Source organism: Phenylobacterium soli, from assembly GCF_003254475.1.
Lineage (GTDB): Bacteria > Pseudomonadota > Alphaproteobacteria > Caulobacterales > Caulobacteraceae > Phenylobacterium > Phenylobacterium soli.
In genome coordinates this window covers 320,987-377,402 of record NZ_QFYQ01000002.1, presented here as the reverse complement: position 1 = coordinate 377,402, position 56,416 = coordinate 320,987, and the positions used below count along the sequence as shown (strand labels likewise).

Here is a 56,416-nt window from a genome sequence, read left to right as displayed (position 1 = left end):
GCTCAAGCGGGTCTGGGGCGACCGGGAGCAGCGGCTCTACAACTATGTCACCTGGTTCTACGACACCCCCGCGGTGTCCCACGTCTTCTACGCGGCGATCTCGCTGGCGGTGATCGCCTTCCTGCTGCTGCGCCGCGATCCGGCCGACAAGGCGGTGATCGGCCTGCAGCTCGCCGGCCTCGCCTTCGCGGGGACCTTTCTCCTGGTCTCCCTCGCCTGCGACTACCGCTATCTCTATTTCGTCGACATCGCCGCCCTCTCGGGGCTCGCCTATGTGGCGGCCGATCCGCGCCTGCGCCGGACGGCCTGAGCGGCCTTCGGGCCGGCATAGCGGGCGATCCACTCGGTCGCCCGGTCGAGCCGGGGCTTCCTCGCGGCCAGGAACCTGTAGAGCGAGAGCTGCCGGCCAAGGCCGAAGCTCCTGACGCTCACCTCCTCGAAGAGGCCGCCCACCAGGGCTTCGATCTCGGCGGCGGTGTTGACGTGCTCGTGGCGCATCAGCTCGCCGTAGTCGAGCCCGTGGCGAAGGCGGAACTCCAGTCCCGTGGTCAGGCTCCAGCCCAGCCTCCAGAGGAAGCCGCCCTCCGCCGGGATGGCGGCCCGGAGCTCGCCGTCCGGGGTGAGCAGCTGCGCTGCGCGGGCCAGGACCAGGGGCAGGTCGCAGATGTGCTCCAGCGCCGCGATGCTGGTGATCCGCTGATAGGCGGCCTCGGCCGGCGCCTCGGCGATGTCGGCCCAGGCGTTGCGGACGCGGCCCCGCTCCGGCGAATCGGCGAACAGCTCGGCGAACGGCTCGACGATGTCGTAGGGGGTGGTGAAGGGCTCGTAGCGCAGCTGGTTGAGGGTGCCGGCGCCGAGCTCCAGCGTGGCGCGCGTCGCGCCGCCGGCCACGTCCGCCGCCACCTGCCGATGCATCCAGGATTCCAGCCGCTGCGACAGCGAGGCCGCCGTCGTCTCGCCGGAGCGGTTTTCCTTGTACTGCCGGGCATAGATCGCCTGGATCCGCGGCGACAGCGGCGGCCGGGTCTTGGGGAAGCGCGACAGCAGGCCTTCCAGGGCCTGGGCGTCGCCGGGGGTGGGCGTCGGCATGGGCGGGCTCAGGGCTCGGTGATCGCGGCGTCCAGGGCGGCCTCGGCCGTCTCCACCGCCCGGTAGAACACCTGAAGCTCGGCTTCGAGTTCCTCGCGCTCGCGGCGCCGCTCGGCGATCTCCACCTCGAGGCGCGAGCGCGCCTCGCGCAGCTCGCTGCGGGTCATGTCCAGGTCGCGGGCGGCGGGCGAGACCAGCGCGCCGATCTCGCGCCGGCGCGCCTCCAGGGCTTCGCTGGCCCGCGCGAGCGGCGCAGTGTCGGGCGTCCGGTCCGCGGCGGCGGCCTGGAACCAGTCGAACACCTCGCGGGTCAGCTCGCCCGCCCAGCCCAGGTCGGACAGCTCGCCGAGGCCGGCGTTATGGCGCAGCTCCGGCGTCAGGAAGGCGTCGATCGCCTTGCCGGCCTTCTCGGTCAGCTTCGGCAGCGCCGCGCCGTGGGCGGCCTCGATGCGCGCCACCTCGCGCCGCCAGTCGGCGAGCAGCGAATCGTAATCCACGAACACCCGGGGCAGGTCGCGGGTGTAGGCCTCGGCGGCCAGCATGTAGGCGCTCCACAGAAGCACCGACTTCTCCGGCGGGAAGCCGTCGCGGCGGGCCAGGGACCCGGCCACCGCCAGCGGATGGCGCACCGGGATCACGCAGCGGGCGTCGACGGCCAGGGCGTCGAACACCTCGCGCCAGAACGGCAGCAACACCGTGACCCGCGGGTCCTTCAGCAGCGGCCACCGGACCTTGCCGTATTCCTCGGCGAACAGGGCCTTGGCCTCGTCCCGCCATTCCGCCTCCTCCGCCGCGGCCAGCGACCGATACGGGAAGCTGAAGACGTCGTCCCAGGCGCCGCCGCCGGCGCGCAGGCGCTGGTCGTTGAACAGGGCGATCTTCCAGGGCTCGAAGTAGCCCTTCGCATTGTGCTCGTCGCCGGGCATCACGTGGGCCGGCAGCCGGGCGCCGGCGAGGCCCAGCAGCTGGGTCACCGCCGAGGTGCCGGAGCGGTGCATGCCGAGCACCAGATAGGCCGTGCGCCGGGCCGGCGGGGCCGCCACCGGCTCGGGCGCCTTCTTCGTGGCCATTTTCGCGGTCATCAGGGTCCGGAGTGAGGGGCGGCGAAGGTCTGATCTACCGGTTCGGCGCGGATCGCCGCAAGCGCCTGCCTGCGGTTGCTCGCCGGTTGATCCCTCAGGTCATCTGTTGCACACAAAGCCGCGCCGCTGACAGGAATCCAGAGCCCGCATGGCCGCCAAGGCGCCCTTCCACGAAGTCCAGCGGGCCGTCAGCCTGGCTCTCGACGCAAGCTTCTACCGCACGGTCTACGATGACATCGGGCCGGGCGTCGACGCGCTCCGTCACTACCTCCTGCAAGGCTGGCGCGAGGGCCGCGATCCGGCGCCCTGGTTCTCCACGCGCCGCTACCTGGAAGCCCATCCCGACGTCGCCAAGGCCGGCGGCGAGCCGCTGCACCATTACCTGACCAAGGGGCGCAGCGAGGGCCGCGCCGCCTTCCCCTCGGCGCACGCCGCCCGCTATTTCACCGTCCGCGCTCGGTTCGGCGAGGCGGCCCGCTGGAGCGCCGAGGCGCTGATCGCCGCCCCGGCCGCCATCCGGCCGGCCGCGCAGGGTTTCGTCCATACGCCGGTGACCTACGAGGACCGCGCCCTGGCCGCGACCGAGTTCGATTCGGCCTACTACCTCGGCATGAACCCGGACGTGGCGGCGGCCGGGACCGAGCCCCTGGAGCATTTCCTGATCGCCGGCTGGCGCGAGGGGCGCGACCCCAACCCGCGGTTCTCCGTCCGCGACTACCTCGAGCTCTATCCGGACATCAGCCAGGCGGGGGTGAACCCCTTCGTCCACTACCTGATGGCCGGCCGCGCCGAGGGGCGCCTGCCCCGGCAGGACCTCGGCTTCCGCTACCAGATCCTGGCCGATCTGGTCCCGGTCGAGACCCGCGTCGCGCGCGCCGCCGCGGCGACCGCCGAGGCCCACCTCAGCCGCGCCGACCGGCTTTCCGAAGCGCTCGCCCGCCGCCGCGGCGGCCGGCTGCACCTGACCTTCAGCCATGACGACTACACCGCCAACCTCGGCGGCGTTCAGCTCTGCCTCCAGCGCGAGGCGGCCCGCATCGGCGACCTCGGCCGCGACCACCTGCACATCTACCCGCTCGCGCCCTGGCCGGTGATCCGCGCCCCGGGCGAGGCGGGCGCCCTTGGCGTGCTCTGGAACGGCCGCGCCGTGGGGACCTATTCGGCCGCCGCCATCGCCGAGGCCCTGGCCGGGGTGAAGGGAGCGAGCTTCGCCATCCACTCCATGCTCGGCCACAGCGCCGAGGAGACCCTGGCGATCCTCTCGGCCGCCGGGCTGAAGCGCGGCTTCTTCTGGCTGCACGACTTCGCCAGCCTCTGCGCCGGCTTCCACCTGCTGCGCGACGACGTCGAGGACTGCGCGGCCCCGCCGCCGGACAGCGCCGCCTGCGGCATCTGCGTCTACGGCCCCTGGCGGGCCCGGCACCTCGCCGAGCACGGCAAGCTGTTCGAAGCCCTGGAGCTCACCGTCGTCAGCCCCTCGCAGCCGACGCTGGATCTCTGGAAGGCCGCGGCGCCTCACAAGGCCGCGGCCGAGGTGGTCCTGCCGCACGCCCGCCTCATCAGGCGCGGCCCGGCGCCCGCGGGCGAGGGGCCTTTCCGCCTGGCCTTCGCCGGCATGCCGGCGGCGCACAAGGGCTGGCCGGTGTTCCGCGAGCTGGCGATCAGGTTCGCCGGCGATCCGCGCTACGAATTCGTGCATCTCGGTGGGCGCCAGATCGGCGGCCTGCCGATCGATTTCCGGCACGTGAGCGTCAGCGCCGAGCGGCCGAACGCCATGCAGGAGGCGATCGCCGCCGTCCGCGCCGACGCGGTCCTGGTCTGGCCGCTCTGCCGCGAGACCTTCTCCTTCACCGCCTATGAGGCGGTCGCCGCCGGCGCGGCCATCCTGACCAACCCCGACAGCGGCAATGTCGCCGCCTTCGCCGCCGAGGGCCGCCACGGCCGGGTGCTGGAGGGCGAGGCGGCCCTCACGGCCCTGTTCGAGAGCGGCGAGGCGCTGGCGCTGAGCCGCGCGGTCCGCAAACCACCGCTCCACGAGCTCGCCTTCAGCGCCATGACCGTGGATCTGCTCGCGCCGGCGCAGGAGGCCGCGGCGTGAGGTCGGTGGCCGCCAGGGTCCGCCGCGGGGTGCTCCAGAGCCTGCGCCGCTTCCACCCTGACCGGGACCTCGTCCTGGCCGAGTTCGACGCCCGCTTCTATCTCGCCGCCCACCCCGACGTGGCGCGGGCCGGGGTCGATCCGATCGAGCACTTCCTGGTCAGCGGCTGGCGCGAGGGGCGCGACCCCAATCGCGACTTCTCGGTGAAGGAATATCTGGAGGCCAATCCCGACGTCGCCGCCGCCGGGATGAACCCCTTCGTCCACTATCTGCGCGCCGGCCGCGCCGAGGGCCGCAAGCCGCGTCAGGACCTCGGATTCCGCTATGAGATCCTGAGCGAGCTGAAGACCGTCGAGGAGCGCGTCGCGGCGGCGGCCAAGGCGTCCTCTGCCGTGACCGTCGCGCCCGCGGCCGATCTCGCCCGCGCCCTGGCGAAGTCGCGAACCGGCCTCGGCCAGGTCCACCTCACCTTCAGCCACGACGACTATTCGGCCCACCTGGGCGGGGTGCAGCTCTGCCTGCGCCGCGAGGCCGCCGCCGTCGAGGCGGCCGGCCGCGACCACCTGCACATCTTCCCCGCCAGGCCCTGGCCCGTCCTGCGCGCCGGCGAACCCGCGCCCCTGGGCGTGCTCTGGAACGGCCGCGCCGTGGGGACCTATTCGGCCGCCGCCATCGCCGAGGCCTTGGCCGGGGTGAAGGGCGCGAGCTTCGCCATACACTCCATGCTCGGCCACAGCGCCGAGGAGACCCTGGCGATCCTCTCGGCCGCCGGGCTGAAGCGCGGCTTCTTCTGGCTGCACGACTTCGCCAGCCTCTGCGCCGGCTTCCACCTGCTGCGCGACGACGTCGAGGATTGCGCGGCCCCGCCGCCGGACAGCGCCGCCTGCGGCATCTGCGTCTACGGCCCCTGGCGGGCCCGGCACCTCGCCGAGCACGGCAAGCTGTTCGAAGCCCTGGAGCTCACCGTCGTCAGCCCCTCGCAGCCGACGCTGGATCTCTGGAAGGCCGCGGCGCCTCACAAGGCCGCGGCCGAGGTCGTCCTGCCGCACGCCCGCCTCATCGAGCGCGGCCCGGCGCCGGCGGGCGAGGGGCCCCTGCGGATCGGCTTCCCCGGCGTGCCGGCGGCGCACAAGGGCTGGCCGGTGTTCCAGGCCCTGGCCCAGGCCTTCGCCGACGACGCGCGTTACGAATTCCACCTGTTCGGCGCCCAGCGCCCGGCCGGCGCCCTGGTCGCCTTCCACCCGGTCTCCGCCGACGGCCCCGAGCCTGGCGGCATGACCAGGGCCGTGGCCGCCGCCGGTATCGACGTGGCCCTCGTCTGGCCGCTCTGCCGCGAGACCTTCTCCTTCACCGCCCACGAGGCGGTCGCCGCCGGCGCGGCCGTCGTCACCAATCCGGACAGCGGCAATGTCGCGGCCTTCGTCGCGGGGGGCGGCCACGGCCTCGTGCTGACCGGCGAGAGCGCTCTGGCCAAGGCGTTCGAAACCGGCGACATCCTGCAGCTCGCCCGCCGCGTCCGCCGGCCGGCGCTCTACGACCTGGAGTACAGCGCGCTCACCATGGATCTGATCGAGGCCGGCGCATGAAGGTGCTCTGCTATTCCAGCTTCACCTTCTCCTACCTGAACCGCGCGCGGGTGCTGTTCCAGACCCTGCGCCGCTTCCATCCGGACTGGGAGCTGGTGGCCCTGATCACCGACGAGCCGCCGGAGGGGTTCGCCTTTGACCCGGCCGCCGAGCCCTTCGACCGCGTCGTCTGGGCCCAGGATCTGGGCATCCCGGACTTCGCCTCCTGGCTCTTCAAGCACGACGTCGTCGAGGTCTGCACGGCGGTGAAGGGCCCCTTCATCCACCAGGCCTGCGCCTCGGGCGCCGACGCGGTCATCTACCTGGATCCAGACACCGCCCTCTTCGGCCGCCTCGATCCGCTGGTCGAGCTGCTGCGGGACCACGACATCCTGCTGACGCCGCACCTGATCGACCCCAACGACGATCCGGCGGCCATCGCCGACAACGATCTGTCGGCCTCGCGCACGGGCATCTTCAACCTCGGTTTCGTGGCGATCCGCACCACGGGCGAGGGCGCCCGCTTCGCCAAGTGGTGGAACGACCGCCTGCTCAGCTACTGCTACGACGACATGCCCAACGGCCTCTTCGTCGACCAGCGCTGGTGCGACCACGTCCCCGCCCTGTTCGACAAGGTGAAGGTGGTCCGCGATCCGGGCTACAACGTCGCCAGCTGGAACCTCTCCACCCGCACGGTGGCGGTCGGCAAGGACGGCGCGATCACCGTCAACGGCAGCCCGCTGCGTTTCTGGCACTTCACCAAGCTCGGCCCGCTCGGCGACGTGATGACCAAGAAGTACGCCGGCCAGAACTTCCCGGTTTACGAGATCTGGGCCTGGTACAAGCGCCAGGTGGCCGCCGCCACCGACGAGGCGATTCCGCAGCGCTACTGGGCCTACGACCGCTTCGCCGACGGCGAGCCGATCGAGAAGGCGCAGCGCGTGCTCTACCGCCAGCGCGCCGACCTGCAGGCCGCCTATCCCGATCCCTTCGCCGTCGGGTCCTACAGCTACAAGACCTGGCTCGAGAACGAGGGCGCCTGAGCTTGGCCTCCTCCTTCTCCTCCGGTGCGTCCTCAAGTCCCGCCAAGGCCGCCGCGGCGCGGCTCATCGGCAAGGTCGGCGAGTTCGCCGACCACCTGCGCTCGACCCAGGCCGTCGCCCAGGACGCCCAGATCCGGGAGGCGGTGACCCGGACCGAGCTGACGGGCGCGCTCGAGGCCGCCCTCGCGGCGCGGGACGAGGCCCGCGCCGGCCTGCGCAGCGACGCCCTGCGCCGCTATGTGGCGGAGGCCGAGATCCGACGCCTGCGCCGCCGCAATCGCCCGGCCCGCTTCGCCGAGCAGGCGCTCGCCCGCCTCGGCCCGCCGGGTCAGGCCCTGGTAATCGCCGCCGCCGGCGTATGGCGGGGCGGGAGCCTGGGGGCGATCGCCGCCTACGCCCGGCGCGGTCCGGAGCCGGCGGCCCAGCCCGCCACGCTCTTCGACCAGGCCTGGTATCTGGCGGCCAATCCGGACGTCGCCGCCGCGCGCGTCGCGCCGCTCGCCCACTACCTGCTGTCCGGCGCGCGCGAGGACCGCAGCCCTCATCCCCTGATCGAGGGCCCCTGGTATCGCCGCCAGAACGCCCAGGCGCTCGCCGCCACCGGCCTCTCCGCCCTCGAGCACTACGTGAAGGAAGGCGCCGCGCGCGGGCGCGAGCCGCATCCGGTCTTCGATTCCGCCCACTACCTCGCCGGCGCGGGCGACATCGCGGCGGGTGAGACGCCGCTCGAACACTATCTGCGCGTCGGCGCCTCGCGCGGCCTGTCGCCCCATCCGCTGTTCGATCCGGTCTGGTACGGCAAGCAGGCCCGCCGGTCGGCCAAGGACGCTCCGGCCCTCGTCCACTATCTCACCGTCGGCTGGCGCAAGGGCTTCTCGCCCCACCCGCTGTTCGATCCGGCCTGGTACCTGCTGCAGAACGGCGACGTCGCCCAGGCCGGGACCGAGCCGCTCACCCACTTCCTCGCCACCGGCGCGCGCGAGGGCCGCAGCCCCGGCCCCTGGTTCGACCTGCCGCACTATGTGGAGGCGCGGGGCGCCGCGCTGCCGACCCGCGTCAATCCGCTCGTCGACTACCTGCAGGGCGGCGCCTGGACCGTGACCGAGGCCCGGCCCGGCCTGCCGACCGCGGCCTATCTCGCGGCCAATCCGGAGATCGTCGAGCAGGGCCTGACGCCCCTGGAACACTGGGCGCGCCGCCAACCGCGTTGATCCCCGGGCGGCGAAACTCGGCCCTCAGGCCGCCACGGATCGGCCACAGTCGGGGTAGAAGGGGCCGCCGCATGGGGACGTTATTCCACATCGCGTCGAGGCCGGCGCCGCCGAACCGATCCGTCATTGACATCGTTCGGACGCCTGCGCATCTCTCCGCCCGCTCCGGGCGTTCCCGCGAGATTGCGGCCGATCTTTCTCGGCCAAACGGAGTTCACCCTTTCGCGGCTCACATCAGTTAAATGTGGGTCTGAGGACGTACGGGACGGCTCGCCGCAATGAAGTTCCTGACTTTCATGACCAATCAGCCCGACAACGTGCTCACGCGCGCGTTGGCCGAGGGCAAGCGGCCGTTCATCGTGGCCGCGGTGTTCAGCTTCTTCACCAACGTCCTGTATCTGGCGCTGCCGCTCTACACCTACCAGGTGTACGGGCGGGTGATGATCAGCCAGAACCAGGCCACGCTGTGGCTGCTGACGCTGATCACCATCTTCGTCTTCTTCGTCTCCAGCGCGATCGACGACTTCCGCGCCCGCATCCTCATCAACTATGGCGTGGTGCTGGACCAGCGCGTCTCGGGGCGAATCTTCTCGGGCCTGTTCGACGCCGTCGTGCGCGGCGATCCCAGCGCCCGCTCGCAGGCCCTGCGTGACCTCGACACCTTCCGCCAGACCCTGACCGGCGTCGCCGCGGCGGCCTTCTTCGACCTCCCCTGGATCCCGGTCTTCGTCGTCGTGCTGTTCCTGATCGACCCCCTGGTCGGTCTGGTGGCGCTGCTCGGCGGGGCCGGCCTGCTGGCCCTGGCCCTGATGCAGGAGCGGGCCGTGCGCCCGCCGGCGCGCGAGGCCAACGACGCGCAGTTGAAGAGCTACGCCTTCACCGAGGCGGCCCTGCGCAACGGCGAGGTCGTGCGCGCCATGGGCATGCTGCCGACGCTCGGCGCCGCCTGGGCGCGCCACCGCGCCGTGACCATCGAGCGCGGCGCCGCCGCGGCCGAGCAGTCCAACATGTACACCGACATCATCAAGGCGGTGCGCATGGGCATTCAGGTGCTGGTCATCGCCGTCGGCGCCTACCTGATCCTCAAGGGCCAGATCCACCAGGGCATGCTGTTCGCCAACATGATCCTGGTCGCCCGCGCCCTGCAGCCGATCGAGCGCATCGTCGGCACCTGGGAGCCCCTCAACAACATGGCCCGGGCCCATGCCCGCCTGATGACCCTGCTGGAGAAGGCCGAGCCGCCGGTGCTGGCCACCTCCCTGCCGCGGCCCACCGGCCGGCTGAGCGTCGAGGGCGTCAACTTCGCGCCCTACGGCGTGCAGCGCCTGGTCCTGGGCAACATCAACTTCCGGATCGAGCCGGGCGAAGTGCTGGGCGTCATCGGCCCCTCCGGCGCCGGCAAGTCGACGCTCGCCCGCCTGCTGATGGGCATCTGGCGGCCGATCAACGGGTCCGTGCGCCTCGACGGCGCCGACGTCTTCACCTGGGACCGCGCCGACTTCGGCCGCTACGTCGGCTACCTGCCGCAGGACACCGAGCTGTTCTCCGGCACCATCCGCGACAACATCGCCCGCTTCCGCGAAGGCGTCAGCGACGAGGAGGTGGTGAAGGCCGCCACCCTGGCCGGCGTCCACGAGCTCATCCTGCGCATGCCCAAGGGCTACGACACCGACGTCGGCGAGAGCGGCGTGGTGCTGTCGGCCGGCCAGCGGCAACGCGTGGGCCTGGCCCGCGCCCTGCTCGGCGATCCGGCGTTCATCGTGCTCGACGAGCCCAACGCCAGCCTCGACGCCGAGGGCGAGGCGGCGCTGATGTCGGCCATCGACGCCATGAAGGCCCAGGGTTCGACCATCGTCGTCATCGCTCACAAGCCGGGCATCTTCCGCGCGGCCGACAAGCTCCTGGTGCTGCGTGACGGCCGAATCGATCTGTTCGGTCCCAAGGACCAGGTCATGGCCCGGGTCATGAAACCGGCCGATGTTCGCTCGATCGAGGCCAGCCGATGAAGCTCGAGATCGGACCCGTCCGCTCCACCTACGTCGCCCCCACCTTCGGCGGCGACGACACCACGCCGCTCGATCCGCGGCTCGAGCAGCGACTTCGCCGTCCGATGCTCGTCGGCGCGGCGATCATCGGCACCATGGTGGTCGGCCTGGGCCTGTGGGCCTCGCTGACGCCGCTGGCGTCCGGCATCACCGCGCCCGGCCAGGTGACCGTCGAGGCCAATCGCAAGACGATCAATCACCGCGACGCCGCGACGGTGAAGCAGATCCTCGTCAAGGAAGGTCAGCTGGTCCGCGCCGGCCAGCCGCTGATCGTGTTCGACGACACCGAGCCCAAGGCGACCGTCGCCATTCTGCAGAATCAGGCCGACAGCCTGATGAGCGCGGCCGCCCGGCTGAGCGCCGAGGCGACGAATCGCCCCGCCGTCCAGTTCCCGCCCGAGCTCACCAGCCGCGCCGGCGATCCGCAGGTCGCCGGCATGATGCGCGACCAGGATTTCTTGTTCACCAGCCGCCTGCAGCTCTTCCAGAGCCAGTCGCAGGTGCTGCAGCAGCGCCTCGACCAGATCCAGAATCAGGTCCAGGGCGACCAGGCCCAGCTGACCTCCACCGACGAGCAGCGGAAGCTGCTCGTGGACGAGATGACCAGCTTCATGCCCCTCTACGAGAAGGGCTATGCGCCGAAGACGCGGATCCTCGCCTACCAGCGCCAGATCGCCGATCTCGGCGGCCGCCGGGGGTCGCTCGTCGCCGACATGGCGCGCCTGCACCAGCAGATGGGCGAGACGCGCATGCAGCTCGCCTCGCTGCGCGACCAGCGCCAGAGCCAGGCGGCCGAGCAGCTGCGCGACAGCCAGTCTAAGCTCGAGGAGGTGCTGCCGAAGCTGGTGGCCGCCAAGGCCGCGCTCGAGGGCACCGTCGCCCGCGCGCCGGTGGACGGCTACGTCTTCAACCTCACCCAGTTCACCCCGGGCGCCGTCGTCGGCGGCGGCCAGGTCCTGATGGACATCGTGCCTTCCAACTCGCCGCTCATGGTGACGGTGATGGTCAAGCCCGAGGACATCGACCAGGTCCACGTGGGCATGGACGCCCAGGTGCGACTCGTGGGTCCCAATCCGCGATGGAACAGCCCGCTTCCCGGCAAGGTAGTGGTCGTTTCCGCCGATCGGATCACCAACGAGAAGACCGGCATGGGCTTCTATCGGGCCGATGTCCGCATCGATCCGAAGGACATGAAGGGGCTCGAGAAGAACGTGAAGGTGACCCCCGGCATGACCGCCACGGCCATGATCAAGACCGGCGATCGCACCCTGATGGGCTTCCTGATCACCCCGATCACCGACACCATCCACCACGCCTTCCACGAGCAGTAACCGCCTCGGGAAACGATGGATCGGGCGCCGTCCTGCCGCACCTAATAGGTGTTGCGCAAATTGCACGGTTCCGATACGTCTTCACTCGGGCTCGTTTAACCTGCGCCGCAGCCATGCTACGGCGTTGGGGGAGATGGATCGCTGGGACCGCTCCAAGCTTTGGGGGTCAGGCGTGCCGGGGTCCGTGTGACACAGACTGGAGAGACTAATGGCGACTTACACTTTTGAGACGATGACCACGGCTCAGGCGGCGTCCTACAACGCCAGCACTGACCAGATCGTCTTCAGCAACTCCACCTCGCACGCCTCGGCGGTGCAGGTGACCTTCACCACCACCTCGATCCCGCCGAGCGCGACCTCGACCGGTTCGATCTCGGTGTCCGGCGCCACCATCAAGGACCTGGTGACGGGTCAATCGGTGACGTTCGGCACGGGCATCCTGGGCGAGAGCGACTTCATCTTCCCGGATTCCTCGAAGCTGCTCGTCGGTCTCGGCACTGCCGACACCGCGACCTTCGGTGCGACCAACGACGCCATGTTCGGCGATCTGGGCGACGACGTCCTGACCGGCGGCAACGGCAACGACGTGCTGCAGGGCAACACCGGCAACGACATCCTGACCGGCGGCGCTGGCGCTGACACCGTCTACGGCGGCGGCGACAACGACACCATCGACGTGGGCGACGGCTCGAACCGCGCCAACGGCAACAAGGGCGATGACATCCTCTACGCCACGGGCGCCACGGCCAGCGACTCGAACACGCTGCTCGGCGGTCAAGGCAACGACATCATCACCGGCGGCCTCGGCAACGACTGGCTGCAGGGCGACCTCGGCAACGACTCGATCGTGGCCTCGGTCGGCGGTGACGACACCGTTTCCGGCGGCGACGGCACCGACTCGATCGTCCTCGGCACGACGGCCGGCAACGTGAACGTCGACGGCGGCAACGACGCCGACACGATCACCACCGGCGCCATGACCGGCGGCGGCACGATCCACGGCGGCGACGGCGCTGACAGCATCGTCATCACCGGCGGCGCCTTCACCAAGGCCGTGTCGATCAACGGCAACGCCGGCGACGACACCATCACCGCGTCGGCGGGCACGACCTTCGCTAAGGGCGCGACCGTCGCCGGCGGCGCTGGCAACGACTCGATCGTCTTCGCGTCGAACTCGCAGTCGCTCTACTTCTCGGGCGACCTCGGCAACGACACGATCACGGCCACCGGCACCGGCAACGACACCCTCCTGGGTGGCGACGGCGCCGACTCGCTCTCCACCTCCGGCGGCGACAACTCCGTCGACGGCGGCACGGGCGCGGACTCGATCTGGATCAACGCGGCGGGTGCGTCGAACAACGTCCTCACCGGTGGTGATGGCAACGACCTGATCGTCCACAACACGGGCGTCAGCATCAGCGACACCACGGCTGGCTCCGGCAACGACACCATCAGCGCCGGCGCTGGTGACGACACGGTCATCCTGGCCGCTGGCGGCACCAAGAGCACGGTGGACCTGGGCGAAGGCAACAACACCTTCGGCGGCACCGGCAACTCGAACCTGTCGATCACGGCCGGCGCGGGTAACGACGTGATCTCCGCCACCGGCAACGGTGAGCACACGGTCTCGTCGGGCGCTGGTATCGACCAGATCACCCTCTCGGGCACCGGCAACGACAGCATCTCGGCTGGCGATGGCGCGGACACGATCGTCCTGACGGGCGGCACGACCGGCTACGTCGACGCGGGTGCGGGTGCTGACGTCGTGACCGGCACCGCCGGCAACGACACCATCCTCGGCGGTGACGGCAACGACCAGATCACCGGCGCTGGCGGCACCGACGTCCTCACCGGTGGTGCGGGCAGCGACACGTTCAACTTCGCCGACAACGAGTCGAACAACGTGATCGGTTCGCAAGACCGCATCATGGACTGGACGGGTGGCACGCAGGCGACCCCGGTCGACGTCCTGCACTTCACCGGGACGGGCTTCACCTCGACGGCCACCGCGCTGAACTTCGACGCCTCCTTCACGGCGTCGGACTACGCGGCGGCCACGACCTACGCCAACGGCAAGTTCGGCCAAGGCGTTGAGTTCGTCGCGGTGCAGGTGGGCAACGACGTGGTGGTCTTCGCCGACACCCACGCCACGGCCACCAACGCGCTCGACGCGTCGGATGACGCGGTGGTTCTGATCGGCCGCTCGCTGGCCGACATCCACTACACCAACCTCGTCTAAGCCTCGGCTCAGACGGAACTACGGGGGCCGCCCTTCGGGGCGGCCCTTTTGTTTTTGGGCCTTTCGCGGCCGCACCGGCGCCGCTAGAGCCATGGCCATGTCGAACGCGGCCCTCTACCTCCATCCCAACGGCTACGACACCAGCGGCCCCGAGCTGCTGGGCCGGATCTCGGCCGGCGAGAGCTTCCTGCGCGGCTACCTCCGCCACGCCGAGGTGGACCGCTACTACTTCTGGAACGTCGCCGGTCGCCCGATGAACGAGCTTCAGGCCCTCCTCGAGCGGGTCGAGGCGCCGAAGAAGCCGATCAGCTGGATCCCCCAGACCAACCGCTCCGGCCTCGGCGAGGTCGGGGTGCTGAACGTGCCGATGCCCTCGCTGACCAACGAGTCATGGCTGCGCCGTCCATTCGGCTCGCGCACCTACGCGATCTGCGGCATCACCCACACGACCGCCACCGATCGGGTCATGCAGGCGCTCGCCGACATGCTGGTGGCGCCCACCGAGAGCTTCGACGCCCTGATCTGCACCTCCGAGGCGGTGCGCCACGCCGTCGAGACCCAGCTCTCCATGATGCGCGACTACCTGGACGCCGAGCGCGGCCCGCGCCGCCGGCCTGAGCCCATGCGCGTCACCATCCCGCTCGGCGTCAACACCGAGGACTTCTCCACCTCGCCGGAGCACCGCAAGGCCTGGCGCGAGCGCCTCGCCATCCCCGACGACGCCGTGGTGGCGCTCTTCGTCGGCCGTTTCAACATCCGCGCGAAGATGAACCCGGCGCTCATGGCCATCGCCCTGGAGCGCGCCGCCAAACGCACGGGCCGCCCCATCTGCTGGGTCAACGCCGGGTGGTCGCCCAACCCGAAGGAAGAGCAGGCCTACCACGAGCAGACGCGGGCCCTCTGCCCGTCGGTCCTCTATCGCAGCGTCGATGGCCGTCCGCCGGACGTCCGCTTCTCAATCTGGTCGGTGGCCGACTTCTTCATCAGCTTCTCCGATAACATCCAGGAGACCTTCGGCCTGACGCCGATCGAGGCCATGGCCGCCGGCCTGCCCTGCGTCGTGACCGACTGGGACGGCTACAAGGATACGGTCCGCCACGGCGTCGACGGCTTCCGCGTGCCGACCATCGCTCCGCCGCCCGGCGAGGGCGGCGATCTCGCCTACTGGTTCGCCAACAACTGGCTCAACTACGACAACTATGTGGGCGCGGCCGCCCAGTTCACGGCCATCGACTATGCCGAGGCGGAGACCTGTATCGCCGCCCTCGTCGAGCAGCCGGAGCTGCGTCGCCAGATGGGTGAGGCGGCCAAGGTCCGCGCCCGCGAGGTGTTCGACTGGGCCGCCGTCATCCCGCAATACCAGGCGCTCTGGGCCGAGCAGAACGCCCGCCGCCTGGCGGCCCCGCCAGAGCCGCGCACCCGCGACAATCCCTACCGCCCGGACCCCTTCACCCTCTTCCAGAGCTATCCCTCGCGGCACGTCACGGCGCGCAGCCCGGTGCGGCTCGCGCCCGGCATGAGCTGGGACCTCGCCAAGCCGCTGCTGGAGTCGCCGATCGTCTCCTACAGCGGCTTCCATCGCCCGACCCTCGACGAGGTGGAGACGATGCTGGCCATCCTCGGCCAGAAGGGCGTGGCGACGGTGGCGGAGCTGGCCCAGGTGGCGGCGCCCGACCGGCGCGGCTACGTCGCCCGCGGCGTCCTGTGGCTCGCCCGCTACGGCGTGGTCACCCTGGCTGAAGACTGAGATTGGCGGGGGGAAACTCAGCCCCCAAAACGCAAGCGGCCGGGCGGCGAACTCAGGTTCCACCGCCCGGCCAAAGCGACACAGCCATGGAGAGCTAGGCTGACCTCGTACTTCTAACGCAAAGCTCTGCTGCGCGAAAGGGAATCCCTCATCACGATTGCGCAACTTGGCCATGAACGCCGCCCAAACCGGGCGCCCGGCCGGGTCCAGGCGGATCGTCGGTTACATCCTCAGTCGAAGCCGATCCCGGTCAGGGACGCCAGCCGCGCCTGGTCGCGGGCGTAGATCCGACGCAGGAACACGATGTCCTCGTCCGTCAATTCGGACCCGTAGTCCATCTCCCGGCCCACGTGCACGGCCCGCGGCTCCACAGCCGCCGTGGCGGGCGGAAGGCTCAGGAAACGGCGCACCTCGGCCAGCACCGATGTCGGGTCCGCCTGCAGCGTCTCGGCCTTCAGCGCCAGCACCTGCTCCTTCGGGAAGAGGCCGAACAGCCGCTCCATCTGCTCGCCGTAGAAGCCGCGCTCCACATAGGAGAAGGCGCGGTGGAAGCCCCAGGGCGCGTCGGGGAGAGGGCTGTCGAACAGCCGCATCCGCCCCTGGCGGACGCACCAGGCGAAGGGCTGGGTTTCCCAGCCGCGGGCGTATTCCATCCGCCAGTGCGACCACGCCCGCTGCACCGGGTCGCGCAGCACGACGATCAGCTTCATCGCCGGGTTGTAGGCCCGGATGCGCTCCAGCGCGTTGGGCCAATAGAGGTAGATCGGCGTCGCTTCCCCGCGCGGGCGCCCGTCCGGCGGGGCGAACAGGGCGTGGTAATCGGCATAGTCCGGCCGCGCCCAGTCTCGCTCGTCGTCGTCGAAGAAGTGGGTCTCCTTCTCGCGCGACAGGGAGACCTCCGGAGCCTCGGCCAGGTAGTCGAACAGGGCCGTGGTCCCGGCCTTCTGGACCCCTGCGATGATGAAGTCGACGCGCGGCTCAGCCATCAGTCCCCATCCCCTGTCGGGCCCGCCGGGGCAAGCGCCATTCACGCTTCATGAGGGCCGCGGAGCGCGATAAGAGGGGGTTCGGTTTGCGGGGGCGCGGACCGCGGCAGCGGCCTGCGAGAGGCGTTTGATGAAGACGGTGATCCTGGCGGGCGGGCTCGGCACGCGCATCTCCGAAGAGAGCCACCTGAAGCCCAAGCCGATGATCGAGGTCGGCGGCCGGCCGATCCTCTGGCACATCATGAAGCTCTACTCGCACTACGGCTTCAACGACTTCATCGTCTGCCTCGGCTACAAGGGCTATGTGGTGAAGGAGTACTTCGCCAACTACGTGCTCCACAACGCCGACCTGACGGTGGACCTGGCCAAGGGCGCCATCGAGTACCACGCCACCAATCACGAGCCCTGGCGCGTCACCCTCGTCGACACCGGCGAGGAGACCATGACCGGCGGCCGCCTCAAGCGCATCGCCGGCTACCTGGAGCCGGACGAGCCCTTCTTCCTGACCTATGGCGACGGGGTGGCCGACCTCGACCTGCGCCGCCTGGCCGACTTCCACCGCAAGCATGGCCGCCAGGCGACCGTCACCGCCGTCGCCCCGCCGGGGCGCTACGGCGCCCTGGAGATCGCCGACGGCCAGGTCCAGCGCTTCATCGAGAAGCCGCCCGGCGACAACGGCCTGATCAACGGCGGCTTCTTCGTCCTCGATCCCAAGGTCATCGGCCGGATCGACGGTGACGACACCATCTGGGAGCAGGAGCCGCTCACCGGCCTGGCCGCCGACGGCCAGCTGATGGCCTTCAAGCACGACGGTTTCTGGGCGGCCATGGACACCCTGCGCGACAAGAACGTCCTCGAGGGCCTGTGGGCCTCGGGTGAGGCGCCGTGGAAGCGGTGAACCGCGCCTTCTGGCGAGGCAAGCGCGTCCTCGTCACCGGCCACACCGGCTTCAAGGGCGGCTGGGCTGCCATCTGGCTGGACGCCCTGGGCGCGGAGGTCACCGGTCTCGCCCTCGCGCCGGACCAGGATCCCAGCCTCTTCGCCCTGGCCGGCGTCGAGCGCCTCTGCCGCTCGCGGATCGCTGATCTGCGCGACCCCGCCGCCGTCGCCGCCGCCCTGGACGGCCAGTCGTTCGACCTCGTCCTGCACATGGCCGCCCAGCCGATCGTGCGCGCCAGCGTCGCCGACCCCATCGCCACCTTCGCCACCAACATCATGGGCACGGCCCACCTGCTGCAGGCCCTGCGGGGCCAGAGCGGCCTCAAGGCGGTCCTCACCGTCACCTCCGACAAGGTCTACGCCAACGCCGAGACCGGCCGCGCCTTCACCGAGGCCGATCCCCTGGGCGGCAAGGATCCCTATTCGGCCTCCAAGGCGGCCTGCGAGATCGTCACCCAGAGCTTCGCCAGGAGCTACTTCGAACCGGCCGGCGTGCCCCTCTCCACCGCCCGGGGCGGCAATGTCATCGGCGGCGGCGACTTCTCCCGCGACCGCATCGTCGCCGACATCGTCCGCGCCGCCCGCGCCGGGGAGGCTGTGGTCCTGCGCCACCCGGAGGCGACGCGTCCGTGGCAGCATGTGCTGGATTGCCTGGCGGGCTATTTCCGCCAGCTCGAGGTGCTGGCCACCGATCCGGCGAACGCGCCGCGCGCCGTCAACTTCGGGCCCAAACCCGGCGGGGCCGAGGTCACCGTCGGCGAACTCGCCAGCCTCGGCGTCGAGGCCCTGGGCGGCAAGCCCTGGCGCCACGAGCCCGACCCCAACTCCCTGGAGGCCAGGTCCCTGGCCATCGACGCCGGCCTCGCCCGGCGCGCCCTCGGCTTCGAAAGCCGCCTCGCGGCGCCCGCCGCTGTCGCCCTCACCATGGACTGGTATCGCCGTCAGGGCGCCGGCGAGGACGCACTCGCCTTGTGCCGCGAGCAGATCGAAGGCTACGAAGCCGGCCGATGACCTCCCAGCTCCTCTGCCGCTTCTGCAAGACCCCGCTGAGCCACACCCTCGTGGATCTGGGCGACCAGCCGCTCGCCAACAGCTACCTGACCGCCGACCAGCTCGCCGCCGGGACCGAGGCCGCCTATCCGCTGCACGCGCGCGTCTGCCACGCCTGCTTCCTGGTGCAGGTGGAGGACGTGGTGCCGGCCGACGCCATCTTCGACGCCGAATACGCCTACTTCTCCTCCTATTCGGCGAGCTGGGTGGAACATGCGCGCCGCTACGCCGTGGCCATGATCGACCGCTTCCAGCTCGGCCCGGACTCGCTTGTCGTCGAGGTGGCCAGCAACGACGGCTACCTCCTGCAGCACTTCCTCGCCCGCGACGTGCCGGTGCTCGGCGTCGAGCCGACGGCCAACACCGCCGAGGCCGCCCGCGCCAAGGGCATCCCCACCGAGGTGCTGTTCTTCGGCGCCGAGACCGGGCGCGTGCTCGCCGCCCGCGGCGTGCGGGCCGACCTGATGGCCGCCAACAACGTCCTCGCCCACGTGCCCGACATCGGCGACTTCGTGGCCGGCTTCGGCGAGGTTCTGAAGGCGGAAGGCGTCCTCACCTTCGAGTTCCCGCACCTCTTGAACCTCATCGAGAAGGTGCAGTTTGACACCATCTACCACGAGCACTTCTCCTACCTCTCGCTGCTGGCGGTGGAGCAGGTGCTGCGGGCCAACGGCCTGCGCCCCTTCGACGTGGAGCTGCTGCCGACCCATGGCGGCTCGCTGCGCCTCTTCGTCTGTCATGCCGGATCGGGCCGGGCGGAGACCGAGGCGCTCAAGGCCCTGCGCGAGGCCGAGCACGCCGCCGGCCTCGACCGGATCGAGACCTACGACGGCTTCACGCCGCGGGTGCAGGCGGTGCGCGCGAGCTTCCGCGCCTTCATCGAGCGCGCCCGCGCCGAGGGCAAGCTGATCGCCGCCTATGGCGCGGCGGCCAAGGGCAACACCTTCCTCAACTACTGCGGGGCGACGGCGGCCGACATCGCCTGCGCCTTCGACGCCAATCCGGCCAAGCAGGGCCGCTTCCTGCCGGGCAGCCACATCCCGATCGCCTCGCCGGCCAAGGTGGCCGAGGTGAAGCCGGACTACGTCCTCATCCTGCCGTGGAACCTGAAGGACGAGATCATCGGCCAGCTCGCCTTCATCCGCGACTGGGGCGGCCGCTTCGTCATCGCCTCGCCGGAGACGAAGGTCCTCGACTGATGCGTTTCACCGAGACGGAGATCGCCGGCGTTGTGGTGGCGGACATCGAGCCCCACACCGACGAGCGCGGCGCCTTCGCCCGGCTGCAGTGCCCGGAGGAGTTCGCCGCCGCCGGCCATCCGTTCGGGCCGGTCCAGACCAGCCTGTCGCGTAACCCCCAGGTCGGCACCCTGCGCGGCATGCACTACCAGAAGCCGCCCCACGCCGAGACCAAGCTGGTGCGCTGCGTCCGCGGCCGGATCTTCGACGTCGCCCTCGACCTTCGCCCGGCGAGCCGCACCCACCGCCGCTGGACCGCCGTCGAGCTCAGCGCCGACAACGCCCGCGCGCTCTACATCCCCGAGGGCGTCGCGCACGGCTTCCTCACCCTCGAGCCCAATTCCGACGTGCTCTACCAGATCGCGCCGGCCTACACCGCGGGTCACGAGGCCGGCGTGCGCTGGGACGACCCGGCCTTCGCCATCGCCTGGCCCATGGCGCCGGCGTTGATATCGCCGCGCGACGCGACCTATCCTGACTACGCAAACGGGGCGGGCTGAGGCGTGATCGAGATCCATCCCACCGCGAAGGTCTCGCCGCTCGCCGATATCGAGGACTCGGTGCGCGGCACCCTGATCCGCGTCGGCCCCAACACGGTCATCGACAGCTTCGTGAAGATCAAGCCGGCCGGCGGCATGGGCGACGTGGTGATCGGCGCCGACTGCGCCATCAACTCCGGGACGGTCATCTACACCGGCAACGGCGTGCGGATCGGCGATGCGGTCGCCATCGCCGCCAACTGCACCTTCGCGCCGACGAACCACGCCATAGCGGACCGGACGAAGCGCATCCGCGACCAGGGCTTCATGCCCTCGCGCGGCGGCATCCTCGTCGAGGATGACGTCTGGATCGGCTCCAACTGCGTGCTCCTCGACGGCGCGGTCGTGCGCAAGGGCGCGGTGATCGCCGCCGGCTCGGTCGTGCGCGGCGAGGTGGAGGCCTACGCCATCTTCGGCGGCGTCCCGGCTCGCAAGATCGGCGAGCGGGGCGCGTGAGCATCACTGTCCTCGGCGCCGCCGGTTTCGTCGGCGCGCGGCTCGCGGAGCGCCTCACCGCGGCCGGGCAGGCGCCCTGGACCCCGGCCAAGGGCGATCCGGAGCTCCTGACCCGCGACTTGGGCCTCGTCTACTACTGCGCCGGCCTGACGGCCGACTACGACCGCCGCCCCTTCGATACGGTGGAGGCCCATGCGAGCCTCGTCAGCCGCATCCTCGAAGCCGGCCGTTTCGAGAAGATCGTCTATCTCTCCTCGACCCGCCTCTACGACGGCCTTCGCAAGGCCGAGGTGGACGAGGCCGAGCCCCTGGTCTTCGATCCCCTCGATCCGCGCCGCGTCTATGACCTCTCCAAAGCGCTCGGCGAGAACCTGGTCATGACCCGCTCAGGCGGCCGGGGCGCGGTGGCGCGGCTCGCCAACGTCTACGACTGGACGGACGGGGCGCCGGGCTTCCTCTCCGAATGGCTGATCCGGGCGCGGGGCGGCCGCGCGCTCTCGCTCGACTCCAGCCCGCACGTGGCGCGCGACTACATCCACCTCGACGACGTGGTCGACGCCCTGCTGGCCATCGCCGCCGCGCCGGAAGGCGAGATCGTCAATGTCGCCAGCGGCGCGCTCACCGCCAACGGCGAGATCGCCGAGGTCTTCGCCGCCGCCGGCTGGCAGGTCGATTTCCGCGGCGACGCGCGCCCGCCGGCGCCGCCCAACGCGGCCATCGGCCGGCTGCGGGCGCTCGGGGTCGCGCCGCGGCCGGTGAAGGCGGTCGTCGCCGACTATCTGGAAGGGCTGAAGGCGTGAAGCTGATCGACCACACCCGCGAGAGCCTGGTCGCCTACACCACCGCCCAGTGCGCCCACATCGTACCCGACGGGCGCGAGGACGCCTTCAGGAAGACGGTCGACGCCCACCTCGACGAGGCGCTCGAGCGCCTGCACCGCTGCATCAACGCCTGCGCCCCCTGGCGGCCGGACCAGTTCAATGTGCTGCAGTCCTCACAGCACTGCATCTATCTGTACTATCTCAGCAATACGATCTGGAAGCGGTCGGGCGACACGGCCGCGGCGACGCGCCTCTTCCTGATGAACAAGGCCTTCAACGGCATCGACCTGTTCTACGAGATCGCCATGCCGGAGGTGTTCTACATCGGCCACAGCGTCGGCATCGTCCTGGCCAAGGCGACCTACGGCAACTACCTCGTGCTCTATCAGGGCACGACGGTCGGCCGGCACAAGGACCAGATCCCGGTCATCGGCGACCGGGTGATCCTCTATCCGGGAACCTCGGTGGCGGGCCGCGCCGTGGTCGAGGACGACTGCGTGATCAGCCAGGGCGTCCGCGTCATCAACAAGCACGTGCCCAGAGGCTCGATGGTCTTCGCCGGCGAGACGCCGGGCGGATTGACCTTCCGCCCGCGCCCCGACGACCTGCTCTCCGAATACTTCAGGCTTTAGCCGGCTCGGCCACGGTGTTGGCCACCATGTCGTAGAACTTGCGCGCGAAGTCCTCGGTGCGGCCGAGCGGGCCGGCCTTCATCTGCTCGCGCAGGTTCTGGCGCAGGTGCAGCCGCCGCGCCCGGTCCTCGACCAGCCTGACCGCGATCTCGACGAACTCGGCCTTGCTCTCGGTGGCCATGTCGCCGACGCCCGAGTTGGTCAGGATCGAATAGCTCAGCCGCTCGAAGAAGGCCGGGCCGATCAGGCTGACCACCGGCACGCCCATCCACAGGGCCTCGGTCGTCGTGGTGCCGCCGGTCAGGGGCAGGGTGTCCAGGGTGATGTCCACCTCGTTGTAGAACGGCATGTGCCGCCCGCGGATCGCCTGGAAGACCACCCGGTCGGCGGCGATGCCGTTGGCCGCGAAGGCCTTCAGGATATTGGCGCGGAAGCTCGGCGTGCCGCCCTCGGGGCGGATGAACATGAACCGCGAATCCGGCACGCGCTTCATCACCTCGGACCACAGGGCGATCATGTCCGGGTTGTACTTGTGCGGGTTGTTGGCGGTGCCGAAGGTGATCCGGCCGGCGCGATCCTCGGGCAGGCCGGGCAGAATCTCGTGGCTCTCGGAGAACACCATCTTGCCGAGCGCGATCCAGCTGTCAGGCATCAGCATCGGTCGCTCGATCATCAGCTCCGGCCGGGCCGGCACGCTGTAGGGATCGCAGACAAAGTAGTCGATGGTCGACAGGCCGGCCGAGTGCGGATAGCCCAGCCAGCTCGCCTGGCGCGGCGCCGGGCGCCAGGCCATCACCTCCAGCTTGTTCATGAACGTCGAGCCGCCGAGCTCCATGAGCAGGTCGAGCTGGTCGTCCGCGATGAGCTGGGCGGCGTCGCGGGCGCCGATGTCCGGATGCCAGCGGAACGCGGTCACCCGCTCCTTGATGTGCCGCTGGATGGCGTCTTCTTCGCCTTGGTAGAACGAGTAGCAGTAGACCTCGAACCGGTCGCGATCGAGGTGGTCGAAGAGGGGCAGGGCGAAGTAGGCCACCGGGTGGTGGCGCAGGTCTGAGGACATGAAGCCCAGGCGGATCTTGTCCGAGCGCGGCCGGGGCGGCGGGCGCTTGATCGGGAAGCTGGCGGCCTGGGCCTCGATGCTGCGGCCCCAGATCCGGTGCTGCTCCACCAGCTCCAGCCGGTCCTCGTCGGTGCGCACCCGGGCCAGCTGCTTGAGCAGCGCCGTGTGGCGGCCGCTCTCGGCCCAGGTCCGGCCCAGATCCCTGAAGCTGCCGAGCTGCGCCACCTCATCGAAGGCCGAGACCCGGATCAGCACCTCGGAGGCGATCTTCAGATGGGCCGGCGAGGTCAGCTTCTCGCGGCGCATGGCGTCCTTCAGGAGCTGATAGGCCTCCTCGATGTTGGCGCCCTCGTCGCCGGTGCGCGTGCGCTCCAGGCTCTCCACCAGCGCCAGGGTGTGGTCGAGGCGGCTGGGATCGAGCTGGTGCGCCCGCCGCAGATGCTCGTTGGCGCGGGCCCGATCGTAATCGGTCATGCTGGCGCCGAGCTGGTATTCCAGCCACGCGGCGTTGGGGAATCTCGGCAGCAGGCCGGTGAGGTAGGCCTCGGCCTTGCGCAGCTCGCCCGAGCGGCGGAACACGATGGCCTTGGCCTCGTAGAGGCGCGACTCCTCCGGGTTGGCGGCGATCGCCTTGTCGAGCAGGTCGTGGGCCTGGGCCTGGCGGTGCCCCTCGTTGAACACCCCCGCCATGTCGAGCCAGGCGTCGATGAAATTCTTCTTCAGGGCCACGGCCTGGCGCCAGCGCACCATTGCCTGGTCGGTCCGGCCCTGGAAGTGCAGCGCGCGGGCCAGTTGGCGCTGGTATTCGGCGTTGCGCGGATCGGCGCGCACCAGCTTGGTGAACACCTGCTCGGCCTTGGCCGGCTCCTTCATGTCGAGCAGGATGTTGCCGCGGTTGACCTGCGGCGACTTGGAGCTGGGGTCGATCTTGAGGGCCTGGTCCAGGGCGGCGAGCGCCTCCGGGAATCGGCCGAGCTGGCGCAGGAGGACGCCGCGCAGGTTCCAGAACTCGACCTCGCGGGGAAACTGCGCGACGGCCCGGGCCGACCAGGCCTCGCCCTCCTCGCGGCGCTTGGCGCGGAACAGCTGGTGCAGCAGCACGCGCCAGACCTGCGCCGGCTGGCCTGCGTCCTCGTTCAGCACCTCCTGGAGGAGGCCGATGGCCTCGCCGGCGCGACCCGCCTGCAAGGCCTCGTTCGCCGCCACCAAGCGCTTGTCCATGCCCCGACCTTTTGCAGCCTTTGCGTCCCTGGGCTCACCCCAGGGCCAGGAGGCTTAAGCCGCCCCGCGCTCCGTGGCTAGAGGGTCGCCCCAAGGCTCATCCCCGGCGCGAGAAGCGCCACTTCAGCGCCAGGATGGCGGCGGACAGCAGCAGGCAGACCACGTTCGAGCCGATCACCGGCCAGCTCTGGATCAGCACGCCATAGGCGATCCACAGGCTGAAGCCGGTCACCGTGACGATGTACATGCGCAGCGACACCGAGGAGGCGTCGCGCTCGCGCCAGATCTTCAGCAGCTGGGGCGCGAAGCTGGTCATGGAACAGAGGGCGGCGGCCACGCCCACGATGTTGGCGAGGGGCGACAAGGCTCAGGCGCTCTGTGGAAAGCGCACCACGGCCCGCCGGCCCGGCTCGGCCGGCAAGGTCTCGAAGCGGCCGCGCAGCTGCTGGGCGAGCAGGCCGACGAGGGTCGCGCCGAAGCCCTTCGCGGCCTCGCCGTCGCGCCCGTCGCCGTTTCCCTCGACGCTCAGCTCCACCTCGTCCGATCCGCGCTTCAGCGACACCGTCACCGCGCCCGGGCCACCGGCGACGGGCTGGGTGAGGGCCTCGCGAACGAGCTCGCCGGTGATCAGCGCCAGGGGCGCGGCCTGGCGGGTCGGCACGGTGACGGGGTCGATCTCGAGGCGCAGGCCGACGTCCTCGCGGCGGCAGGCGGCCAGCGCCTCCTCGGCGATGTCGCGAACCAGCCCGTCCACGGCCATCCGGGCGGTCTCGCCGTTCGGTTCGAAGCGGCGGTGGACGGCCATCAGGGCGTTGATGCGGTCCAGGGCGCTCTGGGCGGCGTCGCGCTCCGGCCCGGCGGGCGCGCGGCGCGCCTGCAGGACGAACACCGAGGCGATCAGTTGCAGGTCGTTCTTCATCCGGTGGTCCACCTCGCGCAGCCGCGCGTGGGCGCGGGCGAGTTCCGCCTCCAGTTCCGCGAGCCGCCCGCTCGCCGTTGCGTCTTGAGCCTCGTTGCCGTGCGTGGACATTTCCCGGGTCCCCCAGACCCATCCGGCGCTCCCCCCGGCCAGACCAACGGCGCCGCTTGGTCGCCGGTTCCCCGCCGAACGACGTTCTGTCTGGAGCCGCGTGCCTCTTGACCGCCCGGCCGTGCGCCGCCTAAGCGCCACCCATGAACATCCTTCTGGTCGGTTCCGGCGGCCGCGAGCACGCGCTCGCCTGGAAGATCGCGCAGTCGCCCCTCGTGACGCGCCTCGTGGCGGCGCCCGGCAATCCCGGCATGGCCCGGGTGGCGGAGGTGCGCGACGTCGGCGCCGTCGACGTGCCGGGCCTCATCGCCCTGGCGCGCGAGATCGCCGCCGACCTGGTGGTCATCGGCCCGGAGACCACGGTGGCGGCGGGCCTCGGCGACGCGTGCGCGGAGGCCGGCATCCCGTGCTTCGGCCCGACCGCCCAGGCCGGCCAGCTCGAATCCTCCAAGGCCTTCACCAAGGCCTTCTGCGACCGCTACGGCCTGCCCACCGGCGCCTATCGCGTCTGCGAGACGGTGGACGAGGCCAAGGCCGCGCTCGACGCCTTCACCGCCCCCTTCGTCGTCAAGGCCGACGGCCTGGCGGCCGGCAAGGGCGTGGTGGTCGCCGCCACGCGCGAGGAGGCCGACGCGGCGGTCGAGGACGCGCTCGGCGGCCGCTTCGGCGCCGCCGGCGCCCGCGTCATCATCGAGGAGTTCCTCGAGGGCGAGATCGGCTCGCTGTTCGCCCTGTGCGACGGCAAGACCTCGATCGTCTTCGGCTCGGCCCAGGACCACAAGCGCGCCTTCGACGGCGAGCAGGGGCCCAACACCGGTGGCATGGGCGTCTATTCGCCGGCCCCGGTCTTCACCGCGCAGCTCGTCGACCAGGTGCGCACCCGCTTGGCCGAGCCGGCCTTCGCCGGCATCGCCGCCGACGGCGCGCCCTATCGCGGCGTGCTCTTCGTCGAGCTGATGGCCACCGCCCAGGGTCCCAAGCTCGTCGAGTTCAACGTCCGCTTCGGCGACCCGGAGTGCCAGGCCCTGCTGCTGCGCCTGAAGAGCGACCTCGTGCCCTACCTGATGGCCTGCGCCACCGGCACGCTGGCCGACCTGCCGGCCCCGGAGTGGAGCGACGACCACGCCGTGGTCGTGGTGGTCGCCGCCCAGGGCTATCCCGGCACGCCGAAGGCCGGCGGCGAGATCAAGGGCGCCGACGCCGACTTCGGTCCGGACGTGGTGGTCTTCCACGCCGGAACGCGGCGGGACGCCGACGGGACCCTGCGCGCCGCCGGCGGGCGGGTGCTCAACGTCTGCGCCCGGGGGCCCAGCCTCCAGGCCGCGCGCGACAAGGCCTATGCCGCGATCAAGGCGATCGACTACGCCGACGGCTTCTGCCGCTCCGACATCGGCTGGCGCGCCCTGGCCCGCGAAGGCGCCTGACGCCGCCTGATCGGCAGGGCGCCCAAAGGTAAGGGGCGCCGCGCCTCGGCCTTGCTCCCGCCCGTCCCGCCCCGGTAAAGTGGTTCAAACACTTGTACGAGGGGTAAGGAACGCCATGGCCGTCACGACCGAAATCGCCGGCGAGCAGGCTCGCGAACAGGCGAACACCGGCACCGATGTCGTTCCGGAATCCCAGCGGTTCGACGAGGCCTCGCTCGAGCGCTGGCTGAAGGCCAACGTCGCCGGCTACGAGGGCCCGCTCGAGGTCCGCAAGTTCAAGGGCGGCCAATCCAATCCGACCTACCAGCTGATCACCCCGTCCAAGAAGTACGTCCTGCGCCGCAAGCCGCCGGGCAAGCTCTTGCCCTCCGCCCACGCGGTGGACCGCGAGTACAAGGTGATCTCGGCGCTCGGCCCGACCGGCTTCCCGGTGGCCAAGACCTACGGCCTGTGCACCGACGACGACGTCATCGGCACCTGGTTCTACATCATGGACAACGTTGAGGGCCGGATCCTCTGGGACCAGACCCTGCCGCAGTACGAGCCGGCGGTCCGCAACGCGATCTTCAAGGCCAAGATCAAGACCCTCGCCGACCTGCACAACACCGACTACGTCAAGATCGGGCTCGAGGACTTCGGCAAGCCCGGCAATTACATGGGCCGCCAGGTCGACCGCTGGACCAAGCAGTACAAGGCCAGCGAGACGCAAGCCATCCCCGAGATGGAGAAGCTGATCGACTGGCTGCCCAAGAGCCTGCCGCCGCAGGAGCGCACCTCGGTCGTCCACGGCGACTATCGCCTCGACAACATGATCTTCCACCCCACCGAGTCCCGCGTCATCGCCGTGCTCGACTGGGAGCTCTCGACCCTCGGCGACCCGATGGCCGACTTCACCTACCTGCTGATGAACTGGGTGAACGGCACCATCTCGCAGCTGCCGGACCTCAAGGCCCACGGCCTGCCGACCATCGACGAGGCGGTGGACTACTACTGCGAGCTCACCGGCCGCGCCGGCATGCCGGAGCTCAACTGGTTCTTCGCCTACAACACCTTCCGCCTGGCGGGCATCATCCAGGGCATCCTCGGCCGGGTCCGCGACGGCACGGCCAACCACCCGGACGCCGCCAACATGGGCCCGCGCGTCGTCGGCCTGGCCCAGACCAGCTGGGCCTTCGCCCAGAAGGCCGGCGCGGTCGGCTAGAGCCCGGCCGTCGCCAGCACCGCGTCCACCGCCGCCTCGTCCGCAAACCGCGCGCGCACGGGCCAGGCGGTGACGCGGCTGCGCCAGGCGGGGGGCAGGCGTACCCAGTCCTTCTCGGTGGTCACCAGGCCCGCGCCGAACTGCGCCGCCCGGTCGGCCAGGCGCTGCAAGGTCGCCTCGTCATAGGCGAAGTGGTCGGGGAAGGGGGCGAAGTCGGCCAGTTCGCAGCCGGCCTCGGCCAGGGCCCGCTCCACCTTCCACGGCTTGCCGACGCCTGCGAAACCGACCTGCGGCCCCGTCGGCGGCGGCGCGGCCGGCTCCAGCCGCGCCAGCAGCACCGGCCTCGGCGCCAGCATCGCCAGCAGCTCCGGATCCGGCGTGTCCAGCCCGGGCGGCATCAGCAGCACCACCGCGTCGGCCCGCGCCAGCCCCGCCTTCAGCGGCTCGCGCATCGGCCCTGATGGGAAGACGCGGCCATCGCCGAACGGCCACTCGCCATTTCGCGTCTCGCCGTCGACCACCACCAGCGACAGGGCCTTCCTGACCGACGGGTTCTGATGGCCGTCGTCCATCACCACGGCCTTGGCGCCCGCCGCCGCCGCGGCCCTGGCGCCCGCGGCGCGGTCGCGTGACACCCAGACCGGAAAGCCGCCCCCCGCGCCCTGGGCCAGCATCAGGGGCTCGTCGCCGACCTCGGCGGTGGTGTGAATCGCCGGATCGACCCGCACCGGCCCCTCGAGCCGCCCGCCATAGCCGCGCGACAACAGGTGCGCCGCCACGCCCCGCGCGGCCAGCCGCTCGGCGAGCGCGCGGACCACCGGGGTCTTGCCCGCTCCGCCCAGGGTGACGTTGCCGACGCAGATCACCGGCGCGCCCGGGTCCTCAGGCTTGGCCCGCGCGATCCGCCGGGCCGTCACCGCCGCCCAGATCCAGGACACCGGCGTCAGCAGGAAGCGGGTCCGCGGCATGTCCCGCGTCTCGCGCCGGTACCACCATTCGGGCGTCTTCAGCTTCATGCGGCGATCAGCGGCTGGAGCGCGTCCAGCGCCGCCTCCAGGGCCGCGCCCTCGCGCCCGGCGAAGTCCAGCGCCGCCTCGCCGATGCGGCGGGCGATCGTCGGGTTCTCCAGCAGCCCCCGCACGTGGCGGGCTAGGGCCGCGCCGTCGCCGGCCTCCAGGGCCGCGACCTCGGCGAACATGGCGTCATAGACCTCGCGGGCGTTGAAGGCGTGCGGCCCGGTGATCATCGCCTTGCCGAGCCGGGCGGCCTCCAGCGGATTGTGCCCGCCGATCCCTTCGGCGAAGGCGCCGCCCATCACCACCACGTCCGCCAGCCGCAGGAAGAGGCCGAGTTCGCCGAGGGTGTCCGCCACATAGGCGGAGGTCCCGGGCAGGATCGTCTCGCTCGCCGCCCGCCGCGCCACCGTAAAGCCCAGCCAAGCCAGTTCCGCCGCCACCGCGGGCCCGCGGTCCGGATGGCGCGGAACCACCACCACGAGCCCCGCGCCCGCCTCCCGCGCCGCGCTGGCGACCAAAGCTTCCTCGCCCGGGTGGGTGCTCGCCGCCACCACCACCTTGCGCCCGCTGGCGGCGCCTTCCAGCCGCGCCAGCTCGGCCGCGTCACAGGGCAGGGGCGCGCCGACGAGCTTCAGGTTCAGCCGCCCGCCGACCCTGGCGCCGAGCCCCGCGAGCCGGTCCTCGGTGGCCGCGTCCTGCGGCAGGATCAGGTCGAAGGCGCCGACCAGCGCCCGCGCCGAGGCCGGCGCGCGCGCCCAGCCGCGGGCGCTCTCCAAGGTCATCCGCGCCGAGACCAGGGCCAGCCGCACGCCCCGGGCCTTCGCCGCCAGGATCAGGTTCGGCCAGAGCTCGCTCTCTACCAGGATGCCGAGGTCGGGCCGCCAGTGGTCCAGGAAGCGCGCCACGGCGCCCGGCGCATCCACGGGCGCGAACTGGTGGATCACGCCCTCGGGCAGCCGCCTCGCCAGCAGCTCGGCCGAGGTCAGGGTGCCCGAGGTCACCAGCAGGTTCAGCTCCGGCCGCCGCGCCCTCAACGCATCGATCAGCGGCAGCAGCGACTGGGTCTCGCCGACGCTCACCCCATGCAGCCAGACGAGCAGGCCTTCGGGCCGGCTCCGGCCGGCGCGCCCCAGCCGCTCGCCGATCCGCGCCGGATCCTCCTTGCCCCGCCGGGCCCGGCCGCGCAGCAGCATCGGCGCGAGCGGCGCCAAGAGGCCGCTCGCCGCGGCGTAGAGCGCCAGCGGGAGAGGGCGCCCGAGAGGAAGCGGTCGGCTCACACCACCTCGGCCGGCGCCAGCCGGCAGGCCACCGAGGCGTCGGTCTCCACCTGCAAGGTGGCGTGGCCGATGTTGAACCGGCGGCTCAGCTCCTCGCAGGTCTCGTGCAGGAAGGTGTCGCAGTCGCCGTTCGCCGGCCGGATCAGGTGGGCGGTCAGCGCCGTCTCGGTGGTGCTCATGGCCCAGATGTGCAGGTCATGGACCTCCTGCACGCCCGGCCGATCGCTCAGCCAGTCCATCACCGCCCGCTCGTCGATGCCGGGCGGCACGGCGTCGAGCGCCAGGTTGATGGAATCCCGCAGCAGCCCCCAGGTCCCGAGCACGATGAAGGCCGCGATCAGCAGGCTGAGCAGCGGGTCGACCCAGAGCAGGCCTGTGCCGGCGATCACCGCCGCGCCGATCACCACCGCCACCGACACCGCCGCGTCGCCGGCCATGTGCAGGAAGGCCCCGCGGACGTTCAGGTCGTGGTCCCGGTCGCGGAAGAACAGCAGGGCGGTGGCGGTGTTGATGATCACGCCGAGACCGGCGGTCCACATGACGATGCCGGTGCCGATCGGCTCGGGATGCATCAGGCGGCGCACCGATTCCGAGACGATCACCCCGATGGCGATCAGCAGCATCACCGCATTGGCCAGGGAGGCCAGGATCGTGCCCTTGCGCAGGCCATAGGTCCGCCGCCCCGTCGGCGCGCGCTTGGCCAGCACCGCCGCGCCCCACGCCAGCAGCAGGGCCAGCACGTCGGAGAGGTTGTGGCCGGCGTCGGCCAGCAGCGCCAGGGACGAGGACCACAGGCCCGCCACCACCTCCGCCGCCACGAAGGCGGTGTTCAGCCCCACCCCGATGGCGAAGGCCCGGCCCATATTCGACGGGACATGATGGTGGTGATGCCCGTGACCGTGTCCATGCCCGTGCTCATGGCCATGATGGTCATGGTCATGGTCATGGTCATGGTCATGGTCGTGGTCGTGGTGGTCGTGATGATGATGGTCGCCGTGGGCCATGGGCCTATGTCTCACCGCAGCCGGCGGCGATCAACGGGGGCCGCGCCCGACCAGGGCCTCGGCCCGGCGGGTGGCGGCGGAAAGCCGCGCCGACCAGTCGCCGATCAGGCCCTGGATGGCCGCATCGTCGGCGTCCTTCGGCACGAACAGCGGCCCTTCCCAGACCACCGCGCCGCGGCCGAACGGGGCGGCGAACATCACCTTGTCCCAGGTCCCCTCCATCTGCAGAGCCGGATGCGCGGCGATGCCCATCAGGAACACCGGCTGGCCGGAGCGGCGGGCGATCTGCAGGGCGCCGGGCGCGATCACCTCGTTGGGGCCGCGCGGGCCGTCCGGCGTCACCACCAGCGCCCCGCCGCCCTCGACCCAGGTCACCGCCTCGCGGATCGCCGCCACCGCCTGGCGGGCCTTGGCGCTGTCCCCCTTCTTGGCCGAAGAGATGCGGATCGCCGGAAACCCGGACATGGCCAGCGCCTGGGCGATGAACTCGCCGTCGGCCGAGGGGCTGACGAAGGCCCGCGTGCGCTTGCGCCACCACTGCGGCGCGGTGGCGAGGCACAGCGGAATGCGGCCGTGCCAGAAGAGGGCGATGGCGCCCGAGTCGCCGGCCAGCACCGGCTCGACGCAGGCCACGTTCTCGTGGCGCCAGCGCACCGTGCGCAGCACGATGCGGAGGTAGGTCCCGAGCACCCAGCCCAAGAAGGCCTGGACGCCGTCGCTGCGGAGCAGGTTCTTCAAGCCGCGGTCTCCGCCTCCAGGTCCTGGGTCTTGGCCAGGCGCGCGTAGAGGCCGCGCTTCTTGATCAGGCTCGCGTGGTCGCCGGTCTCGACGATCCGCCCCCGGTCGATGACATAGATGCGGTCGGCCCCGCGCACGGTCGACAGGCGGTGGGCGATCAGGAGGGTCGTGCGCCCGGCCATCAGCCGCTTCAGCGCCGCCTGCACATGGGCCTCGCTCTCGGTGTCGAGGGCGCTGGTCGCTTCGTCGAGCAGCAGGATGGGGGCGTCCTTCAGGAACGCCCGGGCGATGGCGATCCGCTGACGCTGTCCGCCCGACAGGCGCGCGCCGGCCTCGCCCACCGCCGTGTCGTAGCCGTTCGGCAGGGCGCTGATGAAGTCGTGCGCCGCCGCCGCCTTGGCCGCCCGCTCGATGTCCTCGAGGCTGGCGTCCGGCCGCGCATAGGCGATGTTGGCCCGGATGGTGTCGTCGAACAGGAAGGGCTCCTGGGTGACGAGGGCGATCTGGTCGCGCAGCGAGGCGAGGGTCACCTCGCGCAGGTCCGCCCCGTCCACCGTCACCCGGCCCTCGGTCGGGTCGTAGAAGCGCGGGATCAGGTTGAGGATGGTGGTCTTGCCGCCGCCGGAGGGGCCGACCAGGGCCACGGTCTCGCCGGGTCGGGCCTCGAAGTCGATGTCGGCCAGCGCCGGCGGGCCGTCGCCGCCATAGGAGAAGCCGACATGCTCGAAGCGGATCGCGCCCCGGGCCGCCGGCAGGGTGCGGGCGCCGGCCTGCTCGCGCACCTCCGGCTCGACGTCCAGCGCCTTGAACAGGCGCCGCGCCGCCGTCAGACCCTCGGCGAACACGGTCTGCAGGTTGGCCACCTGGCGCAGCGACTGGCTGGCCATCAGCATGCCCGCCACGAAGGCGTTGAAGCCGCCGGCGGTCATGTGGCCGCCGTGCAGGGCGCGCAGGCCGACGTAGGCGATGACGCCCGCCGTGATCCAGGTGGTGAAGAGCTCGGTGGAGGGGGTGGCGAAGGCGCGGGCGTTCGCGCCCCGCACCAGGTGCTTCTCGCGGCGGCGGATCACCTCGCCCACCCGCTTCTCCTCGAACGCCTCGCGGTTCTCGATCTTCACCACGCGGATACCGTCCAGGCTCTCCATGATGGCGGTGGAGAGGGCCGAGGTCTCGGCCATGGCCCCCTTGGCCGCCTTGGTGGTCCGCTTGGAGAAGCGCCGCATGATCGCGCTGGCGACCGGCGCGCCGGCCAGGATGGCGAGCGTCAGCGGCCAGTCGATGCTGACCATCACCCACACCGCCCCGATCACCGTCAGCAGGTTCTGGGTGTAGTTGATGAGGCCCGAGGTCGCCGCCTCGCGCGTCAGGCCCGCGTCGTAGAGCACCGAGGCCACATAGGTCCCGGAGTGCTGGGTCTTCAGATGCGACAGGTCGGCCCGCACCAGCTTGCCGAACAGCTGTAGCTGGATGTCGGCCACCACGCCGTTGCCGATGCGGTTGACCAGGGTCGCCTGGATCACCTGGAACAGGGCCCGCACGGCGGCCAGGCCGGCGATCGTCAGCGGGATCATCACCGCCGCGCCGGGCTTGTGCAGCACCAAGAGGTCGTCGGTGGCGGGCCTGAGGATCTGGACGAGGCGGGCGTTCAGGGCGGCGACGCCGACCGCCGCCAGCATGGCCACGATCCAGCCCTTCCAGCGCGGAGCCATGTAGATGCGCGCGACCCGCGCCACCAGGACGCGGGCGGGCAGCTCCGGCGGGGCGCTCTCGCTCATGAGCCCTGAGGTCGGCTGAAGCGCCCCGTAAGTCAACCGTGCGAGCCGTCGCGGCCGATCACCGCGCCGCTTCCTAATGGCGGCCCAACGCCCTAGTTAGGGCCCATGCACGGCGAAACCGTCCCCAACCCCTACGACCTGACGACCTTTGGCGGGCGGGTGAAGACCTATTTCGACTACACCTTCAAGGACCACGCCTTCCTGCGCCTCGGCTTCCAGAACGCCCACTGGATTTCCGACGAGCTGGTGCGCACCAACCAGCCCTGGCCGCATCAGCTGGCCCACTGGAAGCGCCACGGGATCAAGACGGTCATCAACCTGCGCGGCGGTTTCGACGGCAGCTTCTACGCCCTCGAAAAGGAGGCGTGCGCCAAGCTGGGCATCGAGCTGGTCAACTTCACCGTCGCCTCGCGCGAGGTGCCGACCGTCGCCCAGGTCCTGGGCGCCAAGAAGCTCTTCAACCAGATCGCCTACCCGGCTCTCATGCACTGCAAGTCCGGCGCGGACCGCGCCGGCGTCATGAGCGTGCTCTACATGCATTTCCGGCAGGGCCGGACGATCCGCGAGGCCGTCGATCAGCTCGGCTTCCGCTACCTGCACGTGAAGCAGGGCAAGACCGGTGTCCTCGACTACACCTTCGAGCGCTATCTCGACGAGGGCGAGCCCGCCGGCATGTCCTTCCTCGAGTGGGTGCAGAGCCCGGCCTATGACCCCAAGGGGATGAAGGCGACCTTCCAGTCCCAGATGTGGGGCTCGGTGCTCACCGAGAAACTGCTGCGCCGGGAATAAATTCGCTAAGTGCTGATTCCGACAGACTCGCCTCTGGCGCGCATGCAATCATGCGCTGCATGGAGGACGGGGCGCTGACCATCACGACGGAAGACGTCTACACCCTGCTCGGGGTGCGCCGCGACGGCATCGCCACGGTGGTCGACCTGGTGGCCGACGGCGCGCCGTCCGCGCGCCTGCGCGCCGAGGCCATGCTCCGTGAACACGCCAGCTGCGAGGCCGTCGAGGTCTGGCGCGACGGCGGCCTGGTCGAGAAGATCCAGCGCAGCAGCGCGCCGGCGGTCTGACCCTCTACCAACCGCCGCTTCAGGCCTCGGCTCAGTCCTCGTGGTCGTCCGCGCCCAGGCCCGGGTCGAGCAGGCGGTGCGCATGGATGATGAAGTAGCGCATCAGGGCGTTGTCCACCGTCTCCTGCGCCTTGGAGCGCCAGGCGCCGAGCGCCTCGCGATAGCTCGGATAGGCGCCCACCAGGTCGACCTTGCCGAGGTCCCGGAATTCGGGCGGACCGTCCAGGGTCTTCATCTCTCCGCCGATCACGAGGTGGAGCAGCTGCTTGTCGGACATGGCGGCCTTCGTATCGTTTGCAACCAGATTTGCGCGCCCCGATAGGCTGACGCGGCGGCAGGATCAATGCCCGGCGTTGAGAAACCGTGTCAGAGACCGGCGATCGCCAGGGAATCCACCAGCAGGGACGGCGAGTTGGTGGCGCCGCGGATCTCCAAGTCCGACCCGGGGATCAGCCGCGCGTAGATGTCGATCAGGTTGCCGGCCACGGTGATCTCGGTCACCGGATAGGCGAGTTCGCCGTCCTCGAACCAGAAGCCGGCGCAGCCCACCGACCAGTCGCCTGTGTTCCCGTTCAGCGACGGCCCGAACATGTTGGTGACGAGGAGGCCGCTCTTGGCCTCGCGGATCAGCTCGGCCTGGCTCTTGTCGCCCGGCAGTACGGTGAGGTTCGACGGGCCCACGCCGGGCGGGCCGGCGAGGCCGCGCGAGGCGTGGCCCGTGCTGGTCAGGCCGAGCTGCCGGGCCGAGGAGGCGTTCAGCAGCCACGTGGTCAGCACACCGCGGTCGATCAGGTTGCGCTTCTGGTTGGCGACGCCCTCGTCGTCGAACGGCGCCGAGCCCAGGCCGCGCGGGCGGTGCGGGTCGTCGGTGATCGTCACGTGCTCGCCGAAGATCTTCTCGCCCAGCTTGTCCTTCAGGAAGGAGGTGCCGCGGGCGATCGAGGGGCCGGAGATGGCGCCGATCATCGGCCCGATCAGTGAGGCGGCCAGCCGGTTCTCGAAGATCACGGGCGCGGTGGTCGAGGCGATCTTGCGCGCCCCCAGCCGCTGGGCGGCGCGGCGGCCGGCCTCGGCGCCGATGCTCTCGGGCGAAGGCAGGTCCGACTGCCAGCGGGTCGAGCGGCCGTCGTAGCCGATCTCCATGCCGTTCTCGTCGCCGGCGATGGCCGTGGCCCCGAGCGAGAAGCCGGAGGCGCGGTGCACGCCCGCGAAGCCGCCGCTCGTCACCATCGCCCACTGCGAGGCCGACCAGGAGCCGGACGCCCCGTCGGTGTTGGTCACCCGCTCGACGGCCCGCGCCGCTTCCTCGGCCGCCCGGGCGCGATCCTCAAGCGTCTCCGGCGAGGGCTCGCTGGCGTCGAACAGGTCGAGGTCGGGGAGGTCGCCCCTGGCCAGCAGGGCCGGGTCGGCGAGGCCCGCATAGGGATCCTCCGGCGCGAGCCTGGCCATGGCCACGGCCCGCTCGACCAGCTTGGCGCGGGCCTCGGCGCTGATGTCGGAGCCGGAGACCGTCGCCTGACGCTTGCCGACGAAGACGCGAAGGCCGAGGTCGCGCGCTTCCTCGCGCTCCACTTCCTCCAGCTCTCCGAGCCGCACGGTGATGGAAAGGGCGCGGCGCTCGGCGCCGACCGCCTCGGCCGCATCGGCGCCGGCCTTCAAGGCGGCCTGCACCACCTCGTTCAACAGGTCCTGATTCATCCCCGCCATATGGCCGCCCGGCGCCCCTGCGGCAAGCAAGACCCGCGCTCCGGATGCGCCTTCAGGGGACGGCGTAGAAGATCAGGGCCACCGCCGCGACGAGGTAGGCGAGCCAGGTCGCCAGCATTCCCGCCGCGCGCGGGAGCGAGGCGCCGCCGCTGCGCGACAGCCCCACCGCGTGCGCCGCCCGCCCGAGGAAGAGGACGAGGCCCGTCGCGTGCACCAGCGCCGCGGGCGCCCCGGCCATGGCCAGCAGCCCCAGCGCCACCAGCGCCGCCGGCACATATTCCGCCGCGTTCGCAAAGGCGCGGATGGCATGGTGGAGGTCGGCGAACTCGCCATGGCCCAGGGCGACGCCGTGCCGCCGGCGAAGGCGTACGACCCTCACCGACAGCACCAGCATCAACAGCAGGCTCAGGCCGGCCCAGAGGGCGGCGGCGTGGGCGGCGGCCGGGGCGGCGGGAACGACCTCCATCGCGCGCCCGCCTCAGTTCGGTTGGTCGGCGTAGGCCTTGACCAGGCGGTAGAGGAACTCGCGGCCTTCCATCAGCGACTTCACCCGGATCCGCTCGTTCAGCCCGTGGATGCGGCCGAGGTCCGGATCGATGAACAGGCCAGAGACGCCGAAGGCCGGGATGCCGACCGCGTTCAGGAAGGTGGCGTCGGTCGCGCCCGGCTGCAGGATCGGCACCACCGGCACGCCGGGCCACATGGCCTGGGAGATCTTCTCGATCGGCCCTAGCACCTTGGGCGTCATCGGCGGGGCGGCGGCGGCCGGGAAGCCGCCCTCGGGCGTCGAGATCTTCACCGCCGGGTCGGCGACGATCTTCACCAGGGTGTCGTGGACCTGGGCGATCGGCTCGCCCGGGAAGACGCGGCAATTGATGTTGGCCCGCGCTCGCTGCGGCAGGGCGTTCGGCGCATGGCCGGCGTCCAGCATGGTGGCCACGCAGGTGGTGCGCAGCATGGCGTGCAGGCTCGGGTCCTTCGACAGGAGGGCGTTGGCCTTGTCGTCGGCCGGGTTGGCGGCGATGGCGTTCATCGCCGCGCCCTTCTCGCCGCCGACCACCTTCGACATGCGCGTCAGGTAGGCCCGGCTGGCGTCGTTGATCTGCACCGGGAACTCATAGGCGGCCACGGCGTCCAGCGCCTTGGCCAGGTGATAGATCGCGTTGTCCGGCATCGGCCGCGAGGAGTGGCCGCCCGGGTTGGTCACCTCGAAGGTGAAGTTCACCGGCATCTTCTCGGCCGCCAGGATGGTGTGCGACACCGGCTTGCCGGCCGCGTCCAGCTCCCCGCCCGCGCCCTCGTTCAGGGCGATGCCGGCGTCGATCAGGGCGCGGTTGTGGGCCGTCAGCCACTCGGCGCCGTCGACGAAGCCGCCGCCTTCCTCGCCGCAGGTCAGGGCCATCTTGATGGTCCGCCGCGGCTTGTAGCCTTCCTGCTTGTAGCGGATCAGGTTGTCGGTCCAGATCGCCGCCTGGGCTTTGTCGTCGAAGGCGCCGCGGCCGTAGAAGTAGCCGTCCTCCTCCACCAGGGTGAACGGATCGCGCGTCCAGTCCTCGCGCTTGGCGGCGACCACGTCGATGTGGGCCAGCATCAGCACGGCCTTGGCCTTGGGATCGCGGCCCGGATAGATGGCCACCAGGTTGCCGTCCTTCGGCTTCCCGTCGGGAACGATGATGTGCAGGTCGCTGTCGGGGAAGCCGGCCGCCTTCAGCCGCGCGGCCATGCGCTCGGCGGCGAGGGTGCAGCTGCCGTCCGGATAGGCCGACTTGGTCTCGACCAGCTCCTTGTAGAGGCTGCGGAACTGCGCCTCGCCGCTGGCGGCGGGGGCGACCTTGGCCGGCTGCGCTCCGGCGGCCGACGAGACGAGAACGGCGGCGGCGGCCGCGGCGACGACTTTGATCATGAATGCCCCTCCAACTGGAGCGGCACTATTCCACCGGCTTGCCGTCTCCGGGAAGCCCCAGCCGCGACCATTTCTCCGTCACCGCCTCGATCACCTGCGCGTCCATGAACAGCTTCTCGCCCCATTCGCGCTTGGTCTCGGGCGGCCATTTGTTGGTGGCGTCGAGGCCGATCTTCGAGCCCAGGCCGCTCTCCGGCGAGGCGAAGTCCAGGTAGTCGATGGGGGTGTTCTCGATGACCGTGATGTCGCGCGCCGGGTCCATCCGCGTGGAGATGGCCCACATCACGTCCTTCCAGTCGCGGGCGTTGACCTCGTCGTCCACGACGATCACCCACTTGGTGTACATGAACTGGCGAAGGTAGCTCCAGACGCCCATCATCACGCGCTTGGCGTGGCCGGGGTAGGCCTTCTTCATCGACACCACGGCGATCCGGTAGGAGCAGCCCTCCGGCGGCAGCCAGAAGTCGACGATCTCCGGGAACTGCTGGCGGATCAGCGGGATGAACACCTCGTTCAGCGCTTCGCCCAGCACGGATGGCTCGTCCGGCGGCCGGCCGGTGAAGGTCGTCAGGTAGATCGGGTCCTTGCGCATGGTGATGGCGCTGACCTGGAACACCGGGAAGCGCTCCACCGAATTGTAGTAGCCGGTGTGGTCGCCGTAGGGCCCCTCGTCCTCGTACTCGTCCAGCAGCACGTGGCCCTCGAGCACGATCTCGGCGTTGGCCGGCACCATCAGCGGCACCGTCTTGGCCGGGACCAGCTCCACCTTGGCCCCGCGCATCAGCCCGGCGAACTGGTATTCGGAGAGCGTGTCCGGCACCGGCGTCACCGCCGCCAGGATGGTCCCCGGATCGGCCCCGATCACCGCGCAGGCGGGCAGGGGCTCGCGCTTGCCGGCCTTCTTCCAGCGCTGGTGATGCTGCGCCCCGCCGCGGTGCGCCAGCCAGCGCATGATGGTGCGGTCCTTGCCCAGCACCTGCATCCGGTAGATGCCGAGGTTGTAGTCGTCCTCGCGATCCTCGCTAGGCCCCTTGGTCACCACCAGCGGCCAGGTGATCAGCGGCGCCGGCTCGCCCGGCCAGCAGGTCTGGATCGGCAGCTTGGCGAGATCGATATCCTCGCCCTTCAGCACCACCTCCTGCACCGGCGCCTTCTTCACCACCTGCGGGCGCATGGACATCACCGTCTTGGCCAGCGGCAGCATGTCCCAGGCGTCCTTCAAGCCGCGCGGCGGCTCGGGATTGCGCAGGAAGGCCAGAAGTTCGCCGACCTCGCGCAGGTCGCCGGCGGTCGCCCGTTCGCGCCCCTCCAGGGTGACGCCCATGGCGACCCGCTTGACCGTCCCGAACAGATTCACGAGGGCCGGCATGGACGAGATCTCGCCGTCCGCCCGGATCGGCTTCTCGAACAGCACCGCCGGGCCGCCGGTCGCCAAGAGGCGCCGCTGGATCTCGGTCATCTCCAGGACGCTCGACACCGGCTCGGCGACGCGCACCAGCTCGCCCGCCGCTTCCAGGCGCTGCATGAATTCCCGCAAGGACCGGTAGGCCATCACCCCTCCATTCGCGGGGCGGAAGCTAGGGCCACGCCGCCCGCCGGTCTACACTCAGCGCATGAAGCGCATCGACCTCGACGACCTGCCGCCCAAGCTCGCCGCCCTGCTGACCGCTGTGGAGGAGGGCGAGGAGGTGCTGCTCGTCCAGGACGGCGCGGTGGTCGGCCGCCTGACGGGCGCCGCCGCCCCCGCCCAGCCGCCGGAGCCGGAGGCCGCCGTCGATCCGGAGACCCGCGCCAAGGAGGTCTTCGAGCTCTTCCGCTCCTCGATCGAGGACGAGTTCTAGCCGGCCCCCTTGCCGCCCAGCACCTCGTCAGTGACCTCGTCCACCTGGTGCAGTAGGAAGACCACCCGGCCGAAGCCGTCGGTCAGCGGTGTGTTCAGCGGCCGCCAGTAGCGCTCGACGAACCGGCCGTCGCCGTCGCGGACGTCGTAGCGCTGGACCTCCATGGCGTGCGGCCGTCCGCTCTCGGCCGCCTTTTTCAGCGAGGCGTAGAGGTGGCTCACCCCGTCGGCGATGGGATCGTCGGGGTTGTCGGGGAACAGCAGGAACAGCGGCTGGCCGATCAGCGCCTTGCGGTCCAGGCCGCACACCGCCTCATAGGGCGCGTTGACCTCGGCGATCGGTAGGCCGGGCTGGGGGTCGATGAGCAGCGAGGGCCGGGACGAGGGCGCGATCTCCGCGCGGAACCTCGCCAGGGCTTCCTTCCGCGCCGCTTCGTCGGGCGCGAGGGCGCCGGCCGGCTGCAGCTGCACTCCGCTCATCGCGGTGTTGACCAGCGCCAGCTCCCGTTCCGCCCCGGCCAGCATCGCCGTCAGGCGCCGGCGGTCGGCCTCGTCGCTGGCTTCGGCGAGCCGTTGGCGGAAGCGTTCGATGTTCTGCTGGAGGATGAACCTCTGCACGCCTCACTCAGGCGGCCATCGAGAGCCGGATCCGGGTCCCGAAACGACCGCCCCCCGATCTGAACCATCATAAGATATCATACGCCTCCTGCGTGTAGAGCGCCGTCTCATACCCGAAATGGGGAGATCGGCGGCTCCGGCCCGCTCGCCGCGGGGCTCCGCGGACGCTGAAACGGCGGGCGCCGGCGCCCGATTTGTGGGCGGAAGCGCGCCGCCTGCCGCGTCCCGCGCCGATTGACCCTTCGGCCCGGAGCCGGGCGGCGCTTAGTCGCCGGGCATGCGCGTCCTCGTCGTCGACCCCGATCCGGCCCGGGCCGCCCTGGTGGCGGAGGGCCTCGCCGGCGTGCAGCCGCTGGAGGTCCGCCACGCCGCCCTGTTCGACCGCGCCGAGGCCGCCGCCTTCGCGCCCGATGTCATCGTCGTCGCCTCCGACAGCCCCGACCGCGACACCATCGAGAGCTTGCGCGAGTCCACCGCCGCCAGTCCGCGGCCGGTGGTGATGTTCGTCGACCGCTCCGAGCCGGGCCTCGCGGAGGAGGCGGTGCGCGCCGGCGTCTCGGCCTATGTGGTCGACGGCCTGGCCGCCAACCGCGTCCGCGCGGTCCTCGAGGTGGCCATGAGCCGCTTCCAGCTGATGAGCCAGCTTCGCCAGGACCTCGAGAAAGCCAAGGCCGACCTCGCCTCGCGCAAGACGGTCGAGCGCGCCAAGGCCCTCCTCATGAAGGAGCGCGGGCTCGAGGAGGACCAGGCCTATCGGCTGCTGCGCAAGCTCTCCATGGACACCGGCCGCCCGCTCGGCGCCGTGGCCGCCGACCTGCTGGCCTTCGCCGGCGTGCTGAAGGGGAACGAGCCATGAGCGGTCGGCTGCGCCTGGGGTTCATCGCCCTCAACGACGCCTCGATCCTGGTGGTGGCCCAGGAGAAGGGCTTCTTCGCCGCCGAGGGCCTTCGGATCGAGCTGAGCCGCGAGGCCTCCTGGGCGACGGTGCGGGACAAGATCGCGTATGGCGCCCTCGACGGCGCCCACATGCTCCAGCCGCTCGCCCTGGCCATGACCCTGGGCGTCGCCGGCGACCGGCCCGTGCCGCTCGTCGCGCCCTTCGCCATGAACCTCAACGGCCCGGCCATCACCATGGCCCAGCGCCTGGCCGCCGCCGTCGGTCCCGGCCCCGGCGCCGAGGGCCTGGCCCGCCTGATCGCCCGCCGCCGCCAGGAGGGGGCGAGCCCGATCACCTTCGCCGTGGTCTTTCCCTACTCGGTGCACAACTACCTGCTGCGCGACTGGCTGGCCCGGGCCGGGGTCGACCCGGACCGGGACGTGCGCCTGACCATCGCCCCGCCGCCGCGCATGACCGGCCTCCTCGTCGACGGCGTCGTCGAGGGCTTCTGCGTCACCGAGCCCTGGGACACCGCTGCGGTGGAGGCGGGCGCCGGCGTCATCCTCGCCCGCGGCGCGGACCTGTGGCCCCGCACGCCCGACAAGGTGTTCGCGGTGACGCAAGGCTGGGCCGAGGAAAATCCCGAAGTGCTCCAGGCCCTGCTGCGCGCGCTCCTCAAGGCCGCCGCCTGGGCGGGGGCGTCTGCCAACCGCACCGAGCTCGCGGCCCTGCTGGCCCAGCCGCACTACGTCGGCGCCCCGGCCGCGGTGATCGAGCGCTCCCTCGCCGGCATGGTGTTCCACGGCGGCGACGCGAACGCGCCGTTGCCGGTCCGGGCCGGCTGGCTGCTCGCCCAGATGATGCGCTGGGGTCACCTGCCGCCCGACGTCGACATCCCCGCCGTCGCCGCCGCGGTCTGCCGGCTCGACCTCTTCACCGCCGCGGCCGGGACGCTCGGACCCGTCCCGCCGATGCCGGAGTGGCTCGACGGCTACGGCGAGGACGGCCACTTCCGCCTGCGCGACGCCCGCGCCTACGCCGCCCACGCGCCGATGAGCCGCCTCATCAAGGCCTGAGCCGTGCGCGCCGCCCGTTTTCTGACCATCGCCTGAGCGCGGGCGCCGTCTTTTTGCGCTGCAGCATGGAAGTTCCACGGCCAGGCTTTCCCGTCGCGTGACCGGTCGCCATCGCCGCGGTTCTCATCGTGGCAAGCCCTGGCAACGGCGTCGCGGCTTCTTCGGAACGGCTCGAGGACGAGCTCTCCATCCCTCCCGGCGACGCCGCCGCTCACCGCATCCTGCACGGGGCTTCTCACGATGCTGAGCCGTTCGTTCTTCAAGGCCGGCCATACGCCGACCCTCTTCGCCGCCTTCCTCTACTTCGACCTCTCCTTCATGGTCTGGGTGCTGCTCGGCCCGCTCGGCGTGGCCATCGCCAAGACCTTTCACCTGAACCCCGCCGAGAAGGGTTTCATGGTCGCCGTGCCGGTGCTGGCGGGCGCCGTCCTGCGCCTCGTCGCCGGCGTCATGGTCGACCACATCGGGCCCAAGAAGACCGGGATCATCGGCCAGCTCGTCGTCATGGCCGGCCTGCTCGCCGCCTGGCGCCTCGGCGTCAACAGCTATCATCAGGTGCTGGCCCTGGGCGTCATCCTCGGCGTCGCCGGCGCCTCCTTCGCCGTCGCCCTGCCGCTCGCCTCGCGCTGGTATCCTCCCGAGCACCAGGGCCTGGCCCTCGGCATCGCCGGCGCCGGCAACTCGGGCACCGCGCTCGCCGCCCTGTTCGCCCCCTCGCTCGCCCAGACCTACGGCTGGACCAACGTGATCGGCCTGGCCGCCGCCCCGCTCGCCGTCGCTTTCCTGGTCTATGTCATCTTCGCCAAGGACGCGCCGAACAGGCCCGCGCCCAAGCGCCTCGCCGAATACCTGGACGTGCTGAAGACCCGCGACGCCTGGTGGCTGATGGCCCTCTACGGCGTCACCTTCGGCGGCTTCGTCGGCCTGTCGTCCTCGCTGACGATCTACTTCAACGCCGAGTACGCCCTGCCGGCCGTCACCGCCGGCTTCTTCACCGCCGCCTGCGTCTTCGCCGGCTCCTTCATCCGGCCGGTGGGCGGGGCCCTCGCCGACCGCTTCGGCGGGGTGCGAACGCTCTCGGTGGTCTATGTCCTGGCCGCCCTCGGCCTGGCGGTGGCCAGCTTCCAGCTCCCCAGCGCCTGGGTGGCCCTGGCCGTGCTGATGTTCTCGATGATGGCGCTCGGCGCCGGCAACGGGGCGGTGTTCCAGCTCGCCCCCCAGCGCTTCGGCAAGGAGATCGGCGTCGTCACCGGCGTCGTCGGCATGACCGGCGGCGCCGGCGGCTTCTACCTCGCCTCCAGCCTCGGCTGGGCCAAGCAGGTCACCGGCTCCTACCAGGGCGGCCTCCTGGCCTTCGCGGGCCTGGCGCTCCTCGCCCTCGTCGGCCTCACCGGGGTCAAGGCCCGCTGGCGGCGGACCTGGCCCGAGCTCAGCCCCGCCGCCGGCGCGGCGCTGCGCCTCTGACCAGGTCCCAAGGGAGTGAAGCGTATGACCAAGGAACGTCTGGTCGTCATCGGCAACGGCATGGCCGGCTGCCGGGCGGTGCAGGAAGTGCTGAAGCGCGACCCCGACCGCTACGAGATCACCATCTTCGGCGCCGAGCCGCGGGTGAACTACGACCGCATCATGCTGTCGCCGGTGCTGGCGGGGGAGAAGACCTTCGCCGACATCGTCATCAACGACGAGGCCTGGTACCGCGACAACGGCATCGTCCTGCACGCCGGCGCGCCCGTGGAGAGCATCGACCGCGCCGAGCGGCTGGTGCGGGCCGCCGGCGGCCTCGAGGCGGGCTACGACCGGCTGATCCTCGCCACCGGCGCCGATCCCATCCGACTGCCTCTGCCGGGGGCTGACCTCGCCGGCGTCGTCACCTTCCGCGACCTCGACGACGTGGAGGCCATGACCGCCGCCGCCAAGCCGGGCGCGAAGGTGGTGGTGATCGGCGGCGGCCTCCTGGGCATCGAGGCGGCCTACGGCCTCGCCCGTCGCGGCATGCACGCCACCGTCGTCCACCTGATGGACGTCCTGATGGAGCGCCAGCTCGACGCCTCCGCCGGCTTCCTGCTCACCGAGGCCCTGGCCGAGCGCGGCGTCGAGACGGTGCTGGGCGCCCAATCCGAGGAGATCGTGGGGGAGGGCGGCCAGGTCACCGGACTCAGGCTCAAGGACGGCCGTGTCCTGCCCTGCGACCTACTGGTCATGTCGGTAGGCATCCGCCCCAACACCGGGATCGCCAGGGCCGCCCGCCTGGAGGTGAACCGCGGGGTCGTCGTCGACGACGCGCTTCGCACCTCCGATCCGGCGATCTTCGCGGTCGGCGAATGCGTCGAGCACCGCGGCCAGTGCTACGGCCTGGTGGCCCCGATCTGGGAGATGTGCCGCACCCTCGCCGAGGCCCTGACCGGCGGGGCCGGCGCCTACGAGGGCTCGGTGCTCTCCACCCGCCTGAAGGTCAGCGGCGTCGACGTCTTCTCGGCCGGCGAGTTCGCCGGCGGCGGCGATTGTGAGGACATCGTGTTCCGCGACGCCGGGCGCGGGGTCTACAAGCGCATCGTCCTGCGCGAGGGCAAGGTCGCCGGGGCCGTGCTGTTCGGCGACGCCGCCGACGGCGCCTGGTACTTCGACCTGATGCGCTCGGGCGCATCCGTCGGCGACATCCGCGAGACCCTGGTGTTCGGCCAGGCCGCCACGGAGGGCCTTCGGGGGCTGGACCCTAGCGCCGCCGTTGCGGCCATGGCGGACGACGCCGAGGTGTGCGGCTGCAACGGCGTCTGCAAGGGAACGATCACCAGCGCCATCGCCGGGGAGGGCCTGGCGACCCTCGAGGCGGTCCGCGCCGTCACCAAGGCCTCGGCCTCCTGCGGCTCCTGCACCCCGCTGGTCGAGAAGATCCTCGCCGCCCAGCTCGGCGACGCTTTCCAGGTCCAGGCCGGGCCCAAGCCGGTCTGCGGCTGCACCCATCGCGGCCATGGCGAGGTCAGGAAGCGTATTCTCGCCGAGGGGCTGAAGTCGATCCCGGCGGTAATGCAGGCGCTCGAATGGACCACGCCGGACGGCTGCGCCACCTGCCGTCCGGCGCTCAACTACTACCTGGTCTGCGCCTGGCCCGGCGAATACCGCGACGACAAGCAGTCGCGGTTCATCAACGAGCGCGTCCACGCCAACATCCAGAAGGACGGCACCTACTCGGTGGTGCCGCGCATGTGGGGCGGCGTGACCTCCGCCGCCGAGCTGCGCGCCATCGCCGACGTGGTCGAGAAGTTCGCCATCCCCACCGTCAAGGTGACCGGCGGCCAGCGCGTCGACCTGCTGGGCGTCAAGAAGGAGGACCTGCCCGCCGTCTGGGCCGACCTCAACCGCGCCGGCATGGTCTCCGGCCACGCCTACGGCAAGGCGCTGCGCACGGTGAAGACCTGCGTCGGCTCGGAGTGGTGCCGCTTCGGGACCCAGGACTCCACCGGCCTCGGGGTGCGGCTGGAGAAGGTCATGTGGGGCGCCTGGACGCCGGCCAAGCTCAAGCTCGGCGTCTCCGGCTGCCCGCGCAACTGCGCCGAGGCGACCTGCAAGGACATCGGCGTGGTCTGCGTCGATAGCGGCTTCGAGATCCACATCGGCGGCGCCGCCGGCCTGGAGGTGAAGAAGACCGAGCTGCTCACGAAGGTCGCCAGCGAGGACGAGGCGGTCTGGGCCATCTGCGCCATCGTCCAGCTCTATCGCGAGGACGCCTGGTACCTGGAGCGGATCTGGAAGTGGATGGCCCGCGTCGGCCTCGATGCGATCCGCGCCGAGATCGAGGACCCGGACCGCCGCCGCGCCCTCTACGACCGCTTCGCCTACGCCCAGCGCTTCGCCCGCATCGACCCCTGGGCCGAGCGCGTCGCCGGCCGCGACGCCCACGAGTTCAACCCGCTCACCCGCCGCATGGAGTTCGCCCCGGCATGAACGCGCACGTGAAGGAAGAGACGATCTGGATCGACGTCGGCGCCGTCACCGACGTGCCGCTGCGCGGCGCCCGCCGCGTGCCCACCCCGCGCGGCGCGGTGGCCGTGTTCCGCACCGGCGATGGCCGCGTCTTCGCCCTCAAGGACGCCTGCCCCCACAAGGGCGGTCCGCTCAGCCAGGGCATCGTCCACGGCCACGCCGTGGCCTGCCCGCTGCACAACTGGTCCATCGACCTTGCCACCGGCGAGCCGCTCGGCGCCGACCGCGGCAAGGGCTGCAGCCCCACCGTGCCCCTTCGCATCGAGGACGGCCGGATCCTGCTGGGGCAGGTGTGACCCGCACCACCTGCCCCTACTGCGGCGTCGGCTGCGGGATCGCGGCGCAGGCGGACGGCCGCGCCCTGACGTTGCAGGGCGATCCGGCGCACCCGGCCAACGCCGGCCGGCTGTGCTCCAAGGGCGGGGCCCTGGCCTCGACCGTCGGCCTCGAGGGCCGGCTGCTGCACCCGATGATCGGCGACCGCCGCGCCGCCTGGCGCGACGCCACGGCCCTCGTCGCCCGGCGGTTCAGGGAGACCATCGCCCGCCACGGCCCGGACTCGGTCGCCTTCTACGTCTCGGGCCAGCTCCTCACCGAGGACTATTACGCCGCCAACAAGCTGATGAAGGGCTTCATCGGCTCGGCCAACATCGACACCAACTCGCGCCTCTGCATGGCCTCGGCGGTGGTCGCCCACAAGCTCGCCTTCGGGGCCGACCTCGTCCCCGGCTGCTACGAGGACCTCGACCTCGCCGACCTCGTGGTCTTCAGCGGCCACAACGCCGCCTGGACGCACCCGGTGCTCTTCCGCCGCATGGAGGCCGCCCGCCAGCGCGGCCAGCGCCACGTGGTCGTCGACCCGCGCCGCACCGACACCGCCGAGGGCGCCGACCTGCACCTCGCGCTGAAGCCGCAGACCGACGTGCGCCTGTGGAACGGCCTGCTCGCCGACCTCCTGCGCCGCGGCGCCGTCGACCGCGCCTATGTCGCCGCCCACGTCGCCGGCTTCGCCGAGGTGGAGGCCGGGCTCGCCGGCGATGACCAGTCGGTCCACGCCGTGGCCCGCGACTGCGGCCTCGACCCCGCCGAACTGGAGACCTTCTTCCGCCTGTTCGCCGACACGCCGAAGACCGTCACCCTCTTCTCCATGGGCGCCAACCAGTCGGCGCAGGGCGTCGCCAAGGGCCTGGCCATCCTCAACGCCCACCTGGCCACGGGGCGCATCGGCAAGCCCGGCGCCTGCCCCTTCTCGATCACCGGCCAGCCCAACGCCATGGGCGGGCGCGAGGTCGGGGGCCTCGCCACCACCCTCGCCGCCCACATGGACTTCGACCCGGCCTCCCGCGCCCGGCTCCAGCGCTTCTGGGGCGCGCCGGTCATGGCCGAGGCGCCGGGCCTCAAGGCCGTGGAGATGTTCGAGGCGGTCCGCGCCGGCCGCATCAGGGCGCTTTGGGTCATGGCCACCAATCCCGCCGTCAGCCTGCCGGAGGCCGGCAAGGTGCGCGAGGCGCTGGCCGCCTGTCCCTTCGTCGTCGTCTCCGAGGTCATGGCCGAGACCGACACCGCCGCCTTCGCCCACGTCCGCCTGCCGGCCCTGGCCTGGGGCGAGAAGGACGGCACGGTCACCAACTCCGAGCGCCGGATCTCCCGCCAGCGGCCGCTGATGGCGGCGCCCGGCGAGGCGCGCGCCGACTGGCGCATCGTCGCCGACGTCGCCGAGGCCATGGGCTACGGCGAGGCCTTCGCCTGGCGCAGCCCCGCCCAGGTCTTCCGCGAATACGCCCGCCTCACGGCCTACGAGAACCAGGGCCGGTTCCTGAACCTCAGCCCGCTCGCCGCCCTGACGCCCGACGCCTATGACGCGCTGGAGCCGGTCCAGTGGCCGGTCACGCCAGCCGGCGGAACGGCGCGCCTCTTCGCCGACGGCCGCTTCCAGACCCCCGACGGCCGCGCCCACATGCATGCCCTCGAGGCCCACGGTCCGGCCGAGGCGACGGACCCGGCCTATCCCCTGAGCCTCAACACCGGCCGAATCCGCGACCAGTGGCACACCATGACCCGCACCGGCCTTGCGCCGGAGCTCTGCCGCCACGCGCCCGAGCCCTTCGTCGAGATCCATCCCGACGACGCCGCGCCCCTGGCGATCACCGATGGGCGCCTGACCCGGGTCCAGACCCGCGCCGGCGAGGCCGTGGTGACAGCCCGCCTGACCGACCGCCAGCGTCGCGGCTCGATCTTCCTGCCCATGCACTGGGCCGCCGCCTACGCGCCAGCGGGTCAGGCGAATCCGCTGGTCGCCGCCCGCACCGACCCGCGCTCCGGCCAGCCGGAGTTCAAGCACACCCCCGCTCGCGTGCGGCCCTACCGCGAGACCTGGCGCGGCTTCTTCATCGCCCGCGAGGCCTGGAGCCTGCCGGCTGGCCTCGACCTCGTCTGGCGGCGCATCCCGCAGGCCGGCTGCCAGCTCCACGAGTTCGCCGGCCGCGGGGACGAGGCCGAGCGCGCGGCCCTGCGCCGCGCGCTCGCCCGCGCCGCGTCGGAGGACGTGCTGCGCTATGAGGATCCGGCCGCCGGCGCCGTGCGCGAGGCCTGGCTCGCCGGCGGTCGGCTGGACCGCGTGCTGTTCACCGCCGGCGCCGGGGCCCTGCCGCCGCGCGACTGGCTGGTCGAGCTGTTCGCCGGCGAAAGCCTCGACGCCGCCGCCCGGGCGGGGCTGCTGATCGGCCGCGCCCCCGGCCGGCCGCTCGACACCAGCCCCGTCGTCTGCGCCTGCCGCAATGTCCGCGCCTCGCGCATCGACGCCGCCCTCGCCGCCGGCTGCGCCGACCTCGAAGCCGTCGCCGAGACCACCACCGCCGGGTCGGTCTGCGGCTCCTGCCGTCCCGAGATCGTCCGCCTCATCGCCGCCCGGACCGTCGCCCATGCCGCCTGAAACTCACCCCGTGCAGCTCGTCGGCGCCGGCCCCGGCGCAGCCGACCTCCTGACGCTCCGCGCCGTGCGCGCCATCGAGAGCGCCCAGGCTCTGCTCTACGACGCCCTGGTCTCGGACGAGATCCTGGCCCTCGCCCCCGCGCACTGCCTGAAGATCCAGACCGGCAAGCGGGCCGGGCGCGCCAGCATGGCCCAGGCGACCATCAACCGGCTGATGCTGCGCCTCGCCCGCGGCGGCCTGCGGGTGGTGCGGCTGAAGGGCGGCGATCCTTCGGTCTTCGGCCGGGCAGGGGAGGAGGCCGACTTCCTCGCCGCCCATGGCGTCGCCTCAGAGGTCGTGCCCGGCGTCACCGCGGCCAGCGCCGCGGCCGCCGAGTTCGGCTTCCCGCTCACCCATCGCGGAGAGGCCCGCCGCCTGATCCTCACCACCGCCCGCCTCGACGGCGGGGCCGACGCCCTCGACTGGCGCGCCGCCGCCGACGCCGAGGCCACGGTCGCCATCTACATGGGCGGCGCTCAGGCGGCCGAGCTCGCCCGCCGCCTGATGGCCGCCGGCCGCGCCGCCGCCACGCCGGTCGTCGTGCTGGAGAGCATCGCCCGCCCCGAGGCGCGGCTGGTCTTCCAGGGCCGGCTCGCCGAGCTCGCCGGCGCCGCGCCGCGGACCGGCGGGGGCCCGGTGCTGGTGGTGGTCGGCGAGGTCGCCACCCGCGCCTGCGGCCACGCTTCGCAGTTGACCCCGGAGCCGATGCGCCCGCTTAGGAAGGCGTGACCCCGGAGCCCACGCCAGACCTTCCCGCCGACCGCCCTCCCGACCGGGCCGCGCTCGGCATCGCCTATCGCATCGCGGCCATGGCCTGCATGGCCTGCCTCTCGGCGCTGGTGAAGTGGACCGGATCGCGCGGCGTCCCGGTCTTCGAGATCGTCTTCTTCCGCAACGCCTTCGCCTTCGTGCCGCTCGGCCTCTACATCTGGCGCACCACCGGCTGGACCGTGATCAAGACCCGCCGCCCGCTGGGCCACCTGACGCGCGCCACCGTCGGCCTCGCCTCCATGGTCTGCGGCTTCTCGGCCGTGCAGCACCTGCCGCTCACCGACAGCGTCGCCTTCCAGTTCGCCTCGCCCCTGTTCATGACCGCCTTTTCGGCCGTGATCCTCTCCGAGCACGTCGGCCGGCATCGCTGGGCCGCGGTGCTGGTCGGCTTCTTGGGCGTGCTCATCATGGTGCGGCCACAGCCCGGCCACATGAACGTCGTCGGCGTCTCCCTGGCGCTGGCCAGCGCCGTCGGCGCGGCGGGCGCGATGGTCGCCATCCGCCAGATCGTCGACACCGAGAAGGGCCCGACGATCGTCTTCTACTTCACCCTCGGCGGGGCGGTGGTCGGCCTCGTCGGCTCGCTGTTCCACTGGGTGACGCCCGATCCGAAGACCCTCGCCTTCCTGATCCTCGCCGGCCTGATCGGCGGCGTCGGCCAGCTCCTCCTGACCCAGGCCCTGACCGTCGCCCCGGTCGGCGTCGTCGCCCCCTTCGACTACAGCCAGCTGATCTGGGCCGCCGGCCTCGGCTACCTCGTCTGGGGCGAGACGCCTCACCCGGCCACCGTCGCCGGCGCCCTCGTGGTCGCCGCCAGCGGCCTCTACATCCTGCACCGCGAGCTCATCCGCTTCCGCCTCGATCAGAAAGCTGTGCGTTGACAGGCGCGGGGTCCGGGCGGACCCTTCCGCCCTGACGTCGGTATTCGACGGAGGGCGTCATGAAGCCCCTCAGCGGCAAGTTCCGGATCGGAAAGCCCCTGATCGGAGCGCTCGCCGGCGCTGCGGCGCCGTTGATCGTGTTCCTGGCCACCCTGTCCATTGCCGGTCCGGGCCGGGCCGCGGTCACCGTGATCGGCGGCGGCCTCGCCCAGACCTGCTCCAAGTCGGCCCTCGCCGGCGCCTCCGACGCCGCCGCCGAGGCGGTCTGCACCACGGCCCTGGAGACCGAGTTCCTCAGCCCGCGCGACCTCGCCGGCACCTATGTGAACCGCGGCGTCATGAAGCTGCGCCGCAAGCTGTTCGCCCCAGCCCTGGCCGACTTCGACCTCGCCGTCCGCGCCAAGCCCGAGCTCGGCGAGATCTACGTCAACCGCGGCGCCGCCCTGATCGGCCAGCGGCGCTACGCCGACGGCCTGGCCGACCTCGACCACGGCCTCTCCCTCGGCGTCGAGGAGCCGGCCAAGGCCTACTACAACCGCGCCCTCGCGCACGAAGGCCTGGACGACGTCAAGGCCGCCTACCTCGACTACCTCAAGGCGGTCGAGCTCGCCCCCGACTGGGATGCGCCCAAGCGCGAGCTGACGCGTTTCCATGTCGCCCGGAAGGAATAGGCCGTCCCTGCAGGTCCCATGCGTCTCCTTGCCGCCGTCTTCGCCACCCTGATCGCCGCGCCGGCGATCGCGCAGCCCTATCCGCCGCCCTACGCCGCGCCCGCCAACCCGCAGCAGGAGTTCGACTGGCGCACCCAGCACGAGATGCTGCGCCAGCAGATGGTCCAGCAGCAGAACCAGCTGATGGCCCTCGAGGCCCAGATGCGCGCCAACCAGGCGCTCGCCGACATCCAGGCGCAGAAGTCGCTCAGCCAGTCCTACCCGCGTGCGGCCCAGCCGCCGCCGCGCGCCGGCGCCGTCTTGCCCAGGATCGACACCTCGAAGCTCGCCTCGATCCCCGACAGCGCCCTGGCCGACTCCAACCGGAAGGTGCTCGACGCCGCCGCCAACCGGCGCTGAGGAGCATCCTTTGAGGGTCCGGCGTTATGCGCTGGCGATAGGCGCACAGGTGAGGATCAGGCCATGGAATGGCGCGGCGGACGCGAGAGCGGAAACATCGAGGATCGTCGTGGCCTGGGTCCGGTGGGCGTCGGCGGCCTGGGGGCCGGCGGCGTGGTCCTGGCCCTCATCGGCTACCTCGTGTTCGGGGTCAGCCCCTCGACCACCCTGAGCGCCCTCGGCGGCTCGGGCGCGGCCCAGCAGCAGGAGGGCCAGCGCGGCACCCCGCAGGACGAGGCCGGCCAGTTCGTCGACGTCGTCGAGACCAATGTCGACGACGTCTGGAGCGGCATCTTCCGCCAGCAGGGCCGGGACTATCAGCCGCCGGCCGGCGTCGTGCTCTACGACCAGGCCACCGGCACCGGCTGCGGCATGGGCCAGTCGGCCATGGGGCCGTTCTATTGTCCCAACGACCGCAAGGTCTATCTCGACCTCTCCTTCTGGCAGGAGCTCTCCGGCCGCTTCGGCGCCCAGGGCGAGGCGGCCCGCGCCTACGTCCTCGCCCACGAGATCGGCCACCACGTCCAGAACCTCCTCGGCCAAGACGAGATGGCCCGCCGCCTGGGCTCCCATGGCGCGGAGAGCGGCTCGGTCCGGCTCGAGCTGCAGGCCGACTGCTACGCCGGCGTCTGGGCCGCCCACGCCTCCCAGGTCTCCGGCGGCAAGGTCGCGCTCGACGCCAAGGACGTCGAGGACGGCCTGCGCGCCGCCGCCGCCGTCGGCGACGACACCCTGCAGAAACAGACGCGCGGCCAGGTCGTGCCCGACAGCTTCACCCACGGCACATCCGAACAGCGCATGCGCTGGTTCCGCGCCGGCGCCGCCTCCGGCGATCCGGCCCGCTGCGACACCTTCGGCGCGGACACGCTCTGATCCGTCGCCGCGGCGGCGTCACATCGCCGGCACGGCCTCCATGCCCAGGCACACCGCCACGCAGCGCCGGGCCAGGAGGTCGCCGGCGTCGAAGAACGGCGCCCGCACGTCCTCCTTGGCGAGCACCAGCGGGACCTCGGTGCAGCCGGCGATGATCGCCTCGGCGCCGTCGGCGATCAGGTCCTTGGCGAAACCCGCCATCTCCGCCGTCGCCGCCGGTCCGCGCTCGCCCGCCTTGATCCGCGACAGCAGGTCCATGAACGCCTGCTGCCGCTCGGGCGCCAGGCTCACCATGCCCATCGCCTGGGCCGCCAGGTATTCGCGGTAGAGCCGCAGGGCGCCCTTCGTCCCCAGCACCCCGACCCGCATCGCGCCCGAGCGCGCCGCCGCGGCCGAGGCGGTCTCGATCATGTCCACCAGCGGCAGGCCCGAGGCCCGGCGGATCAGGTCCGCGTGCGCGTGGGCGGTGTTGCAGGCGATCGCCAGCACCTCGGCCCCGGCCCCGCCGAGCGCCCCGGCCATCTCGGCTAGCACCGGCCCGGCGCCCGATCCTGGCGTGTTGAGGTCGGGGACCTGCGGATTGATGTCGACCAGCACCCGGATGTGGTCCTGCTCGGACTTCGCCGGGGTGTAGGCCTGCAGCCTGGCCAGGAAGTCCAGCGTCGCCGCCGGCCCCATGCCTCCCAGCACGCCCAGCACCAGACCGTTGGCAGCCTCGCTCACGGCGCGGTCCTCCCCATGGCTGCGGCGAAGGGAACGGGTCCCCAGGCGGGGCGATGGCGTGCGCGGCGCATGGCTCCGCCCTAGCACTCAATCGCGGTCCGGCGAACCCTCTCCCCGGCGGCGCAGGAGAGAGGGACGGGAGCGAAGCGGTCCTAGGGCCGCAGCTTCGGCGGCAGGGCCGCCACCTCGGCCGGGCTCAGGGGCACGATGTTGCGCACGATGCAGCGGTTGGTGAAGCCGCCGCCGCCGCCCATGTGCACCCCGATGTCGAGGTCGATCGGCCGGCAGACGTTGTTCGAGCCGGGCGGGTTCTGGATGACGATCGGATCCGACGAGGTCGCGCCGGCCAGGCAACCGCCCTCCATCTCCACGCGATAGACCATGCGGTCGTTGACGTTGAGATAGAGCGTCCGGTCGTCGCCGATCGTGTGGTTGCGGATGTCCCGGGTGAAGAAGCAGGCCGGGACCACGGCCACCGCCGGGGCGGCGTAACCCACCGGCGCCGGGGGCGGCGGGGGAGGCGCGTAGGCGTACTCGTCGGCGCAGGCGGCGAGGGTGGCGGCGCCCCCCAGGGACGCCAGTCCAAGGACGAAGCGAGCAAGGGTCTTCATGGGCATGTCTCCTGCTGGCCCGCTCAACATTACCACGCCCCCGCTTGTTCCGGATTTCAGCAAATCTGGCTGGTCTTGCCGCCGCGTCGGGCGTAGCGTCCGCCGATCCTCGGGGGGCCGCGCGCGAGCGGCTGAGAGGTGGGTGAGCCCACGACCCGTCGAACCTGATCCGGGTCATGCCGGCGAAGGGAAGGGCCCATCCTCCTCCTGACGCCCGTGGTCCGCCAAGACGTCCGTCCACGAAGACGGCCGAGCCCCCTGCTCGGACCTGGAGCCACGCGATGAACAAGCCCACCGGCCCCCTCGACCCTACCGCCATCCCCACCGGCGAGCGCCCCGGCTCCCGGAAGGTCTACCAGGCGGGCGAGCGCTGGCCCGACATCCGCGTGCCCTTCCGCGAGGTGGCCGTGCACCCGAGCGCCGGCGAGCCCGCGCTCACCCTCTACGACCCCTCCGGCCCCTACACCGACCCGGCCGTGACCATCGACATCGACAAGGGCCTGCCGCGCACCCGCGAGCCCTGGGTAGTCTCCCGCGGCGACGTCGAGATCGTCGAGACCCCGCGGGAGGTGAAGCCCGAGGACAACGGCTTCGCCTCGGGCGCGGGCCTCGCGCCGCAGTTCACCGCGCCGCGCCGCGTCTATCGCGCCAGGGCCGGGGCCGGCGTCACCCAGCTCGACTACGCCCGCCGGGGGATCGTCACCCCCGAGATGGAATATGTCGCCATCCGCGAGAACCTGCGCCGCAAGGCCTCCGATCCGTTCATCAAGGACGGCGAGAGCTTCGGCGCCGAGATCCCCGACTTCGTGACGCCCGAGTTCGTCCGCGACGAGGTGGCCCGCGGCCGCGCCATCATCCCGGCCAACATCAACCACACCGAGCTGGAGCCGATGGCCATCGGCCGGAACTTCCTGGTCAAGGTCAACGCCAACATCGGCAACTCGGCCGTGCTCTCCACGGTCGCCGACGAGGTCGACAAGCTGGTCTGGTCGATCCGCTGGGGCGCCGACACGGTCATGGACCTCTCCACCGGCCGCAACATCCACAACATCCGCGACTGGATCGTCCGCAACAGCCCGGTGCCGATCGGCACCGTGCCGATCTACCAGGCGCTGGAGAAGGTGAACGGCATTGCCGAGGACCTGACCTGGGAGGTGTTCCGCGACACCCTGATCGAACAGGCCGAGCAGGGGGTGGACTACTTCACCATCCACGCCGGCGTGCGGCTTCCGTTCATCCCGCTGACGGCGAAGCGGGTCACCGGCATCGTCAGCCGCGGCGGCTCGATCATGGCCAAGTGGTGCCTCGCCCACCACCGCGAGAACTTCCTCTACGAGCGGTTCGAAGAGATCTGCGAGATCATGCGGGCCTACGACGTCTCGTTCTCGCTGGGCGACGGCCTGCGTCCCGGCTCCATCGCCGACGCCAACGACGAGGCCCAGTTCGCCGAGCTGCGCACCCTGGGCGAGCTCACCAAGGTCGCCTGGAAACACGGTGTCCAGGTGATGATCGAGGGCCCCGGCCACGTGCCGATGCACAAG

General features: G+C 71.4%; 52 protein-coding genes and 1 riboswitch (2 of these 53 cut by a window edge). Of the genes, 33 read left to right on the top strand and 19 right to left on the bottom strand.

Annotated elements, in window-relative coordinates:
- Positions 1-310: the 3' end of a hypothetical protein gene (locus DJ017_RS19215; protein WP_111530503.1), read on the top strand. 1,058 nt of this gene lie to the left of the window's left edge; the window shows 310 of its 1,368 coding nt (coding positions 1,059-1,368); the start codon falls outside the window, past its left edge; it ends in the stop codon at positions 308-310.
- Here DJ017_RS19215 and DJ017_RS19210 read toward each other — a convergent pair.
- Positions 271-1,089, bottom strand: a complete 819-nt coding sequence (locus DJ017_RS19210) for a methyltransferase domain-containing protein (protein WP_111530502.1) — start codon at positions 1,087-1,089, stop codon at positions 271-273. The genes DJ017_RS19215 and DJ017_RS19210 overlap by 40 nt on opposite strands.
- A gap of 8 nt (positions 1,090-1,097) precedes the next feature.
- On the bottom strand, positions 1,098-2,159 hold the full coding sequence (locus DJ017_RS19205) for a sulfotransferase family protein (protein ID WP_165830726.1): 1,062 nt from the start codon (positions 2,157-2,159) through the stop codon (positions 1,098-1,100).
- Between the two features lie 160 nt (positions 2,160-2,319).
- Here DJ017_RS19205 and DJ017_RS19200 point away from each other — a divergent pair, with 160 nt between their 5' ends.
- From DJ017_RS19200 to DJ017_RS19165, 8 genes are all read left to right on the top strand, one after another.
- Positions 2,320-4,269, top strand: a complete 1,950-nt coding sequence (locus DJ017_RS19200; RefSeq protein WP_111530500.1) for a hypothetical protein — start codon at positions 2,320-2,322, stop codon at positions 4,267-4,269.
- On the top strand, positions 4,266-5,855 hold the full coding sequence (locus DJ017_RS19195) for a glycosyltransferase family protein (protein ID WP_111530499.1): 1,590 nt from the start codon (positions 4,266-4,268) through the stop codon (positions 5,853-5,855). The genes DJ017_RS19200 and DJ017_RS19195 overlap by 4 nt, the downstream gene beginning before the upstream one ends.
- Positions 5,852-6,877: a hypothetical protein gene (locus tag DJ017_RS19190; protein WP_111530498.1), complete on the top strand. Its 1,026-nt coding sequence runs from the start codon at positions 5,852-5,854 to the stop codon at positions 6,875-6,877. Before DJ017_RS19195 ends, DJ017_RS19190 begins: the two co-directional genes overlap by 4 nt.
- A gap of 2 nt (positions 6,878-6,879) precedes the next feature.
- Positions 6,880-8,088 (top strand): hypothetical protein, encoded by a 1,209-nt coding sequence (locus tag DJ017_RS19185; RefSeq protein WP_111530497.1) that lies wholly within the window; start codon positions 6,880-6,882, stop codon positions 8,086-8,088.
- A 278-nt stretch (positions 8,089-8,366) separates the two neighbouring features.
- Positions 8,367-10,094 carry a type I secretion system permease/ATPase gene (locus tag DJ017_RS19180; protein ID WP_111530496.1) on the top strand — a complete coding sequence of 576 codons (1,728 nt, stop codon included), beginning with the start codon at positions 8,367-8,369 and terminating at the stop codon, positions 10,092-10,094.
- Positions 10,091-11,464 (top strand): HlyD family type I secretion periplasmic adaptor subunit, encoded by a 1,374-nt coding sequence (locus DJ017_RS19175; RefSeq protein ID WP_227000256.1) that lies wholly within the window; start codon positions 10,091-10,093, stop codon positions 11,462-11,464. Before DJ017_RS19180 ends, DJ017_RS19175 begins: the two co-directional genes overlap by 4 nt.
- A gap of 232 nt (positions 11,465-11,696) precedes the next feature.
- A complete protein-coding gene (locus DJ017_RS19170) occupies positions 11,697-13,703 on the top strand; it encodes a beta strand repeat-containing protein (RefSeq protein WP_165830725.1) in 2,007 nt (668 codons plus the stop codon).
- A gap of 97 nt (positions 13,704-13,800) precedes the next feature.
- Positions 13,801-15,450 carry a glycosyltransferase family 4 protein gene (locus DJ017_RS19165; RefSeq protein ID WP_165830724.1) on the top strand — a complete coding sequence of 550 codons (1,650 nt, stop codon included), beginning with the start codon at positions 13,801-13,803 and terminating at the stop codon, positions 15,448-15,450.
- A gap of 230 nt (positions 15,451-15,680) precedes the next feature.
- Here DJ017_RS19165 and DJ017_RS19160 read toward each other — a convergent pair whose 3' ends face one another.
- Positions 15,681-16,436 carry a sulfotransferase domain-containing protein gene (locus DJ017_RS19160; RefSeq protein WP_193540013.1) on the bottom strand — a complete coding sequence of 252 codons (756 nt, stop codon included), beginning with the start codon at positions 16,434-16,436 and terminating at the stop codon, positions 15,681-15,683.
- Positions 16,437-16,566: 130 nt separating this feature from the next.
- Between DJ017_RS19160 and rfbF the strand changes: the two genes are divergently transcribed.
- From rfbF to DJ017_RS19125, 7 genes are read left to right on the top strand one after another with little or no spacing between them, the layout of a single operon-like run.
- Positions 16,567-17,334: a glucose-1-phosphate cytidylyltransferase gene (gene rfbF / locus DJ017_RS19155; protein WP_111530493.1), complete on the top strand. Its 768-nt coding sequence runs from the start codon at positions 16,567-16,569 to the stop codon at positions 17,332-17,334.
- A complete protein-coding gene (gene rfbG, locus DJ017_RS19150; RefSeq protein WP_111530492.1) occupies positions 17,322-18,386 on the top strand; it encodes a CDP-glucose 4,6-dehydratase in 1,065 nt (354 codons plus the stop codon). The genes rfbF and rfbG overlap by 13 nt, the downstream gene beginning before the upstream one ends.
- Positions 18,383-19,624, top strand: coding sequence for a class I SAM-dependent methyltransferase (locus DJ017_RS19145; RefSeq protein WP_111530491.1), 1,242 nt, complete (start codon positions 18,383-18,385; stop codon positions 19,622-19,624). Before rfbG ends, DJ017_RS19145 begins: the two co-directional genes overlap by 4 nt.
- On the top strand, positions 19,624-20,163 hold the full coding sequence (gene rfbC / locus DJ017_RS19140) for a dTDP-4-dehydrorhamnose 3,5-epimerase (RefSeq protein ID WP_111530490.1): 540 nt from the start codon (positions 19,624-19,626) through the stop codon (positions 20,161-20,163). Before DJ017_RS19145 ends, rfbC begins: the two co-directional genes overlap by 1 nt.
- A 3-nt stretch (positions 20,164-20,166) precedes the next feature.
- The gene (locus tag DJ017_RS19135) at positions 20,167-20,658 is read left to right on the top strand and encodes an acyltransferase (protein WP_111530489.1); all 492 of its coding nucleotides are present in this window, start codon (positions 20,167-20,169) and stop codon (positions 20,656-20,658) included.
- A complete protein-coding gene (locus tag DJ017_RS19130; RefSeq protein WP_111530488.1) occupies positions 20,655-21,458 on the top strand; it encodes an NAD-dependent epimerase/dehydratase family protein in 804 nt (267 codons plus the stop codon). Before DJ017_RS19135 ends, DJ017_RS19130 begins: the two co-directional genes overlap by 4 nt.
- Positions 21,455-22,111, top strand: a complete 657-nt coding sequence (locus DJ017_RS19125; protein ID WP_227000255.1) for an LbetaH domain-containing protein — start codon at positions 21,455-21,457, stop codon at positions 22,109-22,111. The genes DJ017_RS19130 and DJ017_RS19125 overlap by 4 nt, the downstream gene beginning before the upstream one ends.
- Here DJ017_RS19125 and DJ017_RS19120 read toward each other — a convergent pair.
- The 3 genes from DJ017_RS19120 to DJ017_RS19110 all read right to left on the bottom strand — a co-directional run bounded on the left by DJ017_RS19120 (position 22,101) and on the right by DJ017_RS19110 (position 25,422).
- On the bottom strand, positions 22,101-24,392 hold the full coding sequence (locus tag DJ017_RS19120) for an O-linked N-acetylglucosamine transferase, SPINDLY family protein (protein WP_111530487.1): 2,292 nt from the start codon (positions 24,390-24,392) through the stop codon (positions 22,101-22,103). The two genes, DJ017_RS19125 and DJ017_RS19120, sit on opposite strands and share 11 nt — an antisense overlap.
- Positions 24,393-24,489: 97 nt before the next feature.
- Positions 24,490-24,756 carry a SemiSWEET family sugar transporter gene (locus DJ017_RS19115; RefSeq protein ID WP_111530486.1) on the bottom strand — a complete coding sequence of 89 codons (267 nt, stop codon included), beginning with the start codon at positions 24,754-24,756 and terminating at the stop codon, positions 24,490-24,492.
- A 3-nt stretch (positions 24,757-24,759) separates the two neighbouring features.
- Complete coding sequence (locus DJ017_RS19110) at positions 24,760-25,422, bottom strand: sensor histidine kinase (RefSeq protein ID WP_111530485.1); 663 nt, start codon at positions 25,420-25,422, stop codon at positions 24,760-24,762.
- Positions 25,423-25,565: 143 nt separating this feature from the next.
- On the opposite strand from DJ017_RS19110, the gene purD reads away from it, so the two are divergent.
- Positions 25,566-26,846, top strand: a complete 1,281-nt coding sequence (purD, locus tag DJ017_RS19105; protein ID WP_111530484.1) for a phosphoribosylamine--glycine ligase — start codon at positions 25,566-25,568, stop codon at positions 26,844-26,846.
- A gap of 115 nt (positions 26,847-26,961) precedes the next feature.
- Positions 26,962-28,047 (top strand): phosphotransferase family protein, encoded by a 1,086-nt coding sequence (locus DJ017_RS19100; protein WP_111530483.1) that lies wholly within the window; start codon positions 26,962-26,964, stop codon positions 28,045-28,047.
- On the opposite strand, the gene lpxK is transcribed toward DJ017_RS19100, so the two are convergent.
- The 5 genes from lpxK to DJ017_RS19075 are packed head-to-tail and all read right to left on the bottom strand — an operon-like array spanning position 28,044 to position 33,857.
- A complete protein-coding gene (lpxK, locus tag DJ017_RS19095) occupies positions 28,044-29,063 on the bottom strand; it encodes a tetraacyldisaccharide 4'-kinase (RefSeq protein WP_111530482.1) in 1,020 nt (339 codons plus the stop codon). The genes DJ017_RS19100 and lpxK overlap by 4 nt on opposite strands.
- Positions 29,060-30,340: a 3-deoxy-D-manno-octulosonic acid transferase gene (locus DJ017_RS19090; protein WP_227000254.1), complete on the bottom strand. Its 1,281-nt coding sequence runs from the start codon at positions 30,338-30,340 to the stop codon at positions 29,060-29,062. Before DJ017_RS19090 ends, lpxK begins: the two co-directional genes overlap by 4 nt.
- The gene (locus DJ017_RS19085) at positions 30,337-31,344 is read right to left on the bottom strand and encodes a cation diffusion facilitator family transporter (RefSeq protein WP_111530481.1); all 1,008 of its coding nucleotides are present in this window, start codon (positions 31,342-31,344) and stop codon (positions 30,337-30,339) included. The genes DJ017_RS19090 and DJ017_RS19085 overlap by 4 nt, the downstream gene beginning before the upstream one ends.
- Positions 31,345-31,374: 30 nt before the next feature.
- Positions 31,375-32,082 carry a lysophospholipid acyltransferase family protein gene (locus DJ017_RS19080; RefSeq protein ID WP_111530480.1) on the bottom strand — a complete coding sequence of 236 codons (708 nt, stop codon included), beginning with the start codon at positions 32,080-32,082 and terminating at the stop codon, positions 31,375-31,377.
- Positions 32,079-33,857, bottom strand: a complete 1,779-nt coding sequence (locus tag DJ017_RS19075) for an ABC transporter ATP-binding protein (RefSeq protein ID WP_111530479.1) — start codon at positions 33,855-33,857, stop codon at positions 32,079-32,081. The genes DJ017_RS19080 and DJ017_RS19075 overlap by 4 nt, the downstream gene beginning before the upstream one ends.
- Before the next feature lie 105 nt (positions 33,858-33,962).
- Here DJ017_RS19075 and DJ017_RS19070 point away from each other — a divergent pair, with 105 nt between their 5' ends.
- Together DJ017_RS19070 and DJ017_RS19065 are read left to right on the top strand one after the other, a co-directional pair.
- Complete coding sequence (locus DJ017_RS19070; RefSeq protein ID WP_111530478.1) at positions 33,963-34,646, top strand: fused DSP-PTPase phosphatase/NAD kinase-like protein; 684 nt, start codon at positions 33,963-33,965, stop codon at positions 34,644-34,646.
- A 50-nt stretch (positions 34,647-34,696) separates the two neighbouring features.
- Positions 34,697-34,933 carry a hypothetical protein gene (locus DJ017_RS19065; RefSeq protein WP_133255508.1) on the top strand — a complete coding sequence of 79 codons (237 nt, stop codon included), beginning with the start codon at positions 34,697-34,699 and terminating at the stop codon, positions 34,931-34,933.
- A gap of 31 nt (positions 34,934-34,964) precedes the next feature.
- Here DJ017_RS19065 and DJ017_RS19060 read toward each other — a convergent pair whose 3' ends face one another.
- From DJ017_RS19060 to DJ017_RS19040, 5 genes are all read right to left on the bottom strand, one after another.
- Positions 34,965-35,210, bottom strand: coding sequence for a DUF4170 domain-containing protein (locus DJ017_RS19060; RefSeq protein WP_111530476.1), 246 nt, complete (start codon positions 35,208-35,210; stop codon positions 34,965-34,967).
- A gap of 89 nt (positions 35,211-35,299) precedes the next feature.
- Positions 35,300-36,631: a TldD/PmbA family protein gene (locus DJ017_RS19055; protein WP_111530475.1), complete on the bottom strand. Its 1,332-nt coding sequence runs from the start codon at positions 36,629-36,631 to the stop codon at positions 35,300-35,302.
- A gap of 61 nt (positions 36,632-36,692) precedes the next feature.
- On the bottom strand, positions 36,693-37,106 hold the full coding sequence (locus DJ017_RS19050) for an MAPEG family protein (RefSeq protein ID WP_111530474.1): 414 nt from the start codon (positions 37,104-37,106) through the stop codon (positions 36,693-36,695).
- Positions 37,107-37,118: 12 nt separating this feature from the next.
- Positions 37,119-38,543, bottom strand: coding sequence for a M20/M25/M40 family metallo-hydrolase (locus tag DJ017_RS19045; RefSeq protein ID WP_111530473.1), 1,425 nt, complete (start codon positions 38,541-38,543; stop codon positions 37,119-37,121).
- 25 nt (positions 38,544-38,568) lie between these two features.
- A complete protein-coding gene (locus tag DJ017_RS19040) occupies positions 38,569-40,095 on the bottom strand; it encodes a UbiD family decarboxylase (protein ID WP_111530472.1) in 1,527 nt (508 codons plus the stop codon).
- 61 nt (positions 40,096-40,156) lie between these two features.
- On the opposite strand from DJ017_RS19040, the gene DJ017_RS19035 reads away from it, so the two are divergent.
- Positions 40,157-40,384: a hypothetical protein gene (locus DJ017_RS19035; RefSeq protein ID WP_111530471.1), complete on the top strand. Its 228-nt coding sequence runs from the start codon at positions 40,157-40,159 to the stop codon at positions 40,382-40,384.
- Here the strand turns inward: DJ017_RS19035 and DJ017_RS19030 are convergent.
- Positions 40,381-41,001 carry a PAS domain-containing protein gene (locus tag DJ017_RS19030; RefSeq protein WP_193540012.1) on the bottom strand — a complete coding sequence of 207 codons (621 nt, stop codon included), beginning with the start codon at positions 40,999-41,001 and terminating at the stop codon, positions 40,381-40,383. The two genes, DJ017_RS19035 and DJ017_RS19030, sit on opposite strands and share 4 nt — an antisense overlap.
- A 277-nt stretch (positions 41,002-41,278) precedes the next feature.
- On the opposite strand from DJ017_RS19030, the gene DJ017_RS19025 reads away from it, so the two are divergent.
- The 11 genes from DJ017_RS19025 (at position 41,279) to ypfJ (ending at position 53,541) form a co-directional block, all read left to right on the top strand.
- A complete protein-coding gene (locus tag DJ017_RS19025) occupies positions 41,279-41,857 on the top strand; it encodes an ANTAR domain-containing response regulator (protein WP_111530470.1) in 579 nt (192 codons plus the stop codon).
- Positions 41,854-42,954: an ABC transporter substrate-binding protein gene (locus DJ017_RS19020; protein WP_111530469.1), complete on the top strand. Its 1,101-nt coding sequence runs from the start codon at positions 41,854-41,856 to the stop codon at positions 42,952-42,954. Before DJ017_RS19025 ends, DJ017_RS19020 begins: the two co-directional genes overlap by 4 nt.
- A gap of 240 nt (positions 42,955-43,194) precedes the next feature.
- Positions 43,195-44,418 (top strand): nitrate/nitrite transporter, encoded by a 1,224-nt coding sequence (locus DJ017_RS19015; protein ID WP_111530468.1) that lies wholly within the window; start codon positions 43,195-43,197, stop codon positions 44,416-44,418.
- 24 nt (positions 44,419-44,442) lie between these two features.
- Positions 44,443-46,896: a nitrite reductase large subunit NirB gene (gene nirB, locus DJ017_RS19010; protein WP_111530467.1), complete on the top strand. Its 2,454-nt coding sequence runs from the start codon at positions 44,443-44,445 to the stop codon at positions 46,894-46,896.
- Positions 46,893-47,231, top strand: coding sequence for a nitrite reductase small subunit NirD (gene nirD / locus DJ017_RS19005; protein WP_111530466.1), 339 nt, complete (start codon positions 46,893-46,895; stop codon positions 47,229-47,231). Before nirB ends, nirD begins: the two co-directional genes overlap by 4 nt.
- Complete coding sequence (locus tag DJ017_RS19000) at positions 47,228-49,867, top strand: nitrate reductase (RefSeq protein ID WP_111530465.1); 2,640 nt, start codon at positions 47,228-47,230, stop codon at positions 49,865-49,867. The genes nirD and DJ017_RS19000 overlap by 4 nt, the downstream gene beginning before the upstream one ends.
- Before the next feature lie 10 nt (positions 49,868-49,877).
- Positions 49,878-50,636 carry a uroporphyrinogen-III C-methyltransferase gene (cobA, locus tag DJ017_RS18995; RefSeq protein WP_319418010.1) on the top strand — a complete coding sequence of 253 codons (759 nt, stop codon included), beginning with the start codon at positions 49,878-49,880 and terminating at the stop codon, positions 50,634-50,636.
- Positions 50,633-51,559: a DMT family transporter gene (locus DJ017_RS18990; RefSeq protein WP_111530463.1), complete on the top strand. Its 927-nt coding sequence runs from the start codon at positions 50,633-50,635 to the stop codon at positions 51,557-51,559. Before cobA ends, DJ017_RS18990 begins: the two co-directional genes overlap by 4 nt.
- Positions 51,560-51,618: 59 nt before the next feature.
- Complete coding sequence (locus DJ017_RS18985; RefSeq protein WP_111530462.1) at positions 51,619-52,230, top strand: tetratricopeptide repeat protein; 612 nt, start codon at positions 51,619-51,621, stop codon at positions 52,228-52,230.
- 18 nt (positions 52,231-52,248) lie between these two features.
- On the top strand, positions 52,249-52,629 hold the full coding sequence (locus tag DJ017_RS18980; RefSeq protein WP_111530461.1) for a hypothetical protein: 381 nt from the start codon (positions 52,249-52,251) through the stop codon (positions 52,627-52,629).
- 63 nt (positions 52,630-52,692) lie between these two features.
- Complete coding sequence (ypfJ, locus tag DJ017_RS18975; RefSeq protein ID WP_111530460.1) at positions 52,693-53,541, top strand: KPN_02809 family neutral zinc metallopeptidase; 849 nt, start codon at positions 52,693-52,695, stop codon at positions 53,539-53,541.
- Between the two features lie 18 nt (positions 53,542-53,559).
- Here the strand turns inward: ypfJ and DJ017_RS18970 are convergent, their stop codons facing one another.
- On the bottom strand, positions 53,560-54,264 hold the full coding sequence (locus DJ017_RS18970) for a cysteate racemase (RefSeq protein ID WP_111530459.1): 705 nt from the start codon (positions 54,262-54,264) through the stop codon (positions 53,560-53,562).
- Between the two features lie 152 nt (positions 54,265-54,416).
- A complete protein-coding gene (locus DJ017_RS18965) occupies positions 54,417-54,875 on the bottom strand; it encodes a hypothetical protein (RefSeq protein WP_111530458.1) in 459 nt (152 codons plus the stop codon).
- 100 nt (positions 54,876-54,975) lie between these two features.
- A riboswitch (TPP riboswitch) is annotated at positions 54,976-55,083 on the top strand.
- A 73-nt stretch (positions 55,084-55,156) separates the two neighbouring features.
- On the opposite strand from DJ017_RS18965, the gene thiC reads away from it, so the two are divergent.
- On the top strand, positions 55,157-56,416 hold the 5' portion of the coding sequence (gene thiC, locus DJ017_RS18960) for a phosphomethylpyrimidine synthase ThiC (RefSeq protein ID WP_111530457.1). 576 nt of this gene lie beyond the right edge of the window; the window shows 1,260 of its 1,836 coding nt (coding positions 1-1,260); it begins with the start codon at positions 55,157-55,159; its stop codon lies beyond the right edge, outside the window.

Bases quoted from the DNA above. Each gene is read 5' to 3' on its own strand.
- DJ017_RS19100 (WP_111530483.1), top strand. From the start codon at position 26,962: ATGGCCGTCACGACCGAAATCGCCGGCGAGCAGGCTCGCGAACAGGCG.
- nirB (WP_111530467.1), top strand. From the start codon at position 44,443: ATGACCAAGGAACGTCTGGTCGTCATCGGCAACGGCATGGCCGGCTGC.
- nirD (WP_111530466.1), top strand. From the start codon at position 46,893: ATGAACGCGCACGTGAAGGAAGAGACGATCTGGATCGACGTCGGCGCC.
- DJ017_RS19015 (WP_111530468.1), top strand. From the start codon at position 43,195: ATGCTGAGCCGTTCGTTCTTCAAGGCCGGCCATACGCCGACCCTCTTC.
- DJ017_RS19020 (WP_111530469.1), top strand. From the start codon at position 41,854: ATGAGCGGTCGGCTGCGCCTGGGGTTCATCGCCCTCAACGACGCCTCG.
- DJ017_RS19070 (WP_111530478.1), top strand. From the start codon at position 33,963: ATGCACGGCGAAACCGTCCCCAACCCCTACGACCTGACGACCTTTGGC.
- DJ017_RS19160 (WP_193540013.1), bottom strand. From the start codon at position 16,436: ATGGCTGAGCCGCGCGTCGACTTCATCATCGCAGGGGTCCAGAAGGCC.
- DJ017_RS19180 (WP_111530496.1), top strand. From the start codon at position 8,367: ATGAAGTTCCTGACTTTCATGACCAATCAGCCCGACAACGTGCTCACG.
- DJ017_RS19205 (WP_165830726.1), bottom strand. From the start codon at position 2,159: ATGGCCACGAAGAAGGCGCCCGAGCCGGTGGCGGCCCCGCCGGCCCGG.
- rfbC (WP_111530490.1), top strand. From the start codon at position 19,624: ATGCGTTTCACCGAGACGGAGATCGCCGGCGTTGTGGTGGCGGACATC.
- DJ017_RS19050 (WP_111530474.1), bottom strand. From the start codon at position 37,106: ATGGAGGTCGTTCCCGCCGCCCCGGCCGCCGCCCACGCCGCCGCCCTC.
- DJ017_RS19170 (WP_165830725.1), top strand. From the start codon at position 11,697: ATGACCACGGCTCAGGCGGCGTCCTACAACGCCAGCACTGACCAGATC.
- DJ017_RS19165 (WP_165830724.1), top strand. From the start codon at position 13,801: ATGTCGAACGCGGCCCTCTACCTCCATCCCAACGGCTACGACACCAGC.
- DJ017_RS19060 (WP_111530476.1), bottom strand. From the start codon at position 35,210: ATGTCCGACAAGCAGCTGCTCCACCTCGTGATCGGCGGAGAGATGAAG.
- DJ017_RS18980 (WP_111530461.1), top strand. From the start codon at position 52,249: ATGCGTCTCCTTGCCGCCGTCTTCGCCACCCTGATCGCCGCGCCGGCG.
- DJ017_RS19200 (WP_111530500.1), top strand. From the start codon at position 2,320: ATGGCCGCCAAGGCGCCCTTCCACGAAGTCCAGCGGGCCGTCAGCCTG.
- DJ017_RS19110 (WP_111530485.1), bottom strand. From the start codon at position 25,422: ATGTCCACGCACGGCAACGAGGCTCAAGACGCAACGGCGAGCGGGCGG.
- DJ017_RS19085 (WP_111530481.1), bottom strand. From the start codon at position 31,344: ATGGCCCACGGCGACCATCATCATCACGACCACCACGACCACGACCAT.
- DJ017_RS19040 (WP_111530472.1), bottom strand. From the start codon at position 40,095: ATGGCCTACCGGTCCTTGCGGGAATTCATGCAGCGCCTGGAAGCGGCG.
- lpxK (WP_111530482.1), bottom strand. From the start codon at position 29,063: ATGAAGCTGAAGACGCCCGAATGGTGGTACCGGCGCGAGACGCGGGAC.
- DJ017_RS19145 (WP_111530491.1), top strand. From the start codon at position 18,383: ATGACCTCCCAGCTCCTCTGCCGCTTCTGCAAGACCCCGCTGAGCCAC.
- DJ017_RS19075 (WP_111530479.1), bottom strand. From the start codon at position 33,857: ATGAGCGAGAGCGCCCCGCCGGAGCTGCCCGCCCGCGTCCTGGTGGCG.
- purD (WP_111530484.1), top strand. From the start codon at position 25,566: ATGAACATCCTTCTGGTCGGTTCCGGCGGCCGCGAGCACGCGCTCGCC.
- DJ017_RS18985 (WP_111530462.1), top strand. From the start codon at position 51,619: ATGAAGCCCCTCAGCGGCAAGTTCCGGATCGGAAAGCCCCTGATCGGA.
- rfbF (WP_111530493.1), top strand. From the start codon at position 16,567: ATGAAGACGGTGATCCTGGCGGGCGGGCTCGGCACGCGCATCTCCGAA.
- DJ017_RS19035 (WP_111530471.1), top strand. From the start codon at position 40,157: ATGAAGCGCATCGACCTCGACGACCTGCCGCCCAAGCTCGCCGCCCTG.
- DJ017_RS19045 (WP_111530473.1), bottom strand. From the start codon at position 38,543: ATGATCAAAGTCGTCGCCGCGGCCGCCGCCGCCGTTCTCGTCTCGTCG.
- ypfJ (WP_111530460.1), top strand. From the start codon at position 52,693: ATGGAATGGCGCGGCGGACGCGAGAGCGGAAACATCGAGGATCGTCGT.
- DJ017_RS18965 (WP_111530458.1), bottom strand. From the start codon at position 54,875: ATGAAGACCCTTGCTCGCTTCGTCCTTGGACTGGCGTCCCTGGGGGGC.
- DJ017_RS19025 (WP_111530470.1), top strand. From the start codon at position 41,279: ATGCGCGTCCTCGTCGTCGACCCCGATCCGGCCCGGGCCGCCCTGGTG.
- DJ017_RS19190 (WP_111530498.1), top strand. From the start codon at position 5,852: ATGAAGGTGCTCTGCTATTCCAGCTTCACCTTCTCCTACCTGAACCGC.
- DJ017_RS19120 (WP_111530487.1), bottom strand. From the start codon at position 24,392: ATGGACAAGCGCTTGGTGGCGGCGAACGAGGCCTTGCAGGCGGGTCGC.
- DJ017_RS19055 (WP_111530475.1), bottom strand. From the start codon at position 36,631: ATGAATCAGGACCTGTTGAACGAGGTGGTGCAGGCCGCCTTGAAGGCC.
- DJ017_RS19210 (WP_111530502.1), bottom strand. From the start codon at position 1,089: ATGCCGACGCCCACCCCCGGCGACGCCCAGGCCCTGGAAGGCCTGCTG.
- DJ017_RS19175 (WP_227000256.1), top strand. From the start codon at position 10,091: ATGAAGCTCGAGATCGGACCCGTCCGCTCCACCTACGTCGCCCCCACC.
- DJ017_RS19065 (WP_133255508.1), top strand. From the start codon at position 34,697: ATGCGCTGCATGGAGGACGGGGCGCTGACCATCACGACGGAAGACGTC.